The sequence below is a fragment of the Emticicia sp. 17c genome, assembly GCF_037153985.1.
Taxonomy (GTDB): domain Bacteria; phylum Bacteroidota; class Bacteroidia; order Cytophagales; family Spirosomataceae; genus Emticicia.
Map to the genome: position 1 here is coordinate 115,344 of NZ_JBBAYI010000011.1, position 57,671 is coordinate 173,014.

A 57,671-nucleotide genomic window follows, 5' to 3' on the forward strand; every position below is an offset into this window, starting at 1 on the left:
CATCGACGGCCCCAGCACCAAAGCGTATTTTGGTTGGGAAGTTGTAGGTTAAAATCACAATAAAATAATGTTAGAATGAGAAAAAAACAGAAAAACCATCAATCAAACAAAAGTAATTAATAAGGATGTTTGATTGATGGTTTCCCGTTATTTTTTTATCGAAAAGCTTAATCTCTTCTGCCCAGATATGCACTTAAGTAATAAAGCAAATTGGCTATTGCACCTGCCGCTGATACTACATACGTTAGGGCGGCCCATTTTAAAGCGTCTTTAGCCATACCGTGTTCACGGCTGTTTACAATGCCTCTTGATTCCATCCAGACTAAAGCACGATTACTGGCATCATACTCAACAGGTAAGGTAATTAAAGCGAATATAGTAATAATGGCATTGGCTATTACTAAGCCTAGCAGAACTGTCTGAGCCAGAGGGGTATTTCTTGAAAAAATATAAGCCATGAACATAAACCCGAACATATAAAAGAAGTTAAGGGCATTGGTTGCTACATTTACGACAGGCACCAGAGCTGAACGCATTTTTAGGGGTGCGTAAGCAACCGAATGCTGTACTGCATGGCCGCACTCATGAGCCGCTACCGCTGCCGAAGCTGCGCTTGAACCATTGTAAACGTCATAACTGAGGTTAACAGTTTTATTGGTGGGGTCGTAGTGGTCGGTTAACTGGCCTTCTACCTGTGTAACCCTGACATCATAGATGCCGTTATCACGGAGCATTTTCTGGGCAATTTCTGCGCCAGTCATGCCATTTGACAAACCTATCTGCGAATACTCGGTAAATTTGCTTTTCAGTCTTGACGAAACCGCTAGCCCGAGCAACATAAATACAATACTAATTATAAAAATCATAGCTTTACTTTTAAATTGTGATGGCTGTTTTAACTGATTTTATACGAAGGTATCAGTAAGAATCCTTTATTTTTTTAATAATTGCGCTTGTAGAATAGCCATTTACTAACGAAATGGTTTTTACTTCTCCTCCTTTGCTGATAACAAAATCTGCTCCAACAATGTTTTCTATGCTGTAATCGTCACCTTTTACCAAAATATTCGGACAAAGTGTCTCAATCAGTTCCTTTGGCGTAGGTTCATCGAACAAAATGACAGTATCAACAAACGCCATTGCCGCCATCATTCTGGCTCTGGCATATTCATTGATAACTGGCCTGTTTTCGCCTTTCAATCTTTTAACCGACGCATCGGTATTTAAGCCCAGCACGAGTTTATCGCCCAGATTACGGGCTTTTTCCAGATAATCAATATGCCCCAGATGTACTATATCGAAGCATCCATTGGTAAAAACGATTTTCTTCCCTTCTGATTGCCATTCCTGTACTTGTTTTTTGGCTTCTTCTGTGTTTAATATTTTTGATTCGGTCATGAATTACATTCAGATTTAGGCTCTTTTATGAAGCCGTGTAAAGTACTGCTTAAATTTTTTCGGCTTTTAGGTCGGTTACAACTGGCTTTTTTTGAGGTAAAACAAATGTTAACAAAAATGCTACTATTCCGAATACCACAACGAAAATCAGCCCTTGCATGGCATGTAAAAAGGTTGCCAGCGTAATGCCGTCTTGCTCTGACAACCCATAAAGCACTACAATACTACCCACCAAAAAATGATAACTTCCAATACCTCCCTGTGTTGGGGCAGCCATTCCGATTGAGCCCATTACAAAAATAGTTAAAGCTGCTAATGGAGAAAGATTGGCCGTTTCAGGCAATGCCTGACAAAGAATATAGGTCATAAGGTAATAAAGCGCCCAGATAAGTAGTGTATGGAAAACAAAAACCATTGGGTTTTTAAGATTTCTGACACTCAGAAAACCACTTGCCAGACCCTCAACTACTTTACTGATTTTCTGATAAAAAGCTGATTGCATGATTCTGTCCTTGTTTTTTCTGAAAGTCAGATAAACCATAATTCCCAGAATTACTAACGCTGCTCCAATGCCTAACAACAGAATTGGGTTCTTGAATTTGTTGCCAAAGAAATTGAAGAAGAAGGCACTAAGGCGGTCGAACTCCAACACAAAATTCAGCAAAATCAACATCAGTAGCATCAGCACATCGGCTATTCTTTCGGCTACAACTGCGCCGAAAGATTTCTCGAACGGAATCCCTTCCAGCTTTTGTAAAGTACCACAACGGGCAAGCTCGCCAGCTCTCGGAAAAACCAAGTTTGCCAGATACCCCACTAACACAGCCAGCGTAGTTCGGAAAACCGAAGGGTTGTAACCTAGCGGATTGAGCATCAAAGCCCAACGATAAGCCCTACTCCAGTGTGCTAGTAGTGAAAGCACAGCCGAAAGACCTACCCATCGGTAATCGGCCTGTTTTATTTTACCCCAGAGTTCATTTAAATCTATATCTTTAAATACAAACCATAATAGCCCTCCGGCAATGGCTAATGAGACAACATATTGCAAAACTTTTTTCATTTTACAACACGGTTATTTTCATCAGGAAAAACAACAAGAGGTTTATAAGTTTTTGCTTCTTCGGGGCTCATCCATGCATACGAAATAATAATTACAATATCGCCTACTTCTGCCTTGCGAGCAGCCGCACCGTTCAGGCATATAATACCCGACCCCCGTTTGCCTTTTATGGCGTAGGTTTCGAGGCGTTCGCCGTTATTGTTATTAACTACCTGCACCCGTTCATTTTCCATAATTCCGGCAGCATCCAGCAGGTCTTCATCAATCGTAATACTACCTACGTAATTTAACTCTGCCTGAGTTACTTTTACTCTATGAATCTTCGATTTGAATATATTAACAAGCATCTTATCTGGTTTAAAATGTGCTGCAAAAATATAAAATTGCTTACTAAACAAACATTCCGGCCCATAATAAAATTCCGTTACTTTCGTCTGATACGATTTATGGACTTTTTTTCGGGGGGTATGCTTACTTCTGAGGCAGGCTATTTAATAGTTTTTTCAATACATATTTTGTATTATTTGTTAAAATTTTGTCATAAAACCTTATTTTTGTATAACGAAAAAGCTATATGCTCCACTTTTATAAAACTACACTTTCTAATATTTTATGATTAAAAAACTATATTACTTGTTATTGTTTGTTTCCACATTCTCTTTTGCTCAGGACGCCAGTATTTTTAAACCAGACTCAATAAAAAAAACAATTGAAGCTACACCTATTATTACCTCTTTAAAGGTTGATGGCGTTATGAACGATGCCGAATGGCGAATGGCAAAATCTGTTTCAGACTTTATTCAGATTGAACCTTTTCAGGGTAAGAACCCAACCCACAAAACCGAAGTACGCGTTTTATATAATAAGCACTATTTGTACTTTGGTATTTTTGCACACGACTCGCTAGGGAAAAAAGCTATTCGGGCCACTGATTTCAGGCGCGATTTCAGTATCAGGCAGCACGACCTCATAGGCTTATCGTTTGATGGTTTTAACGACAAACGCAATGCTATGGCTTTGGTAACGAATCCTTATGGCGTGCAGCGTGATTTTTTGTCGTTTGATGATATTTATTATGATATCGACTGGGATGGCCTATGGCGCGTACGTACCACCCGAACCGATTCGGGCTGGGTGGCCGAAATGGCCATTCCGTGGCAAACCCTGCGGTATCCTAAAACAGATTCACCAACGCAGAACTGGGGTTTTAATATGGTTCGGAACCGCCGCCTGACAAATGAACAAACGGCTTTTTCGCCTTATCCTCGTTCGTTTACTAATACAAGAATGGCCTACGCGGCTGTTCTTACAAATTTGCAACCGCCACCGCCATCAACCAATATTCGTGTTCAGCCTTATTTACTTACATCGGTTGACAGATACAAGAATTTTGAAAACAAGCCCGATAAGAATACGCTTAAATTAGGTGGAGAAATAAAATGGGCTATTAATCCGAATGCTATTCTTGACCTGACCGTTAATACAGACTTTGCACAGGCCGATGCCGACCGTCAGGTAAACAACGTAACGCGGTTTTCGGTGTTTTTTCCAGAACGTCGGCAGTTTTTTCTCGAAAATGCTTCATTGTTTGGAGTAGGGGTAGGCCCGAACGACGACCAGTCGGGGGGGAGTATGCGTGTTCAGCCCTTTTTTAGCAGAACTATTGGCTTAGATAATAGCGGGAATCCTATTCCGATTGATGTAGGTGCAAGGTTTGTATATCGTTCGCTCAAGCGAAACTATGGGGCTATATTGATGCGCCAGCGAGAAGTAGGCGATAGCCCCGGAACCAACTTCTTTGTGGGGCGTTTTTCTGAAAACTTTGGCAAACAAAACCGTATAGGGGGCTTGGTTACAGTCAAGAATAGCCCTTTGGCAACCAACCTTACTACTACGATTGATGGCTTTTTTCGTTTGAGCGAGTCACACTCGCTAAATACGATGGCTGTCTATTCAACTTCAACTAATGGAGGCAAACAAGGTTTTTCGGGTTTTGCGCAATATTATTATACTACCAATCAGTTTAAAGTCTGGTGGACGGAGTCAATTGTAACCAAAAACTTTAATCCTGAAATGGGGTTTGTGTCGAGGAGTGACGTAATTGGTACAACTCCCGGAATATTTTTCTTTAACAGAGGTAACTGGATACCCTTTAAGAAGTTTATCAGAGCCTTTGAGCCGGGTATCATGACGGAGTTTTACCATCAGGCTTCAACCGGAAAACTGATTGAACGACAACTTAATTTTAACCCTATCTGGCTTAATTTCCAGCGTGGGGGCTTTTTAGGGTATCTGGTAAATCCTACGTTTCAGCGTCTGACAGAACCTTTCGAGCCTTTGGGGGTACAGATAGGTACGGGTGATTATAACTATGTCAGACATCAGATTTATGCCAGCACCGACCCTTCAAAAATTATTAGCCTGAACACCGAATTTAACTGGGGTACATACTTTAACGGAAAACTAACCGGGCATGATATGCGCCTGCAATTTGCGCCTATTCCGCATATTTCTATCTTAGGTCGTTATAACCGTAACCATTTTAAAGAGGTAGGCGAAGCCAGAATAAGCAAAAAGGTCGATTTATTCAGTATAGAAGGCCGTTTTGCGCTCAACCCGCGTGTGCAACTTATTGGGTTCTATCAACGAAACTCAGAAAATAACTTGCAAAATTATAACATTCGCCTCTCTTGGGAGTATCAGCCATTGTCGTATATTTATGTGGTTTTCAATCATAGAGGTTTTGATAACCTCCAAACCCAAAAAACACAGTCAGAAGACCACGTCATTGCTAAAATAAGTTACCTTAAACAATTCTAACTCATGAGATTATTACTGTTGGCCTGCCTTTGCAGTGCCTTATTACCTGCCTGTTCTTCTAAAACAAACGAACAAAAAACAGACTCATCGGCAATAGCCGAAAAAACAGTAACACCTGCAAACGATTGGTTGTGCATTGCCGGCGAGCGTGCGGGTGTTGTACTTGCTACCAGTAGCGAAAAAGAACTGATTGAACAGCTAGGAAGTGCCAACGTAAGCCCACATGATACTATTTATGGCCCTGAGGGAATGTTTACCATAGGCACTATTTTATATAAAGGAACACCCAACGAAGCACATATATGGTGGAAAGATACCCTTAATTTTGCCAAACCCGAAGGCGTTGAAATAGGCTGGGTTGAAGCCGGTAACGAGAACAAAATCGAATGGCATACCAATACAGGTATCAAGGTAGGTACAACGTTGGTTGAGCTAGAGAAAATCAATGAAAAACCTTTTCAGTTTTCGGGTTTTGGATGGGACTACGGCGGAGCAGTAGTTGACTGGAACGGCGGTAAACTAATGGATAAAGATGGAAGTAGTTACCTGGCAGTTACGCTGGCCTATAACTATGAAGACGAGCGTTTAAACAGCGTGGCCGACAAGGTTTTGGGAGATAAAACTTTTAGTTCGAAAGACCCAAACGCTCAGAAACTCAACCCATTTGTTTCAAAAATTATGGTTAGTTTCAGGTAATAGCAAAAAAAAGTATTTTTAATGAGAAAATAACACCTTAATTGATTAAAAATCAATTGTTTATTTTTTATTTGTGCTAAAATTCCAAAAGCTCATAACTCATTTTAAATTCTAAACTCTGTAATAAAATGGCAACTACTAAAAAAACTGAAGCCGAAAAGGTAGAAGAAACAACAACACCTGCGGAAGATATCAAAGCTGCTGCTACTGAAGCTGTTGAAGCTGGCAAAGAAAAAGCAGCCGAAGTAAAAGAAACTATTGCTGAAAAAGTAGAAGAAACCAAAGAAAAAGCAAGCGAGGTGAAAGAGGAAGTAGCTGTCAAAGTAGAAGAGGTAAAAGCAGAGGCCGCCGCAACTGTTGAGGCCGCAGAAGAAAAAGTTGAAGAAACAAAAGCAGCAGTAACAGAAAAATTTGAAGATTTGAAAGCAGAAGCTACCGAAGCTATTGATGCAACCAAAGCTAAAGCAAAAGCTGAAACTTCGGAGGCATCTGATAAATTTGAAGAGTTTAAAGACGATATCAAAGAAGCAGCAACTTCAGCTAAAGCAAAAGCTCAGGAAGTAATAGCCGATGCCGCCGATAAATTTGAAGATTTAAAAGAAGAAGCCAAAGAAGTAGCCGCTACGGCTAAAGGTAAAGTTCAGGAGTTTGCAGCAGAAGCATCTGAAAAAATAGAAGAACTGAAAAATAAAGCGGCTGAATATGTAAATGAAGACAAAATAAACGAATTGAAAAATCAGGCAGCTGAAAAACTGGAAGACCTGAGAGACGACGCAGCCGAAGCATTAGAAGCAGCTAAAGCTAAAGCACAGGAGTTAGCGGCAGAAGCCTCTGAAACGGCCAGTGAAGTTACCCAGAAAGCCAAAGGTTTCTGGAGCCGTCTGTTCGGAAGAAAATAATTATCTCTTGGTAATACTAAATATGTAGAAGGGTAGCTCAACGAGTTGCCCTTCTGCATATTTAACTGAAAAGAGTTCGGCCGAGTGTTTGTAATTTCATCTCTGTTTCAGACCATTCTTTTTCAGGGTTTGAGTCAACTGTAATACCACATCCGGCATACAAGGTAGCTGTGCCGTCTTGTATCTTCATGGTACGCAGATTAACAAAAATATGTGATTCCTGCTGAATATTTACCGGCCCCAGAAAACCACTGTAAAACTCACGGTCATATTGCTCGTTTTCCAGAATAAACTGTCTGGCGGGTTCTTTGGGCATTCCGCAAACGGCCGAGGTCGGATGCAACAACTCAAGCATTACTGTGGCCAATTGTGGAAAGTTTATTTCAACAGTATCAATCGTAAAATCCATACGTAAGTGCATAAGGTTTCCGGCTATAACTGTTTTAGGCCCTTCTTCTTCAAATTCTCTGACACGGATTCTCTTTAGGCAATTAACAATATAACGGCTTACGAGTGCGTGTTCTTCAATCTCTTTTTGCCGCCACAACGCCTCAGAGGGCTTAATCGGATTACCCTCTGCATCAAAAGCAGACTGGGTTCCGGCCAGAGCCATCGTACGGAATTTTCCGTGTGCATCTTGGCTTACCAGTGTTTCGGGCGAAGCACCCATCCATACTATTCCTAAACTCGGAATTGACACCACCGATACAAAAGCAGTTGGGTATGCCTTACAAAGTTTATCGAATGCCGTAACAATTTCAAAATCGCTGGGCAAGGCCGTTTTCTTTGCCCGCGAAAGTACAACTTTCTGGAATTTCTCGGCTTCAATCTGTTTTATAGCGGCCTCAACCTCTGTAACGAACTGTTCTTTAGTAGTTGAGTTTTCAACGAAATTTTTTCCGACACCAAACGAGTATTTGCTGGCTGTTCTCTGAGCATTAAGCAATTCAATAAAACTGGGGTCTACCGAAGAAGGGCTCACAATTTCCTCAAATCCTTCGTCATCATGAAGTGTATCGTTAAAAATATAATGGAGGTCAGCTTTTAAAAAGTAAGTGTCTTTTCCCTCAGGATTAATAAATGGTGAAAAGGCAAAACCTGCACCAAGTTCTTCAAAATCTATTTTGGTTTGCTGCGGATTTTTAAGAAAAGAGGTTAAAAAATGCTTGTCGGTTTGCTTGGGCAAACGCCACATAGCTGTTGGTAAACCTACTTGTATGGCCGCATTCCAAAGCGTTTGTCGATAGTTGTTTGTCTTTGAAGTCGTCGTTATCATATCATCAACTATATCTTAACAAAAGGCTAAGATAGAAGGTATTTATTTATTACAACAAATTTGAAACGAAAACATCTCAAAAAAAATCAGAAGTTTTTTGCAAGTAGGTTTATTCCTATAATTTTGTTGGAAATGTACAAAAATCTATTCTGTTTCATGAAAAAAATAACCTGTTGTGTGATTTATTTAATGGTATCGGGGCTTATTGTAGAAGCTCAGGGAATCAGGTTTGCAGAAGGAACATGGGCACAAATAGTAGCCGAAGCAAAGGCTCAGCAAAAACTTGTTTTTGTCGATATATACACAACATGGTGTGGCCCTTGTAAAGTAATGGCCAATAATGTATTCACCAATGCCAGCGTAGGCGAGAAGTTCAACGCAAGTTTTATTAACTATAAAATCGATGCAGAAAAAGGAGAAGGTGTAGCACTGGCAAAAAATTATGCTGTTTCTTCATACCCGACCTATCTTTTTATTAATGGTGATGGCGACCTTGTCTATAAAACGATTGGCTCAATGTCCATAGAAAAGTTTATTAGCGAGGCTGACAAGGCCATATCAGCCGGAAAGCACTATGAACCCACCTCATCTCTCCAAAAAGATTTTGAAACAGGCCGCCGCGATGCCGCTTTTTTAAATGAGTTGTTGAAGCGAAACAAACTTACCGGAACGCCTAACGCGCTTATTCTTGATGAATACCTGAAAGCAATACCGGAATCTGCCTATAAAACCGAAAAGGTATTAATGATTATTGCCGAGCATATCAGTACAATTGAGTCGAAAGCATTTGAAATATTGGTAAGTTCGTTGAAGCGGTTTATGAACATGACCCCCGAACAGCAAAAGTTTGTGCTTGAGGGTATCTCGAAAGCTAAGCTCGGCACATTTAAAATGGCTGTTGAAAAACATGATAAAGCCCTGCTCGAGAAACTCATTGAGGCCGTCAGGCTTACTTCTTATAGCGAAAATGGATTTGAAGCCGAAGAAAAACAGTTCAGACTCGATTTTGCCCGAATTACCCATGATGCAGATAATTTCAGGATAATAGCTTCGAGAGAAGGAGCCAGACTGCTGGAAAAAACCACCGAACAACTGGCTGTTGAATCAGCGCAAAAAATAGAGCGTTTCAAGCAGAATGCACAAGCCAAAGGTATCAGGCAAGATACCCCACAATATGCCGCAGCTTTAGACGAAATGCAGGATAATGCCGAGAAACTGACCGCTTTTCATCTGAATCAGTATGCTTGGGGATATTTTCAACTTATGGAAAATAAAGACGACCTCGAAACAGGCCTGAAATGGGCCGAACGTTCGGTAGCCTTATTCAGGTCGCCCATTAATTTACACACTTATGCCAATCTGCTGGCAAGGCTAGGGCGCAAAAAAGAAGCCGTTAAAGCCGAAAAAGCTGCCATAAAGCTCACTAAAAAGGTCGGGCGGGCAACCGATGAGTTAGAACGAACTTTAAAAGAAATCAAGAAACTTTAACCAATATTACACTTGTATTACCACAAAAAAAACTGCATTAAAAAACCTTACATCTATTCTTATAATTGAGGCATTTTTATAAAAAACGCTCCTGTCTTTCTTAATATACTGATTTGCCGTTTTAATCGGGGTATTTGTCGATTTCTTTGTGTGTATCGTCAACAAAGAAGTATTTTTATTGGAATATATTATTTTTTAAATAAAAAAATGAAAGTATCTAAGAAATTCCCTTCCTTGCATCTGAGATTTTTCTTGCCGATAGCCGTATGCCTTTACTTCATAAGCTCGTGCAAGGTGAATCAGCCTTCGCAGAATCAGGCTTCTACTTCTACTGCGCCGCAGCAGGATTTAGTTCAGAATGTGATTGAGTCGTTTTCTGCCAATCTGCCTAAAATAGGCTTACCAGATAACGCTGACCCCAATGGCGAAGACTGGAAAGGAATAGACCTTGATACAAAACAACCTGTAAAGCCTCTATATGCTTCTGAAGAAGCCAAGCATTTTTTATTACCGCCCGGATACCGAATTGAACCTGTTCTGACAGAGCCAGCCATACAACAACCCGGAGCCATTGCATTTGATGGAAACGGACGCATGTATGTGCTAGAGCTGAGGTCATATATGCTCAATGCCGACTCTAAGGATGAACTCGAACCCACAAGCCGGATTTCGCGATGGGAAGATAAAGATAACGATGGTATTTATGAAACCGGAACCGCCTTTGTAGATAGCCTGATATTTCCGCGGTTTGTGTTGCCTTATGGTAAAGACTGTATTCTGACAATGGAGTCTGATGCGGACAATGTTTATAAATATACCGATACTAATGGGGACGGTAAAGCTGATAAAAAAGAACTTTTTACGAATAAATACGGGCGTTCGGGTAATGTAGAACACCAGCAGGCTTTTATGTACTGGGGCATGGATAACTGGCTTTACAGTACTGTTAATGCTTTTCGTGTGAGAGAAACTTCAGGGGGCGTAATTCGTGAAAAAACCGGTTTTAACCGTGCACAATGGGGTATCACCCATGACGACGACGGAAAACTCTGGTTTCAGGGCGGAGCCAGCGGGCTGCCATCTTATTTTCAGTTTCCTATTCATTACGGAAACTTTGAAGTACCGAACGAATTTGCCAAAGGATTTGATATTCCGTGGGGTGCAGCCGTGAAAATCTCAGATATGCAAGGTGGAATGGATGAAATCAGACAGCCTGATGGCTCTTTAAAACGTGTAACAGGTTCAGCTGGAAATGATGTGTATCGAGGTGACCGCTTGCCGGAATCTTTACGAGGGCAATATTTTTATGGCGAACCCGTGGCTCGTATTGTGCGTCAGATTAACCCTGTTGTAACAGAAGGCTTAACAACCTTGCATAATGTATATCAGGAGCAGCAATCAGAATTTTTACGTTCAACAGACCCACTTTTCAGACCCGTCGATATGGCTACTGCTCCAGATGGAACTATGTATATTGTGGATATGTATCATGGAATTATTCAGGAAGGACAATGGACACAAAGAGGCTCTTACCTACGCACAAAAATTGACCAATACCAGTTAGATAAAGTTGTAGGTCTTGGCCGCATCTGGCGAATCACGTATGATGGAAAAGAGCGTGACAAAACCAAACCCAATATGCTGAACGAAAAAACTTCAATGTTGGTAAAACACTTGGAGCATCCGAATGGCTGGTGGAGAGATGCTGCACAACAACTAATAGTATTAAGAAAAGATGCCTCGGTAGTACCCACTTTAGAGAAAATGGCACTTAAAAGTCCTAATATTCAGGCAAGAATACACGCTATTTGGTGTCTGGAAGGGTTAAATGCCTTGAAAACTGCCACAGTTGAGCAATTAATGAAAGACCCCAATGCGCGTATTCGTGTGCAGGCATTAAGAGCTGGCGAAACCTTGTATAAAGCCGGAGAAAAAGCATTGGAAGCAAGCTACAAACAAACCCTTGATGATACAAACACCGACGTAGCCGTTCAGGCCATGTTAAGTGCCAAGTTTCTGAAATTGCCAGAGCTCGAAGCCAATATCAAAGGGCTTATGGAAAAAAATAAGGCAGCAGGGGTGAAGCTGGTAGGGCAACAGATTATTACTCCACCCAAAGGTAGAAACGGCGGGCCGTTCGGTGGCGTTGAACTAAGCAAGGAACAACAAGAGATAGTAAGCCGTGGAGCCGTTATATATAATGAGTTGTGTTCGCAATGCCATGGTAATAATGGTATGGGTACACCCGCCGGCGACAACAAATTAATTGCTCCGGCTCTGGCTGGTTCGGCGCGCGTACAGGCTCATCCAGAATACGCTATCAGGGTCTTGTTACATGGCATGGAAGGTGCCATTGAAGGAAAAACCTATGCTGGCAATATGATGGCAAGCATGAAGGAGCAGTCTGACCAGTGGGTGTCTGATGTGATTTCTTACATACGTAACGGATTGTCGAACGATGCATCATTAATATCACCAGAAATGGTGGCACAAATACGACAAAAAACGGCATCTCAGGCAAGTATGTACCAATATAACGATTTGGTGAAGCTCGTACCTCATGAATTACAACAGCGCGAAGGCTGGAAAGTAACAGCAAGTAATACGGCCTCGACACGTATTGGCGGCAACGTTTCACCCACAAGTGCCTTTACTTACGAAGGGTGGTCAACGGGGCTAAAACAGGAGAAAGATATGTGGTATCAGATAGAATTTCCCAGAGAAATAGCGATAAGTGAAATACAATTTAACTCGGCCGCAATGGTAAAAAAAGGATGGGTGCCTAAGCCAAATACACCGCCAGGCCAAAGACCTATGGTACAAACTTATCCGCGGATTTATAGCATCGAAACTTCGTCGGATGGTACAAGTTGGCAAACCGCCATTAACAAGCAAAAAGGTAGTGAAGGTGACAACACAATAGCTCTGACCCCTAAAAAAGCTAAGTTTATAAGAATCAGGCTCGAACAAGGGCTTGAAAACCCTGATGATGATATACCGTGGACAATGAAACAATTAAAGATATTTGAACTCAATTAAATCAGTAAAAAATTATAATTATACAATGGAAAAAACAAACAATTCTTCTGTGTCGCGTCGTCAGTTTCTTGGAGCGGCAGCAACACTTGTTTCGGGTTCAGTTTTGGCAAGTAGTCCTGTTTTTGGCGCACCTGCCATTATCAAAAATCTGCTTGGACCTAACTCTTTAATTAATGGCGTACAAATTGGCGTTATTACGTATTCGTTCAGAGAAATGCCTGACCAAAGTGCAGAAGCAATCCTTCAATATGTTCTGGAAACAGGCATTAGTGCCATAGAATTAATGGGCGACCCTGCCGAAATCTATGCAGGTAAACCTAAGAGCACCGTTGATATGCGTTCTGTATTTCCGTTAATGAGAAAAAGAAATGAAAAACAGGAATTAACCGACGAAGAAAAAAAGAAACTGGAAGATGCAGAAGCACAAATGAAATCCTACAATCAGGAGGTTGCCAAATGGAGACAAAGTGCTTCGATGTCGAAGTTTGAAGAACTTGGTAAAATATATAAAAAAGCAGGTGTAAAAATATATGGTTTCAAGCCAAACGCCTTTGGCCGTAATAACTCTGATGCTGAAATTGAATTTGGTATGCGTGCAGCCAAAGCATTAGGGGCTAATCAGGTTACACTTGAGCACCCAGCAAATGATGAGCATACATTAAAACTGGGCAATATTGCACAAAAAGTTGGTGTAAAGGTTGGTTACCACGGTCATGAACAGCAAACATATACGTTTTGGGATACCGCTTTGGCGCAATCGCCTGCTAATGCCCTCAACCTTGACTTTGGTCACTTTGTAGCGGCAGGAAACCCGAATCCACTTGATATTATCAAGCAAAAACATGACCGCATCGTGAGTATGCACATTAAAGACCGCCAGACTCCGGCACATGGTAAAGGGAATGTGGTTTGGGGGCAGGGTGATACCCCAATTGCTGATGCTTTGAAACTCATAAGAGACAATAAATATAAGTTTCCGGCTACTATTGAGTTAGAATACAAAGTACCAGAAGGCTCAACTCCAGTAGCAGAAGTAAAAAAATGTCTTGAATACTGCAAAAATGCCTTAAGTTAATAAGCTGCAAAAGGGTGAGATTCATAAAAACTCACCCTTTTGTTTTCATAGTCAGGATTCAAGTTGTGAGCTTAAATCACCACCAGTTTCGCCACTTCCTCTAATAATTGTATCGTTGAGAATAGTAAAATCTGGTGCTTCCCATGCGCGTTTCGTTGCAGGAATTAATGGCTCTGGCAACTCTTTGCTTGAAATTGATTTCATATACTTGTAAGGGGTATAGTGTTAGTAATTTTTTTTAGGTCAATTTATATGTAATTTCAGATAACTTATGTAGTTAAACAGCATAATAGCCAGACAGTTATTAATATCTGTTTCTTTATTGGTTAAAAACCGTTTTTTATTCATATAAGGCCATATATTTTGGTACGCTTGTTCATTTACCAGTTTTTGTTTCAGTTTATTTATAGCACCGAGGCGATTTTCAAAATCAGGTGAATAACTTTTTTTATCTTTTCTCCAGACTATTTCATCAGGTACAATTCCTTTCATTGCCTCTCTGATAAGCCCCCTTTTATAGCCATTTTCAAACATCATGGTATCAGGTACATCCAGATACAATTCTAATATTGGTTTATCAAAATAAGGCGTAGTTTTTCTTAGTCCAAAATAAGCATCTCTATAATTTAAAAGCTGATGCTCACAGCCTAGCACTCCTGCATTGATACGGTCTTGTAACCATTGTTTGGTGTCAAAACTTTGGCTATTTTCGTACTCTTTAATGCTTTTGGCTAGTTCAGGATTAAAAAAACTTTCACCATTATAGATAGCTTTCCCCGAAAGACCTTTTAAAAAATTATAGAATCTGGTATGGTATAAAATACTTGATTGTAATAATCGAAAAACAGAAATTTGATAAGTGTGCCTGATGGTGTTAAAGACTTTCAGACTTTCTTTTATTTTGAATTGTAAAAGAGAAAAAAAGATATATTCCCGATATGGGTTCGAGATGGCGTGGTCGCCCCCATAACCGTTAAACAATAGTCTGACTCCTTGTTTTTGTGCGGCCTCCATTAAAGCTGTGTCAAGATAATGAAGCGGATTCATGAAGCCATCGCCTTGCTCAAATAACTGAGGTAGGTTATCAAAGGGAGTTGCATTGGCAGGCGGTGTAACAAATACTTGTTCCATGTTAGGAATATGTTGCCCTAAAAGCTTCATATAGTAACTTTCATCTTCAGGGTTATTGATGTCATTCTTGCCTGCCACTGAAGAAAATGCGCTAAAAGACTTATTTTGCTTGGCTAATAACTCACCCAAAATACAAGCAATGAACGAAGAATCCAGACCGCCGCTTAGTTTAATACCAATAGGCTTATCAATTTCAATACGATTCTTTATGGCTTCGGTCATCAAATGCCGTAAACATTCGCCATATTCACGTAAAGACTGAAACCGGTATTTACCCGTTTTATGGGCAAGCCAATAAGTATATTGCTGCAATCCTTGTTGTTTATCATAGCTTAAATAATGGCCGCCTCTTAATAAAAAAATATTTTTTATGGGCGTTTGTTCATTATAATTGACAACAAAATATCTGATAATAATATCTTCGTTAAAAGAATGAGGGGGTGGTTTTACGGCCAGAACTGCTTTTAACTCGCTGGCAAAAATAAAATGCTCGGGTGAATCATAATAGTAAAAACTTCTGTGTCCGATATGGTCAGATGCAGCAAAGAATGACTGTTCTCTCTGGTTATATATTAAAAAGCAGAACTCGCCTTCCAGATAATCAACGCATCGTTTTCCCCATTTTTTGAAGGCTTCCAGTATAAGCCAGCTATCAGCTATTTCAGTTGGTTTTTGTTTAGCTCCTAAAAGTGTGGCAAGTGCAACTCTGTTATCTATACGCGTATCTGCTACTATCAAATATTGGCCTGACTCAAAAGGTACTTGTTCGTTTTTTTGAGAATGATGAAAAACTAATTGATGATAACCCAGCATAATGTTTTCTCTCAAAAAAATCTTTTGATTATCAACCGCATGATGTCTGAGTTTTATACTCATGGTATTCACATCTGCCTGATTTACCGATGAGTTATGCTTATTGATAATCCCAAAAATTGCGCTCATATACCAATAGCTAATAAGAGAATTTTAATGTCAGAGCTTGATTTTACAAGAAGGTTTCAATTAAGCAGTAACCTGCAAAACCATTTTTTCTTGCATCATTTTGTTTATATAAGTCATTGTCTCAGTGATGCAAACAGACTCTTCTACTTCATACTTATCAATAAGTTTCTGAATAAGGCTTTCTGCCGAAGTTGGTTCTTTCAAGAGTTCCCAAATATCAGTAGCTACTGTATTAAGGCCCATAAAATCACCATTTTTTAAATTCATCATAACAGATTCTTCTCCGAGTGTGTTCACCAGAAAATTTTCATCGTTACGTTTGAGTATTGATTGTAAATCGTTCATTATAAGTATATTGTATAAATAAAGTAACTTAGGGGGTATAAATATAGGCATAATTAATTCTCCATAGAACGAGAAGCTGTAAAAAATCAGTATCTGTATTTTAGGCAGCCAATAGAAATAGTTTTATAGCTTGTTTGTGCAGGAATTTCTGAAAAAACAGAGAAAAAAAACTTGTGTTGTCGCATAAAATGTAGCAATTGCCGAAATTTAGTTGTCTTGTTTTATATAAATGGTGGTCCAACAATGAAAAATACTATATTTGTTTATATCATTCTTATGATACCCCACAAATCTGTTTTACTTCTTTACCCAGACAAGAAAACCAACCTTAATCTATGAAAAAAAATGTATTCTTTAGTGTTTTATTATTGATTAACAGTTTTGTCAATGCACAAGACCGGATGTCGGGCCGTATATGGGCAACCCGTTCGGAAGTAATAGCACAAAACGGTATGGCTTGTACGTCTCATCCTTTAAGTACGCAGGCCGCCATCGAAATTCTACAAGCAGGAGGTAGTGCCATTGATGCGGCTATTGCCGCCAATGCCATGGAAGGCGTAGTGGAGCCACACATGAACGGCATTGGGGGAGACTTATTCGCTATGGTGTGGGATGCCAAAACAAAAAAACTATATGGGCTGAATGCTTCGGGTCGCTCACCATATACGCTAACGCTCGAAGAGCTAAAGAAACGTGGCTTGAAACATATTCCTTCAACTGGACCTTTACCGATTAATGTGCCGGGCTGTGTTGATGGCTGGTTTGAGCTGCATAAAAAATTTGGCAAGTTGCCAATGGAACGAATTTTGTCTCATGCCATTAATTATGCGCGTAATGGCTTTCCAGTACACGACGAACTAGCTACTTCATTGGCTGCGGTACCGCGCTTGTATGGGCAGTTTCCTAATGTAAAAGAACATTATTATCCTGATGGCGCCGTACCAAAAAAAGGAGAAATTTTTAAAAATCCGAATCTGGCTAATACACTTGAAAAAATAGCCAAAGGTGGCCGCGATGCTTTTTATAAAGGAGAAATTCCGCAAATAATTGAGACCTTTATGAAAAAGAATGGAGGTTTTCTGACGGCTAAGGACTTCGCCGACCATACTTCTACGTGGGTAGAGCCTGTATCGACCAACTATCGTGGTTACGATGTCTGGGAATTACCTCCAAACGGGCAAGGTATAACAGTATTACAGATGCTTAATATTCTGGAAGGATACGATTTTTCAAAAATTCCGTATGGTAGTACTGAACACGTGCATCTGTTTACAGAAGCTAAAAAACTGGCTTTTGAAGACAGAGCTAAATATTATGCTGACCCTGAATTTGCGAAAATCCCTGTAAAAAGCCTGATTTCAAAAGAATACGCAGCCGAGCGTCGTAAATTGATTAATTCTGATAAAGCCGCTAGCCGATACGATGCAGGTAACCCTGCCTTAAAAGATGGTGATACGATTTTTCTGACGGCTGCTGATAAAGACGGCAACATGATAGCACTCATTCAGAGCAATTACAGAGGCTTTGGCTCAGGTATGATGGCCGACGGATTAGGATTTATGTTTCAGGATAGGGGGGAGATGTACACACTCACCGAAGGGGAAAATAATACTTATGCCCCACACAAACGCCCGTTTCATACCATTATTCCGGCTTTTATTACAAAAGATAATAAGCCATTTGTGAGTTTTGGTGTTATGGGAGGAAGTTTTCAGCCATTAGGGCACGTGCAGATTGTGATGAACATTGTTGATTTTGGAATGAATTTGCAGGAAGCTGGTGACGCTCCGCGCCTGAATCATGAAGGTTCGTCCGAACCCACAGGCGAAAAAATGACAGATGGGGGGGTGATAACCATGGAGTCGGGGATTTCGTATGAGACTATCAGAGGACTTATGCAAAAAGGACATAAGGTAGGCTATATTTTGGGTATGTACGGAGGGTATCAGGCAATTCGTGTAGATGCCGATAAAAAGATTTATTTCGGTGCTTCTGACTCCCGAAAAGATGGCCATGCTGCCGGATTTTAGTTATAAAGCCCCGTACTTTTACGGGGTTTTATATTAGTTCAAAGCCTAACTCTGAACAAATATATATATTGCTATGGCTACTGTGAGAATAGCCCAGATGGCAAAGAATTTCCGACGTTCTCTCTTTTTTTCTGCGGCGTTCATCTTGAAAAAAGGTTTTACAACACTGCTAAAGGCTTTGGCAAGGAAATATATTCCACCCGAAAGAATTCCCAAAGTAAGTAAGAATGTAAGAATAGCCAGCGGAGCCCATCCGGCACATAAAATTCCGCAAGAAAGATATAGCCCTCCGTAAGTAAGCACAAGGCTTAATAAAAATAACAATACATAGCCAATGCGTCTGTTGCTGTAAGGGTCATCTTCAGTTGTTTTTTTTGAAAATAAGCCGAGTTTTTTGTTTTTGTGGAGTTTCTTCTCTAGAGATACCGGAGGAGCATTGTTTTGTACGCTATCAGCCCTGACCGAAACCGCTGCAAAGGCTGTTGTTGAGCCATTTTCGGCGTAATTGATACTCTTTAGCCGATTTCCTGCCAGAATAGCCAGAAACAAACTGCTTAATAAAACAATAAATGTACTACGAAGCCGAAAGCGATAGTGTGCGTGCTTGCTCATTTCCTGAGCATATTGCTGATAATAAACCTGTGTAAAAGTTATCAGCAAAACAAGTCCTAATACGGAAGCCTCGATGACACCAGTTGAAAATTTGGGTAGGAAGTTATAGCCAATAGCAAAGCCAGATAAAATTTTCAGGCATTCAGCAGCAACCAGTAATGCAATGGCTTTTCGCGAGTTATGGCTCGCCCAGATAGAGATAGCTTTCATAAAGTAAACTTTCAGTTGAGATTTAGTAATATCCCTGACAGAAAACAGGTTCGGTCAGGGATATTAACTGAAAGTTATTAAAAAATATGGAGCCTATATGTATCTCAGGTGTTTTTTATTGAAACTTGACAGATGTTTAACCCAAATAAGGTTTAAGCCTTGTCAGGATTTCCTCAGGGCAGGTAGTTAGCCGGTTGGTTGCCATTTTTACAAATACCAACGTGGTTTCGCCAGTGTTTAATAAAACGTTTTCTTCGTTATAAATTTCATAATGAAATATAATACGAGTACGTGGCATTTCTTTAATAATAACCCTGATAGTTACTAAATCATCATATTTAGCAGGCTGAACGTATCGGCAACGGCATTCATATACAGGCATCATAACGCCAGTTTCTTCGAGTGTTCTGTAACGCAAACCTAACGACCTGAGAGCTTCTACACGCCCGATTTCATACAAGCGTGGATAATTGCCATAATACATGTAGCCCATCTGGTCGATGTCTGCATAGCGTATGCGGTACTGCCAGTCAAATTGATACATTACTTAATGTTAGCTTTGTTTAAGGCTTCTTGGTAAATACGGGCATTGTTCAGATGCTCGTTATAGTTTTCGGCAAAATTATGATACCCCGAGAAATCTTCTTTAGCACAGAAATAAATGTACTTATGGCGTTCGTAATTAAGTACGGCATCGAGCGCAACAGGTTCAGGCAAAGCTATAGGCCCCGGAGGTAAGCCAGTATTACGATACGTATTATAAGGCGAATTAATAGCTAAATGTTTCTCAAGAATACGTTTCAGGCTGAAATCTCCTACGGCAAATTTTACAGTAGGGTCAGCCTGTAAAGGCATATTAATAGCCAGACGATTAATATATGAACCAGCTACACGCGGCATTTCGTCTTTCTTGTTGGTTTCAGACTGAACAATTGAAGCCATAATGGCTACTTGTACGGGAGTCATATTAATAGACTTTGCTTTTTGAAGTTTTTCGTCTGTCCAGTACTTTTTGTATTCGCTGTGCATTCTGTCCAGAAATTTCTCTGGTGTGGTAGTCCATCTGATAAAGTAGGTATTAGGCAAAAACATACACATAATGGTTGTGGTATCGAAGCCATATTTGCCACATACTTTTGCATCTTGTAATTCTTTTAAAAGCTCATCGCTACTAAATTCAAATCTGCTACCAATTTTTTTAATAAGGTCTGATTTAAGACGAATATTATTGAAGGTTAGCCTTACATCGTCCTGCTGCCCACGTTTTAGTTTTGATAAAATTTCTTTATTACCTGCATTGGGTTTTATTTCATAGCGGCCCGGCTTGACGTTTTCAGGATACTTCATCCATTTTGACAAGAACTGGAAAGAAATTTCGTCATGAATCATCTTGTATTTATGTAACGAGTCTACGACGTTTTTGTAGCTTGCACCCGTTGGAACATACAACACAAATGATTTTTCGCCTTTTACATTCAAATTTGCACTGCTGGCTACCTGCCAGAAATAAAAAGAAAGGGTTGCAACAATGGTTGTTACGATAACCAGTGTATAGGCAATGAATTTTCTGTTTTTAAGCATAATTAGCTATTTCAATTTTTGTATGATTTGTTCTGAACTAAGTTTAATTTGCTCGCCCGATAGCATATCTTTCAGGGTAAGTTCGCCCGAGGCCATTTCTTCAGAACCTACAACGCAAACATACGGAATTTTTTTACGGTCGGCATATTCAAACTGTTTTTTTAACTTGCTGGCTTCTGGATAAATCTCGGCATTAATGCCGGCATCACGCAGTTTTTTCAAGAGGGGTAAAGTATAGCTTTCGGCCTGAGCATCGAAGTTAGTAAACAGAATTTTAGTAGTAATACCCTGGCTATCTTTAAAAAGACCTAATTCTTCCATTACATCGTAGATTCTATCAACACCTAACGAAATCCCAACCCCTGAAAGACCCGGCAAACCAAAGGTTCCGGTAAGGTTATCGTAACGGCCACCACCTGAAATACTTCCTATCTGTACACCATTGGCTTTTACTTCAAAAATAGCACCAGTATAATAACTTAAACCTCTGGCAAGTGTAATATCAAGTTGAATTTTCGGGCTGCCAAGGCCAAAAGCATCTATCAGGTTCCAGACCTTTTCTAATTCTTCAATTCCTTTCAATCCGGTTTCAGAGTCTTTCAGCCATGTTTTCAGATTTGCCATTACTTCAAGGCTATTTCCTTGTAAAGTAAAAATAGGTTGAAGTTTCTCGATAATATCTTCCGAAAAACCTCTTTCTTTCAGTTCTTCTTCAACTTTTTCTTTGCCTATTTTATCAAGTTTATCAATAGCCACAGTTAAGGGTATTTCACTGCCTTTCATTCCGATGGTTTCGGCAATACCTGATAAAATTTTCCGGTTATTAATTTTAATAGTAAAATCCTGAATACCCAGATTCTGGAAAATCTCATGAAGCATCATCACGATTTCAGCTTCGCAAATCAAAGAATCGGTTCCGACCACATCGGCATCACATTGATAAAATTCTCTGTAACGGCCTTTTTGCGGTCGGTCGGCACGCCATACAGGCTGAATCTGATAACGTTTGAAAGGCATTGCCAAATCCTGACGGTTCATTACTACATAACGGGCAAATGGCACTGTCAGGTCATAGCGTAAACCTTTTTCTGAAATCTTATGTGTTAATTTTTTTGCACCTTCATCTAAGTCTTTCTGGCTTAAATCTTTCGAGAAATCACCAGAGTTCAGCACTTTAAAAAGTAACTGGTCGCCTTCGTCACCATACTTGCCCATTAAAACCGATAGGTTTTCCATAGTGGGGGTTTCTAAAGGCTGGAATCCGAATTTCTGAAAGGTTTGTTTAATAGTATCGAATATATAATTTCTTTTTACCATCACCGATGGCCCAAAATCGCGCGTTCCTCTGACTAAACTAGGCTTACTCATGCTATGTATCTAAGGTATATAAAGATTTCTGTAAAATTTCTGCTACAAAATTAGCGTAAAAAACTCATTGTTAATTGTTAAATTTGAATTGAATTTCTTAACTTTGCACCCTAATTTTGAAGCAAGCCTCTTAAAGTCGGTTTAATCTTTTATCATGCTCTGACATCTTTTTGAATTTTAGAGCTCAAAATACATACAAAAATGGCAGTAACACAGTTAAAACGTAAGGCAAAAAGAAACCATGCGGTAGCGAAAAACAGAGTAGCTGATATCAAACGTTTATCGTTAAAAACAGATATTCAACGTGTTGATATTGAAGCATTAAAAGCAGAATTTACAAAATAATATTATATTTATTACAGTTTTGCTTAAATCGGAAAGAGACGCCCCCAAAGGCGTCTCTTTCTTATTCTACAAAAGCAGTCTGTATATTTTCTTCTTGATAGGAAGGTACTTTTAGTTTGGTGTAAAAGATTACCATTTTAGGGCTGCAAAAAACGGCTCCTGTTTCATGGTTAATAGCCGACTCATACATTGAAGAATCATGCCCCCATGCCAAAGCTGCCGAGTCGCAGTGAATATCGCTGACATACTTCAGAAAATTATGATAAGTTGGTTCTTGTTCTACGATGAAGCTGAACGTGATATTCGATTCAAATAAATCCTGATATTCTTCAATCACTTTTCTGTCTTCGGCAAAAGCCTGTTGGTTTTCAGAGAAAAGCACAAAGTTGATAAACGTGTTATAATTAGAAGTATAGAGGCTTATTGTTCTGAATAAATCGAGGCAATCTTTCCCTTTTTTCTCAACCAGAATACCAATATTGTTCGGGAACGAAAGGTCAGCTAAAGGTGGCACCATAATGATATTTGCATCAATATTCATCAGAATATCTTTTGCCTTTGACCCCATTATCCATGAGTTTAACTGATTGGTTGTGCCAATAAAAAGTGAATGAAACCGTTTCTGAGAACAAAGTTCTTGTAACTGTTCCAGTAGATTTCCTTCAACGATGTGTATCAGGAAGGTATGATGAGGCGATTTGCCCTGTTGAGTTTGAGCATTTCCGAGAAGTGTTTTAATAGTAGCTTGGGCCTTTTGTGGAGAATCGCCTATTTTAAGACAATGAAAAATCGTAAATTCGCACAGAAGGTCTTTAGCTGCTAGAAGGCTATATGAAAGAATTTGTTCTGAGTGTGTCTCTAAATCGACAGCAATAAGTACTTTCCTGGCCCTACACTCCTTCAACTCAGATGAAACTGATTCCATTTGTTTATAAAACTTAACTAAATCTAACCTATATCTAAGACTATATAAATTAGAATAAATACGTTATCTTATACAAACCTAGTAATAAATACTCAGTTTCGGGTGTTAATAGGGAAAAAACCTCAAATTTGTTGATTATCTTCAATAAAATATAAAAAAAGCACAATCAGGTGCCAAATATTATTCTGTTAGTTCAAAGTCCTTATCTGGTTCTATTTTAGTAATTGTGAGGGGCCTTTTGTTTTTCTTCATTTTTTCTTTCAAAAGATTCTTAATCATTTTCCGGTTTTCTATTCTCATTCTGAAAATAATTGCCTGCCCGAAAAGTGCCAGCCCCGAATTAACCATAATAAGGCTGTATGTTCCTAACAAAAACCATCTTAAGAAAGGCCCATTGGTGTGTTTCAGATGCCCTGCTTCACTAAAGACACTAAGGCCAAAACCAACCAATATCATACCGATAGTAGCTGATAAAAACCACTTTACACGTAGAGGCATATTTTTTAATAACCTTTTTCCCGGAGGTTTCTGTTTTTTTATTTCCATAATTATCGAATCTTTATTGATATTGGTGTGTAAGCAAAGACAAAAATAATTAATTTTGGGCTTAAATAGCAACGATAAACCCTCATAAGTTTCTAGCATGGGCAAAATTATTAGTCTTTTATTACGCTTTATTCCCCGAAAATACCTGCAACTGTTTAGTCATATACCCCTGAAAGTCTATACTTTTTTCTTAAAAGGAAATACGGTAGAGTGTCCGGTTTGTGATGTGAAACTAGATAAATTTCTACCTTATGGCCGTTTGTCGTCCAGAAAAAACGCACTTTGCCCCAATTGTCTTGCACTTGAGCGTCATCGTTTAATGGCCTTGTATTTAAGAGAAAAAACAAATTTCTTCACTGCCGACCACCTGAAAGTACTACACGTAGCGCCCGAGTATTGCTTCATTGACCGCTTTGAAGCTATGAAAAACCTCGACTACATAACCGCCGATATAGAATCGCCTTTGGCAAAGGTGAAAATGGATATTCATGAGATTCCGTTTGAAGCCAATACTTTCGATGTAGTGTTTTGTAACCATGTAATGGAACACGTAGAAGACTACCACAAAGCAATGTCAGAACTGTATCGGGTACTTAAACCAACAGGCTGGGGTATTATTCAGTCACCGCAGGACTGGACCAAAGCACATACCTTTGAAGACCCAACTATTACAGACCCTAAAGAACGTGAAAGGGTATTCTGGCAGAACGACCACCTGCGCCTGTTCGGTCGGGATTACGGGCAAGAACTGGCCAAAGCAGGCTTTACAGTAACAGAAGACGACTTTGTGTTGAAAATGCCTAAAGAGCTTGTTGAAAGATATGCCCTACCTGCCGGAGAAATTATTTATTTCTGTCAGAAGAATTAAAAGCATTCAAACGCCTATTAAACACCTAAGCTATGCGATTTAAAGATAAAGTAGTAATTATTACAGGCGGGAACTCAGGTATCGGTAAAGCTGCTGCCATATTATTTGCTCAGGAAGGGGCAAAACTCATGATTGCCGATTTAGCACCCGACATGGCAGCCGACCTGACGACCTCAATAAGTAGCCCCATAGCTTATGTGCAGGTTGATGTAAGTAAACTGAGCGATGTTGAAAAAATGATTGAATATACAATCAGTCATTTTGGTGGAATTGATATTCTGGTTAATTCGGCCGGAGTATTGGGGCCACGCGTTCGGACAGAGAAATATGCTGAGGAAGATTTTGATAAAATCATAGATGTAAATGTAAAAGGGCTGTGGTATTGCATGAAAGTAGCTTTACGCTACTTTGCAGAACAACGCCGTGGAAATATCGTAAATATAGCTTCAGTGGCGGGGCATCTTGGTATGGTGGGTCATATTGCCTATGCCGCCAGTAAACACGCCGTAGTAGGAATGACCAAAACTGCCGCTATTGAGTTTGCCAAGCATGGTATTAGAATTAATGCTGTTTGTCCGGGTTTTACTCAAACACCTATGTTGGAAGGGGCCGAGGCTGATCAGGCATATCTGGAAGCACTTCAGTATGCTACCCCTATGAAACGTTTTGGCAAGCCTGAAGAAATAGCAAGTGCCATTTTGTATCTGGCTGCCGACGACTCTTCGTTTATAACAGGGCAAAGCCTGATTGTAGACGGCGGCCTGATTTTGCAATAACAGATATTACCCGAACGCTATTTATTATAAACACCTATGAAAAATATATTTGATTTAACCGGAAAAGTGGCCGTTATTACTGGTGCCAGTAAAGGTATTGGTGAAGCTATTGCAAGAATTTTTGCAGAGTATGGTGCAAAAGTTGTAATTAGTAGCCGTAAACAAACCGATTTGGACGAACTTGCTGCCGAAATAACAGCCGCAGGTGGCCATTGTGTGGGCATAGCCGCCCATGCCGGAGAAATGGCTCAATTACAGTTGCTCGTAGATAAAACACTTGAGGCTTATGGCGGTATTGATATTCTGGTAAACAATGCTGCTACCAATCCGGTTTATGGCCCCTCGCTTGATTGTTCAGAAAGTGCTTTCGATAAAATAATGCAGGTAAACGTAAAAGCTCCTTTTGAGTTATCAAAAATGGTGCATCCTATCATGAAAGCACGCGGCGGCGGAAGCATCATTAACATAAGCAGTATTGCAGGGCATACGCCCGACCCGGGTCTGGGCATTTATAGCGTAAGCAAGGCTTCGTTAAATATGTTAACCAAAGTGCTGGCAAAAGAATGGGGCGAAGACGGCATTCGTGTAAATGCTATTTGTCCGGGTTTAATTAAAACCAAATTTAGTCAGGCATTATGGGACAACGAAAAAACATTAGCCCATTTTACCAAACGTTTGCCTATTGCCCGCATGGGAACCGTCGAAGAAATTTCACCGATGGCTTTATACTTGGCATCGGTGGCTTCTGGTTATACAACCGGAGGGTTATTTTCTATTGATGGTGGTACTATTATTTGATAATTAATACTCAATAGCTTGGAAAAAGTAAGTGCTTGTGTAATTATTCCTGTATATCAGCAACAACTGAGTGAATATGAAGCTATCTCGCTTGAACAAGGAATGCGCGTTTTAGGCAATTATCCTGTTAAGATAGTCAAACCGCATTCATTAAATATCGACTACTTGCTTAAAAAGTATCCTCAAATTCAGACTGAAAACTTTGATGATACTTATTTTAAAAGTACTCTGACGTATAACAGGCTACTGATGGCAGAAGAGTTTTATGAGCGTTTTCTGGCTTATGAATATATGCTTATTTATCAGTTAGATGCTTTCGTGTTCAGAGACGAACTAGCCTACTGGTGCCAGCAAGGCTATGATTATATAGGCGCACCTTGGCGTATTGAAATAGATTTTGATACAAAATGGAAAGAATGGGTCTGGAATCTGAAAAAACAAATAGCCATCTGGTTCGACCTGAAAGAAGAGCGGTATGGTAAATATGGCCCTAAGGAAATTATCATGAAACGTGGGGTAGGCAATGGTGGTTTTTCATTAAGAAGAACCAAAAAACTGTTAAGCCTGATTCCTGCAAATAAGAAAAAAATTGAACAATATCTGGCATTAGCCCAAACGCATCCGGCTTATAATGAAGATATGTTCTGGTGTATTGAGTTGAATAGATACTTCCCCAAATTGCGTATTCCTGATTGGCGTACTGCATTGAAGTTTGCTGTTGAGCACATGCCCGAAAAAGCATATAACCTCAATAGCGGCTTACCTTTCGGCTGCCATGCTTGGGATATTTACGAAACGGATTTCTGGAAAAAATATATCCGTGAGTTTGGATACCAACTATAAGAAAATTATTTATGAGGAAATATTGCGGTACCCCACGAGAAACCATTCCTTTCAGGATTATGGATTTTTTTGTGGATATATATGCCAGCCTTAGTTTCAAAAAACGTAAAAGAAACCTTTCGGTTGTTTCTCCGAAACGTATTCTGATTGCTTCGTTGGGTCATCTGGGCGATGCCCTTACGGTTACCTATATGTTTCCATTGATAAAAAAACAGTATCCTGACGTAAAAATTGATTTGCTAGCCCCCACTTGGTGTGAGGCGGTAAATCAGGCTAACCCATATATCGACCGAACAATTTATATAAATCATTACCAGACTAACCGCAAAAAATTGTCGCGTTGGCAAAAAATTAAGGAACATTACCAAACGTTCAGGCAGGCATTGCCATTATTACGCCAGCAAACGTATGACTATTATATTGACATAAGATATAGCGATGCCGTAGCGCATTTTGTGCTGCCTTTTATTAAGGTAAACAAGGCTTTTGGTTTTGCCAGAAGAGGCTTGGGCGGCTTACTGGATAAAGAATTTGATGTGCCTACGCATGAGTTTCATCACTTTGATATGTATTTCATGCTTTTGAAAGAGATAGGAGTAACAGGTACATTGGCCGATGTGGAACCTTATTTCTCGATTCCGGCAGGTATTAGTATTGAAAAAATACAGCAGAAAATTACCTTACCTCAACGCCCATACCTGATGTTGTTTCCAGAGTCGGGGGGTGTGCATAAACAGCTTTCGAGTGCTTTCTGGGCGCAAGTGGTAGACGAACTTTTACAAACTACCGACTATTCGATTCTATTCTGTGGCCAGACGGGTCTATCAAATGAAATTCTGAATGAAGTTAGTGTTGCACCTAACGATAGAATAACTGACACGTCAGGTAAAATTAATATTCACGAAATAGCAATTTTGGCAGATAAGGCTAGTTTTGCCCTAACGCTCGACTCGTTCCCTGAGCATCTGTGTTGTGTTTTTTGCAAAACCATTAGTGTATATAAAGGAACAGGGTATCCGTTTTTTCCGTTGGCTAATTTTCCGGTTCGTTTAATTCATAACCACCAGCCAAGTGTTGGTTTACCTTTTGACAGAAAAAACGTAGAAATTATTTATCAGGAAGAAATCGAATCATTAAAAGTAAAAGAGTTGATTATCAATAGCGTAAATCAGGTAAACGTACATGAGTAATGTTATTTTAGATACATCGGTTCTGGGTTTAGGATATTTCCATGAACAATCCCGCACAGGTATTTATCGGGTAGTCGAAAACCTTCTGAAAGGGCTGGCTGGCCATAGCGATATTGACCTAGCTCTGGCAAGTGTAGAACATTTGCCAGAAACCATAGCTTATATTAAAAAGTATTATCCGAATCATCGATTCCCGATAGTAAACAAATCGAAAGATACCCGATTTGCAAATCTTGAAAATACCCTTGTCTCAACTTTTTCGTATCGCTCTTTACCCCAAAAAGTATTAAGAGAAGTACTGACACGCACAAGAGGCAGGCTCAAACCTTATTTTACATTCGATACTAGCGTTTTAAAAAAGTATCAGGTGTATCATTCTCCCTTTTTGCCTATTCCGCAAGAGCTAAGGGGCTTATCGAAGCCAAAAAAAGTCATAACCATCCATGATTTAATTCCACATCTTTTTCCGTCGTATTTTGGTGAGTGGAACCGAATCATGATGAAAAAAATATTAGGCTGCATTGACCCCTACACCTTTCCGGTATGTGTATCAGAAGCTACTAAAAACGACCTGTGCGAAGTAACGGGTATTTCGCCCGATAACGTTTTTGTAGTATATCTGGCAGCTTCGGAAGAAAAATTTTATCAGGTCAAAGATACCGAAGAAATTGAGCGTGTATTAAAAAAATACCATATTAGTGTCCATAAAAAATACTTTTTGTCGTTGGCTACGCTAGAGCCACGCAAAAACATTGAACGTACTATCAGAAGTTTTCTGAGCCTTATACAGCAGCAAAAAATAGACGATTTAAACTTGGTATTAGTTGGAACAAAAGGCTGGGATTTTGAAACTATATTTGCTGAAATCAAGTCAAATCCACTATTAAAAGAGCGAATCATCGTAACGGGCTTTGTAGCTGACGAAGACCTCGCCGCTTTATATTCGGCGGCATTGGGTTTTGTGTATCCATCGCTTTATGAAGGGTTCGGGCTTCCTCCGCTTGAAGCCATGCAATGTGGTACTCCGGTTATTTCTTCCAATATAAGTGCCATACCCGAAGTAGTAGAAGATGCCGGTATATTGGTTGAACCTACCGACCAGCAAGCCATAGCCGATGCCATGCTGCAACTATATTCAGATAAAAAAATGGGTAGCGACCTAAGCCGTAAAGCACTTGAACAGGCACAGAAATTCTCATGGAAAAAATTTACAGAAGCTCATATTAAAATTTATCAGCAAATTTCATAGATTTATAACTTGTATAGACAAGCTATTCAATCTATTGATAACATGCTACCTTCCAAAAAAGTCTTGCTCAGAGCCTTTGTGGGCTTTACTTTTATTTTTTCTCTCGCATCTGTCTCAATACCTGACGACGATAAGAATAAATTATATGTACCCGATGATTTAGAAGCCACACTTTGGGCTGAAACTCCTCTGTTACATAATCCGACCAATATGGATGTAGACTATAAAGGTAGAGTATGGATTACAGAAGCTGTTGATTATCGAAATTTTAATACCAAGCCTGACGAGCGTATTAATAATGAGCAGAAGGGTGACAGAATAGTAATTTTAGAAGATACCGACGGTGACGGTAAGGCTGATAAATCGAAAGTTTTTGTGCAAGACAAGGACCTGATTGCGCCACTCGGGATTGCCGTCATAGGGAAAATGGTTGTGGTCTCGGCTGCACCTAATCTGATTGTATACACTGACGAAAACGGTGATGATGTGCCTGATAAAAAAGAAATTCTGCTGACAGGCTTTGGCGGGCTTGACCACGACCATGCTTTGCACTCGGTTATTGCAGGCCCTGATGGTAACTGGCATTTCAATACAGGTAATGCGGGGCCGCATCATGTAACAGATAAAAGCGGCTGGACGCTTCGCTCGGGTAGTAGTTATTATGGAGGTACACCCTATAATCGTTCTAATCAGGGCAATCAGAAGTCAGACGATGGGAGAGTCTGGGTAGGAGGGCTGGCACTAAGAATGGATGCCGACGGGAAAAACCTGAAAGTAATGGGGCATAATTTCAGGAATAGCTATGAAGTATGCCTTGATTCTTACGGAAATATGTGGCAGAATGACAACGACGACCAAGTAATTACCTGCCGTGTAAGTTATTTAATGGAAGGAGGGAACGCAGGCTATTTTAGTGCCGATGGTACGCGTTTCTGGCAGGCAGACCGCCGACCCGGGCAAGAGATGTTTACCGCACATTGGCATCAGGATGACCCAGGCGTGCAACCCGCTATTGATAATACAGGTGCGGGGTCGCCAACAGGTATTATGTTTTATGAAGGCGATGCACTAGGTGAAAAATACCGAGGTACTTTATTGAGTTGTGAGGCTGGCCGAAACGTGATTTTTTCGTATCAGCCCGTTTTACAGGGCGGTGGTTATAAAATGGAAAGAAAAAACCTGATTAGCTCTTTTCCTGCAACAGACGACTACTACATCTGGCATGATACCAGTGAAGATACGCGTAAATGGTTCCGCCCAAGTGATATAGCTGCGGGTACTGATGGGTCTATTTATATAGCCGACTGGTATGACCCCGTAGTAGGAGGGCATGCCATGCACGATAAAAAAGCCTACGGTCGTATTTTCAGAATTACCCCCAAAGGTAAAAAACTGTTACCTCCTGTACTTAACCTAAGCAATACACAAGGGCAGATTGAGGCCCTCAAAAATCCGGCTATTAATGTTCGTAATACTGGCTTTGAGGCTTTACTTAAAGGTAAAGATTTAAAGGCCGTTAAAAAACTATTGGCCGACAGTAATCCTTTTGTGCAGGCAAGAGCCATTTGGCTACTGTCTAAAATGGAAGAAGAAGGCGTAAAAGAGGTAGAGAAACTATTTGATACAGACAATACTAATCTTAAAATTACAGCATTCAGGGCTTTAAGGCAGGTAAAAGCAGATATTTTACCTTTTGCCGAAAAACTTTCACATGAAACTAACACCGCTATACGGCGCGAAGTAGCCATTGCTTTAAGGGATATTCCGCTAGAAAAAAGTAGTACAATTGTGCATAATCTGGTTAAAGCCTGTACAGGGCAGGATAGGTTCGAACTGGAAGCCATCGGGCAAGCACTAGATGGGAAAGAACAGGCTTACTACGAACTCGTGAGGCCACATTTGGCTAAAGACCCTCTTCAATGGAACGATGCTACTGCTTCTTTGCTGTGGCGTTTACATCCGGTGGGGGCTGTGTCTGATTTGAAGCTAAGGGCAAATGCTAAAAGCCTTACTACAAGCCAGCGGAAACAGGCTTTAACTGCACTTGCTTTTGTCAACGATAAAAAGGCCGTAACTGCAATGCTTGAGTTAACAAAAAGCCCTTTAAAAGATGTATCTGAACAGGCTTTCTGGTGGATTAATTTCAGAAAAACCAATGATTGGGCTAATCTGATGAACTGGGAACAAGCTACAACAACAAAACTTGAACCCCAACAAAAACAGATGCTTGTTTACGAAAAACAGTTGTTTGATAAAAACCTGACAGTGGCCGCTAGAGAGAAAGCCGCCAAAAAAATGGCTGAGGATGTAATAGGTGGTAAAATGCTCCTGAGTTTGGCAGGTGAGTCCAGAATTCCGAAAGAATTAAAAAGTGTAATTGCCGAACACATTTTTAATAATCCTGATAAATCAATCAGAATGATGGCAAGCGATTATTTCAATCGGCCTAACGGAAAAGAAATATCAGTAAGTTTAGCTTTAAATATGCCTTCCGATACAAAAAAAGGCTATGAGATATTTCGTAAGAATTGTGCTAGCTGTCATAAATTCGATAAAGAAGGAGCCGAAATAGGTCCAGAACTGACCCTTATCGGGAAAAAATTTGACAAATCAGCTTTACTTGATGCTATTGTGAATCCATCGGCCAGTATGGCCTTTGGCTATGAACCTTGGATAATTACTACCAGAGATAAAAATACTTATTACGGCTTTTTGGTAGGTGATGGAGAAACCGTTACGCTGAAAGATGTAGCAGGGCAATTAAAAAGCATTAAGAAAAACGAAATTACCAGCAGAAAACAACTCAAAAACAGTTTGATGCCAGAGCCATCTTCTTTAGGCTTAAAAGAAAAAGATTTATCTGATTTAGCAGGCTTTTTGCTCCAACTCCCCTTGCCAGAGTAGCAAGCGAAGCCCATTTAATAAAAAAAAGGGTATTGTAAACCTAATAAACAATACCCTTCAATATAATAGCTGTTATTTTAACGTATCTGATTAATTATCATGATTCTTTACCAAGTCGGTTAATAAATCAATCCATGCTTGTGAATCATTAAGGCTTTCAACCAGTTGCCAGTGTTCTCCTCCATGTTCTTCAAACATTTCTCTATATTCTTCGCCCACTTCAATAGTTGTTTCCAAGCAGTCGGCTACAAAAGCAGGCGAATAAGCTAATACCCTTTTAAACCCTTTCTGAGCCAGTTCTTTCACTACGTTGTCTGTATAAGGCTGAATCCACGGGTCTTTTCCCAAACGTGACTGGAAACTGGTGGTATATGTGCCTTCTTTCAGACCTAACTCTTTTACAAGCAGCCTAGTAGTTTCAAAGCAAGAGGCGCGATAGCAATGCTGGTTAAGCGCATGAATACTATCGCAGCAACTACCAAACTGGCAGGTTTTGCCTGTGCAATCAGCTTTTGTCATTTGCCGTTCAGGTAATCCATGATAACTGAAAACAACATAGTCATAATTATCCTTTTCCAGATACTTTCTGCCATTATCGGCAAAGGCTTTAATAAATTTCGGATGATTATAAAAATAATTGGTAAATCGTATTTCAGGAATTATCTGCCATTGACTTACTATACGCATTACTTCTTCATAGACCGAACCGGTAGAAGCAGAGGCATATTGCGGGAAGAATGGTATTACCACAATTTTTGATAAGCCCATGAGCTGAAACTCTTTCAGGCTTTTTTCAATGCTCGGACTTTGGTACCTCATGGCTAATTTTACCACATAATTGTCGCCGAGTGCATCTTGCAATTGTTTTTCGTTTCTTTCACCATAAATTTTTAAAGGTGAGCCATCTTTAGTCCAGAGTTCTTTATAAACTTTGGCCGATTTCGGCGAACGGAAAGGGGCAATAATTGCATTAATAAGAAACCAGCGAGAAACATAAGGTATATCTATAACCCGGCCGTCCATTAAAAATTCACGTAGATACTTTCTTACATCGGGTACATTCGGGGTATCGGGGGTGCCTAGGTTTACTATTAGTACTCCAGTTTTTCCAAGCATATTAATTAAAACGGATTTTGTAAAAGAGCCGACGCTCTTTTAAGCAAGTAATATAATTTAAGCGTAAATATTCTTAAGTAGTAACTATATTTTCATTTAAAATGTTTCCATCAGAGCGGAATATTCCCATGTTTCTTTCTAGGGAGTGTATCAACTTTGTTTTCGAGCATTTTAAAGGCTTTTAGCAGTTTTTCACGGGTATCTTCCGGTTTAATTACCTCATCAATATAACCACGATGAGCGGCCTTATAGGGGTTTGCAAATTTCTCGGTATATTCATCTATCTTGCTCTGGAGTTCTGCTTGGGGGTCGGCTGCTTCGCTTATTTCCTTACGGAAAATAATTTCAGCGGCTCCGGCAGCACCCATTACGGCAATTTCGGCCGATGTCCATGCATAATTAAGGTCCGCCCCAATATGTTTTGAGTTCATTACACAATAAGCTCCGCCATAGGCTTTACGGGTAATTACGGTTACACGAGGAACAGTGGCCTCGCTGAAAGCATATAATAATTTGGCTCCGTGCATAATAATGCCATTCCATTCTTGGTCGGTTCCGGGTAAGAAACCGGGTACATCTTCCAGCACTAGTAGCGGAATATTGAAACAATCACAAAAACGCACAAATCTGGCTCCTTTAATACTTGCATTAATGTCTAAAACACCTGCAAGCACCGAAGGCTGATTCCCTACAATGCCTATGCTACGCCCACCCATACGTGCAAAGCCTACTACAATGTTTTCGGCAAAGTTTTTATGTACTTCAAAAAAACTGTCTGTATCTGTTAGTTCTTCTATCAGTTCCCGTACGTCATAGGGTTGATTAGGGTTTTCTGGAATCAGGTCGGTTAGTTTTGTTCGTTTTTCATTACCGGTCGATTCATAAGGCAAGAAAGGTGGCTGGTCTTCACAGTTAGAAGGAATATAACTAAAGAGTTTTTTAATATCATTGATACATTGCACCTCGTTGGCTGCTACAAAGTGCGTTACCCCCGACTTAGTAGCATGGGTCATGGCTCCGCCCAGCTCTTCCGAGGTTACATCTTCATGGGTAACGGTTTTTACAACGTTGGGGCCTGTTACAAACATATAAGAGGTATTTTCAACCATGAAAATATAGTCTGTCAGGGCAGGGGAGTATACTGCACCACCCGCACAAGGCCCCATAATGGCAGAAATTTGTGGAATAACCCCTGAGGCTAAAGTATTACGATAGAAAATATCGGCATATCCTGCCAATGAATTAACACCTTCCTGAATACGTGCGCCACCAGAATCGTTCAGGCCAATTACCGGAGCACCGTTTTTCATGGCCATATCCATTATTTTACAGATTTTCTCGGCGTATGTTTCAGACAACGAGCCACCAAAAACTGTAAAGTCCTGTGCAAATACATATACTAATCGGCCATTAATGGTTCCATACCCTGTTACTACGCCATCGCCCAGATAATATTCTTTGTCTAAACCAAAATCTTTACTTCGGTGCATAACAAACTTCCCGATTTCCTCAAAGGTGTTCTCGTCTAATAATAATTCTATTCTTTCACGAGCAGTAAGTTTGCCTTTTGAGTGCTGGCTTTCTATTCTTTTTGCTCCTCCACCTTGTTCGGCTTCAGCATTTTTACGGTCAAGTATTTGAAGTTTTCCGAGATTCGATTTTGATGACATATTAAACAATGGGGCTTTTGAGTTGAACAAAACTAAGAAAACTGTAATAAAAAGTATTTATCTGAACCATTTTTTATTTGCCTCTTAACTTCAGGTTAGCCGAGTATCCTATGTTTTTTAGATAAATGCTTTAGTATTAGTAAGATTATTCTTTTTGTTCAGATTAATACTACTGTTGTACTTTTTTGTTTTAACTATTCTGGCGGTATCTTGTTTAAAAAAAATGCTTGATAAGCGAACTAGCCTGCCATGTTTCAGGATTCTGTTGCAATATAAATAAAAATAGCTGTGTATCGATACCATTCTGGAAGTATCGGAGCAATTTTAGGTAGTTGTATTTTTAGCCTTTAATGCAGTTAAACACAGGCTTTTAGCAATAATTCGTATATATATGTGGCTCTTGCCGGAACATTAAAAAGTATATTGAAATTTGAATTTTCGAGCCATTTGGCTTAATTTTCACACTTTAATCAACTTATATCCTCACATGAAATCTAATAAATCGTTTTTCCTCAAATTCTTCGAGGTGTTTTTTATGCTTCTGGTAGTGATTGGCCTTGCCCAGTATTCTGATTACATTACGGGTCTTCAGATGCGTGTAGTTACCAATGCCCGGCTTATCTGGATTGTTTGCGGAGTGCTTATTGCTTTGAGTTTAGGATTAGGGGCTGTATGGCATAAATTCATCAAAAAAACAGATTTACACCAATGGTTTCAGCCAATTATTACTTTTTATGTAGCTCATCAGATAAGTACTTATGGGGCGGCAAAAATATTGAAAACGCAGTTTCAGGCACCTGATTATATTCTGGAAAGCCCTGTTGGCGAACTAAACGGTTTCTGGTTAACTTGGACTTACTTTGGTTACTCTCCTACATTTGCTATGTTGTTGGGTATTATTCAGGTATCAGGGGCCTTCTTGTTGCTTTTTCGGAAAACACGTTTACTGGCTACTTTCATTTTATTACCCATCATGGTGAATATCGATTTTATTGACCATTTCTATGATATTTCTCCATTGGCTTATTATAATTCGTTGCACTATACGTTTATTCTGCTTTTTGTGATGTTTCTTGACTACGACAAGCTGATTACTGCTTTTTTTTCGTACAGAGAATATTATTATTTCAACAAAAAAACGGTACTCATGAATTTGGTCAGGGCAGTTGTGATAGGAGGGGCATTTTTGCATATATATCTGCTAAAGAGAAGTTTTCAGGGTAAAACTGCCATTAACGGGGTGTGGAAAGTAGATGAAATTACCAAAAGAAACCAGCGTATTACTCCCTCGGTAAGCAATGCTGACTCGGTCTGGTCGAAAGTGTATTTTGAATGGAGATATGGCTGCCTTTTCAAATATAATCCTGACAGGTTTAATAACGCAAAAGATTTGTTCGGACAATATGCCGTTAATGAAGCCAAAAGGCAGGTTAAAATTGGTTTTCAAGAAGGGGACAAAACCGATTCTTTATACCTGAACTACCGTACAGAAGGCAATACAATGTTTATGTGGGGTTTATACAAAAAAGATTCGTTATCAATGAAACTGACGAGACTAAAATAATTTACAGGCTTTCGATGAGTTTCATCAGGGTATCAGGCTTGACAAAGAGGTAAATAATCATAAAAACAAATATGAATAGAAGCCCTTTTTTGAAAAAGCCTAATTGGTATCTTTTGGCACCTACTTTGGCTTCTTTAAAAATCATGAAGTAAGGAATTTTCAGATAATAGAAAACTGAAATAGCAGTATTTAACAAGCTAATGATTAAGACAATTAGCAATAACTGATTATTTGATGACTGATAAGAATCCCACAAGGCTGTAAATATAAGCAGCTTGCCTGTAAACCCAACTGTGGGCGGAAAACCAACGAGGGCAATCATGATAACAACTGCCGATAAGCCCAAAAAAATGTTTTCTTGCCCAAGCCCTTGCAGGCTTGTCAGCTCGTAGCTATCTGTCTTTAAGGCAAGAAGGTCAACCAGTACAAATGCTGCCAGTGTAATAAACATATAGGTTGCCACATAAAAAATAGCCGACTGCACCCCAAACTCATTAATTGCCAACAACCCAACCAGCATGAAACCTGCATGCGCAATAGTTGAATAACCGAGCATACGTTTGGTGTTATTCTGCCACAAAGCTGAAAGATTCCCGATAAGCAAAGAACCAATAATAATGATTGACATTATTAGTCTGAAATCGATACTTAAAGCACTCAGGAAACGGATAATAACTACTATAACACCCACTTTTGGGGCAATTGATAAAAATGCTACAATAGGAGTAGGGGTGGCCTCGTATACATCGGGTGTCCAGCTATGGAAAGGAGCCGCAGAAAGTTTAAATAATAATCCGCCCAAAGTCATGAAAGCGGCTATATTGGCAACCCATGAGGGGTTCTGCCCCAGAAAAGTGGCAAATTCCTGACTTCCGAGTTGAAGCGAGCCTGTCATGCCATATAATAACGAAATTCCGTAAAGCATTACTGCCGAACTAGTAGCACCTGTGAGCAGGTATTTTATGCCAGCTTCGGCATTGGCTTTGGACTTATTGATAGCCACAAGTATATAGGAACAGATTGAAACCATTTCGAGTGCTACATAAAGCATTAACAAGTGGTTTGTCATGCTCAGAACAAAAAGTCCAAGAATAGCAGCCAGAAAAATGGCATAAAATTCTGCCATAACTTTGTAGCCCACAATCCATAAATGCAGAATAACAAATATGGCCGAAACCGTTACAAGAATTTTAAAAAATATACTGAGTTTATCCAGATAAATAAGGTTATGGAACAACACGATTCCGGCGTCGAAATACTGGTCCATAAATCCGAGAAACACATAAAAAACAAATCCTATACTTATTAATACGCTAATAGTCAGGGTATTGAAAAGGTTATAACTCTGGGTCGATTTTTTAGTGAAGGCCACAATAGTTACAACTATTAAAAACACCCCTGCAAAAATCAGGTCAGGCATTAATAATTTTGTACTGAACAGAATATGTGTAATTTTCTCGAGCATTAGCTATACAATGGTTAATGTCACCTTTAGGTGAGTTAACCTTTATTTTGTAAGTATAGGAGCTATACTTTTGTTAAAATTTTTCTAAAAACAGCTTTACCGACTCACCGCTGATGTCAAAAATCAAATTCGGGAAAATGCCAAAAATAATAGCTAGCACAGACAAGCCATAGAGCAGTACTATTTCTCTGAGGTCTAAATCTTTTAAATGTGCTTCCTGATTACGATTAGCCCAGAATTTGCCAAAGAACATTCGTTGGAGTGTCCAGAGAAAATACCCTGCCGATAAAACCAAGCCTAACATGGCTATCATGGCTACCCAGTCAGGGAGAACTTTGGATTGGAATGCACCCATAAGCGTGAAAAACTCACCAATAAAGCCGGGCAATGACGGTAGCCCTAAAGCACCAAAAAAGCCTATTGTAACAGCCACCGTGAAAAGTGGCATCTTGGTAGCAAGGCCACGGAAGTTTTCAATCAGGCGGTTATGAGTTCTGTCATAGATAACACCTGCAATCAGGAATAATAATGCAGATAAAATACCATGGCCAAACATCTGATAAATGGCTCCGTTAACACCCTCGGCTGTCATGGCTGATAAGCCTAATAGCACAAACCCCATGTGTGACACCGACGAGTAGGCAATCATTTTTTTCAAATCTTCCTGAGCCAATGCATTAAATGCGCCATACACAATAGAAATAACGCCTGCTCCGGCTACTACGTAGGTGCATTGATAAGCGATGTCTGGAAAGAAACCATACGCTATACGAATAAAACCATACGCACCAATTTTTAACAAGATACCCGCCAGAATTACCGACACAGGCGTTGGGGCCTCAACGTGCGCATCGGGAAGCCACGTATGTAAAGGTACTGTGGGTAATTTAATGCCGAAGCCTATCAGTAATAGCACAAAAGCAAAATTACGTGCCGGAACACCCAGAATCAGTTGGGTTTTGTCGGGTGCAAGCAATGAGTCATGGAGGTAATTTTTAAAATCACCCAGAAGCCTGAAATCAAATGTATGCACAACGGTGCCTAGCTCCTGCGAAAAGAAAGTATCATTGACCGACATTGCCAAGCCAATCATTACAATCAGGATAAACACCGAGCCAACAAAGGTGTAAATGAAAAACTTAATAGCCGAATATTCTCTTCTTTCGCCCCCCCAGATTCCTATCAGGAAATACATGGGTAAAAGCATAAACTCAAAGAAGATGAAAAACAGAAAGAAATCGAGTGCAACAAAACAACCTATTACCGTACCCGATAGCAATAAATAAAGTGCATGATAAGCCTTTGGCCGATGTTCAATATTGAAAGAAGCAATTGAACCAGCCATAAATATAATGCCCGAAAGCAGCACCATAGGCATATTAATGCCATCAACTCCTAGCAGATAGTCGATTGATAAAATTCCGAGGCTTCCTAAACCCATTCTTATCCACTCATACTGTTCAAGAAACTGGAATGAAGTAAGCTGGCGGTCAAAGGAATTATAAAGGCTAAAAATATTTAATAAATTAATGATACTTACCAGTATAGAGATCCATTTAAACGAATCCTTGTAAGCATTAGGCAATAACAACACCAGAACTGCCGCACCAATCGGTAGAAAAATGAGTGTTGAAAGTAAAATATTATTCATGCCAATATCCTTCGGAAAAGGATTTTTAAATTATACAATTAATAAAACAATAATTAGAACCAGACAAACAAAAATGGTAATGATATAGGTTTGTGCTTTGCCATTCTGAATCTGTCGGGTGTAGCTACCGGCTTTGCCTGTCATATTGGCTACGAAATTCACCAACCCATCAATCAGGTTTGTTTCAATCCAGCTAACAATTCCAGCAATGCCTATAAATATTCGGGCTATCAGGTTAATAAATCCATCAATAATCCGGCTATCAAATTTGTAAATAAGTGGGCTAAGCCAGAGTATCGGGCTTACAAATAGTTTCTGGTAAAGCTCGCTCAGGTAAAAATTATGAAATACAAGCCGTGCCACAAAACCATCAGGTTCTGTTTTGAATTTATCTAGTTTGTTGCTTTCTTCTTTCGTATAAATATACCCTAGTAATACCCCATTAAGCGAAACCAGAATGGCTATGTAGGCTATCCAGTGGTAGTTTTTTGAAGTATGGGTGAAGGTTTCGAAAAACCAGCTACTTTCTGCGTTAAACGGATTTACCGAAAATACAAAGCCTAATGAGGCAATAGCCATTACAATAGCCGATAACTCCATAGGGCCAATGACAGCTATGGCATCATAAAAAGATTCAACGGTGAGCTTGTCCTGCTCATTAACGTCATCATCAACCTTAACAATGCCTTCTATCCGTTTGGCTAAATTTCTGTAAAAACTCACTGCTCCTGAAGAAATAAGCTCAAGTGGGTTATCTTCTCTTTCCAGAAATACCAGATAAATCTGACGCATCATGTAGTAAGCACTCATACCTGACACAACAAGGCATATTGCCGGAACAGCAAAATAAATTTGTTTAGGTTGATTTGCCGCCCATTCAAAAGCCGCTACAATAATGGCATCTTTTGATAGAAACCCCGAAAACAGCGGAAGCCCCGCCAAAGCTGCTGCACATATTGTGTAACAATAAAAAATAATAGGTATTTGCTTGCGCAGATTCCCCATGTGGCGCATATCCTGTTGGTGGTGCGTATAGTGAATTACGGCTCCGGCGCATAGAAACAACCCTGCTTTAAAAAAAGCGTGGGTAACCAAATGAAAAAGTGCTGCATTTACTGCACCTATTCCTAACCCTACAACCATTAGGCCTAATTGTGAAATGGTTGAAAAAGCGAGTAGCTTTTTAATATCGTATTGAACCAGTGCCGAACAAGCCCCGAAAAAGGCCGTAAGAGTGCCAACTATGGCCATTACTAACAGCGCATCGGCGTTCAGAATCGGGAAAAACCTTGCCATCAGGAAAATACCGGCAGCCACCATGGTAGCTGCATGGATAAGTGCCGAAACAGGCGTGGGGCCTTCCATGGCATCGGGTAGCCAGATTTGTAGAGGCAATTGCGCCGACTTTGCTATGCAACCACAAAAAATGAGTAAGCCAATAGTGGTTATAACAGGGCTGTTAAAAGCAGCTTTAGGTATAAGGCTGGCTTTGTGTACAATTTCGCCTAGTTCAAAAGTGCCAAAATATCGATAAATCAAAAGTATACCTATCAGAAAGCCTACATCACCCACACGATTCACCAGAAAGGCTTTTTTAGCTGCATTAGTAGCCGCCTGTTTCTCGTACCAGAAACCTATCAATAGGTAAGAACATACACCTACGAGTTCCCAGAATATATAAATCATTAACAAATTGCCAGAGATAACAATACCAATCATAGCCAGAATGAACAGATTGATATAGGCAAAATAACGCCCGAAGCTCGGGTCGCCCGACATATATTTGATTGAAAATACTTGTACCCAAAGTGCAATAAATTGCACCAGAAAGTACATAAGGAAGGTGAGGTCGTTGAAGATAATATCTATGGTAAAAGCTGTATCTCCGATAAAAATCCAGTTATAGTGAATCACATCGCCCATGATGTCACTCAGACGAATACCCATAGAGAATAAAACCCCTATCACATTAAGCGTTACTGAAAGTAAACCAACTGACTGTTCACTTAAAGTATTTCGTTTATATAAAAGAAACGAGAACCCCGCTAAATATAACAATAGGTTAATTAAAATAACTTGTTCGGCAGACATTCAGATAGCAGGCTTTTTTGCAAATATCTTATGTTATGAGTTATAATGCAAAGATGAAGCCTAAATTTGTCTTTATTTTATTTGTGTGGCACGGTTTAATCCATAAATTTATAGGGTATATAGAGAAATAGCGTGGAGTTACAAAAAATACTCGGAAAAGTACGGGAATTGTTCGTACTGATTACTGTTCTTGTATGTATTCTCTGGATAATTGTTGCCATAAGTACATTTTATTATATTGGGCAAAGTAAAACTACTACATCGCAAACTCTTGCTTGCGGTGTGCAAGGCTCCCCCGCTGTTGGTTCATTAACGTCTGAATTAGCTTTAAAGGGTGAAGAACTTTTTAAAAATAACTGCAGCCAGTGCCACAGTGTAACCAACGAAATGATAGTTGGACCCGGCTTGCAGGATATTCAGAAAAGGAGATCAATCAGATGGATTCGGAGGTGGGTACGAGACTCGCAGAAATTGATTACAAGCGGAGATAAATATGCCATTAATTTATACAACAAGTTTAATATGACATCAATGCCAGCTTTCTCTGCGTTTACTAATCAGGATATTGATTCTATTATATCATATATTGCAGAAATAAACCAAGAGCCGTTACCAGTTTTGTATATAATTGATTAAAATAAAACCATTACAACAATGAACACTCCTTTCTTAGGACTAAGAACTACAATTTATAAAGTAAGCGACCTCGAAAAAGCTAAAGAATGGTACAGCCAGATTCTGGGTATAAAGCCTTATTTTGACCAGCCTTTTTATGTTGGATACAACGTAGGAGGTTATGAACTTGGCTTACAACCTGATGAAAAAAACGAGGCTAAAGCCGACGGCGTTATTACTTATTGGGGAGTTGAGGATATAGAAGCAACTTTTAAAACCTTACTAGATAATGGGGCAACATCTTATGAGAATCCTACCGAAGTAGGCGATGGTATAGTTGTAGCCGCAGTAAAAGATTTATGGGATAACGTGGTTGGCATTATTTATAACCCTCATTTTTCGGTAGGAACATAAAAATGCTTATAGCTTTTGGTGATTCCCATAAATGTGGCATAATGGGCAAAGCCGTATATAACTTTGTTGATAATCTGGTCGTAAGGAACTTTGATGATGAATTTAAAATAAACTTCGGTAACTGTTAATAAACAAAAGCTTAATACGCCAGCTAAAACCCAGATATAGCTACTTTTATTGGTTTTTCGTAATAGGGCCGTTGTATAAAACAAGGCAAGAAAAACCATATAGATAATAGAGACAAAAAAATAATCGGGCGGAATTTTAGAAAAAGCAAGCAAAATAGGGGAAATAATAAAAAGCATATTCAGCATTATTTTCCCTAATTCTTTAAGTGAAGAAGTAAAAACAGCCTCCCGACGAATGGTGGCGATGAAAAAAGAGTAACTCAGAATAAAAAAACAAAGAGATATTATAGTAAAAGTAATGGTCTTAATCTCAAATATAATATCGGCAATAAAGGCCAGTAAAAGGCCGACAGAATAGGTATAGTCTTTGAGTTTGTAATGCCCCCTGCGACCTAAATAATAGAATATTAATAAGCAAAGAGCAGGCAAACCTGCCAGAAAAAATAGCCAATCCTTATGCGTCACATAAGATGTGATATCCAATATACAACAAAGTATATAAATCAGTTTTAGTCTAGTGGGCATTTCGTAATGAGTAGAAAAGGACAACTTTTAACAAAAATACCTTATTTTTAGTAATATTAAACAGATATAAGGCTTTTGTTAATTGTAAAAAAACAAAAATGTAATCAAAATGTTTAAATATTTTGAAAAAGCAACTAGTACAACCTTACTTTTGCTTTTAAAAAATTGTAAATCTAAAAATTCAACAAAATGAAAAGAAACGCAACCGCCTTTTGGCAAGGAACAGGTAAAGAAGGTAACGGGCACTTAACCACCCAAAGCACAGTTTTAAATCAGACACAGTATTCTTTTAACTCTCGTTTTGCTGAGGGCGTAGGCACCAATCCTGAAGAACTAGTGGCAGCCGCTCATGCTGGTTGTTTTACCATGAAACTGAGTTTTAACCTTTCTGGTGCCGGATTTACTCCTGAGAGCCTAGAAACCAAATGCGAAATTACTTTCGAAAATGGTGAAATTACTCTTTCTCACCTGATTCTGACGGCAAAAGTGCCTGATATTTCAAAAGAAAAATTCGATGAACTCGTGGCTGACGCTGAAGCTAATTGTCCAATTTCGAAGTTGTTGAATACCAAAATAACAGTTGACGCTACACTTGCATAAATAATAGGTTTATTCAGAGGGTATCATGTTTGCATTATACCCTCGTTTTTTTTAATAATCAATTGAGGTATCTCATTTGGTGAGACTTTTTTCTAAAACTTCGGTTAAAGCCCATAAATCGTTTTCTGTATTATAGATATTGGGCGAAACCCGAATAGCTACTGCACGATTTGAAATAATAATTCTGTGTTTAAGTAATGTATCAGTAAAAATCTGATTATCAATGCCATCGGGTAATGAAATGCCCAACAAATGGCTTCCTCTGAAAGCCTCTGCTTCAAGGTTACAGCCTAGTTTTACCAGTGCTTCAATTGGTTTCTGAGTAATTTGCTGGCAATAAGCCTGAATGTTATCAACGCCCCAATCTAAAATCTGGCTGAGCGAGTTTTCCAACATAGGCATTTGTATAAACTGTGAATATTCGCCTGAGTTATACCGCTGAGCCATCGGACGATACGCTTGTTCGTAGTTGATTAATCTGGCAAAATTATCACTATTAGCGCGGTTAAGCCATGATTCTTCCACAGGTTTTCCTTCATCAAAAAACGCTCCAAAATAAGCTAGTCCGATGCCATAAGGCCCTAAAAGCCATTTATAGCCTGCTGTAATAACAGCGTCGGGCTGTATGTTTTCCACATCAAAGTTCATAGCCCCGAGCGATTGCGTAGCATCCACTACCAGCAAAGCTCCTACCGCTTTGCAGCGTTCTGAAATTTGTTTCAAATCAAATTTTACCCCATAAATCCAGTGTACATGAGGAACTACTATCATGGCGGTTTCATGGGTAATGGCATTCAGGATACGCTCATTCCAGATTTTGCCGCGATTCTCGGTTTTTTCTGGTTTTGAAATGGTCAGGTACTCAAGTGATAGCTCTTTGCTTATCCGCTCAAAAGCATATACATTGTTCGGGAATTCATCCTGAATCAGAATAATATGTTTCTTTTGTTGAATGGCTGGTAAACGATGCAAATTATTGGCTACTACCGCCAAGCCATACGAAACCGATGTTATAATTGCTACTCTCTGCGGGTGTTTTATGTTTATCAGGCGCGAAAAAAGCTGGCGCACATGGTCAGCGGTTTCGAAATGATTTTGTGGGCTGATACTAAAAGGACGGCTTGCTTTCAGTAGCATTCCTTCTGAGCCTTTTTCAATTGAGCTTTTGAGCATAGGTGAATAGGCTGCTCCATTCAAATAAGTGACGCCTTCGTCGAGGGCAAACAAATTTATCTGATTAGTCATATCTTTCTGGGTCGTAGAGCGAAATATCAATACTTGGCTGTTGTTGGGTAATTATTTCCTGTACCAGTTTTCCGGTAGCAGGGGCGAGGCTTAAACCCATCATGGCATGGCCCGAAGCAATAATCAGGTTCTTGTATTTTTGTGTACGCCCTATATAAGGCAGCCCATCGGGCGAACAAGGCCGTAAACCATACCAGACTTTATCTTGTGCGGGTACCTCAATTGGGTAGTCAGGAAAAAACGCTGGCACGGCTTTGATAATACCTCTTACACGATTCATGTTTATATGAGAATTAATGCCGCTTATCTCCATAGTACCTCCAAACCTGATAAGGTTTTCTGCCATTGGCGTAATGGCTACACGGGCTTCGAGCAAAATGGAAGGAATGTTGAGTTGCTTGCCTGCTACTTGCTGGTATGTGGTGCTGTATCCTTTACCTGCCTGCATAGGCAAGTTAATGTTCAGTTGCCGAGCTAGTATAGGCGACCACGAGCCTGTGGCAATTACCAGTTCTTCAACCGCAATAGTGTTGCCCGTTTGTGTTCTGATACTGCTGATAGTGTTGCCATTAATATCAAACCCTGTTATTTCGGTGTCGTTTAAAAAACTCACACCCGATTTCTGTAATAAGTCTTTTAAGTTTTTTATGAGAATGTTCGGGTAAAGATGTGCATCACCCGGATAATACACGGCACCGGCTACGTCAGGCTTAATTTCAGGTTCTAACTGGTGTAATTCTGGCACTGATAAAACCTTTGCTTCTATGCCTAGTTTATTAGCGGTTTCGGCCACTGATGCCTCTTCATCAAAAGAATGCTGGGTTTTGCAAAGCATCATTAAGCCTTTTTCGGCAAATGCAAAGTCAAAACCTGTTTCGCTGGCAAAAGTCTGGTAAAGTTTTTTGCTCAATAAGCTGATGTCACGCAAGGCAGGCATAGCTTTTGACACCTGTTTGTTATTGGCTGCCTGATAGAATTTTAAACCCCATGTGAGCAAGTCCCAGTTGAGGCGTGGCTTTACATAGAAAGGGCTCTCGGCATTAAACATCCATCTGATTCCTTTCTCTATCATGCCGGGTACTGCCAGCGGAATAAAATGGCTAGGGACTATCATGCCGGCATTGCCGTACGAACAGCCATCAGAGCCATCGGTTTTTTCGACGATAGTAATTTGATAACCATTTTGCTGAAGGTAATAAGCTGAATATAAACCTATAACGCCTCCGCCTATAATAACAACCCGAGGTAAGTTATTTTGCTTAGCCATGAAATGAACGTATCTTTAATGTTGTTTTATATAACCTGAAAACCGAAAGCGTAGGGGTCATCTTGGTCATCAATCGTAATGGTATTGTTGCCGTATACCCTGGCCCAGCCTTCAATACTTGGGTAAATTGCGTCGAAATTACCCACTTTGGTGGTGCCTTCTATACGCCCAATAAATTTGCTCCCAATAATGCTTTCATGAATAAATTCATCGCCTTGTTTCAGTTTGCCTTTAGCGGCCCACTGGGCCATACGTGCCGAAGTACCTGTGCCACAGGGGGAGCGGTCAATGGCTTTGTCGCCATAAAAAACTGCGTTACGTGCCGTTGAAGCAGGGTCAATCGTTTTGCCTGTCCACTCAATATGGCTTAAACCGTTAATGGTTGGGTTTTCGGGGTGAACAAACGAATGCTTTGCATTGATACGTTCACGTAGCACCCTTGCCCAACTGATTAGCTGGTCGGCTTTGAAGTGCTCAAGACCCGGAAAATTCTCTTGCACATCAACAATGGCGTAATAATTCCCGCCATAGGCTACATCTACTTTCAGCAGGCCGAGGTCAGGGCATTCTACTTCAATATTTTCGGCTGCCAGAAAAGAGGCGACATTGGTTAGTTTTACTGACTTAACTTTGTTGCCTTCTTGTTTGTATTCTATCATAACTAATCCGGCAGGTGCTTCCATTCTGACGAATCCGGGTTTTTTAGGCTGAATTAAGCCATGCTCAATGGCAATTGTAATAGTTCCAATAGTGCCATGCCCACACATTGGCAAGCAACCACTGGTTTCAATAAATAATACGGCAACATCGTTCTGAGGGTCATGTGGCGGATACAATATACTGCCCGACATCATGTCGTGTCCACGAGGTTCAAACATCAACCCTTTCCGAATCCAGTCGTACTCACGCAGAAAATGCTGTCTTTTCTCTGACATATTTTTGCCTTCCAGCACAGGGCCGCCACCTGCCACCAGCCTCACCGGATTTCCGCAGGTATGGGCATCAATACAAAAAAAAGTCTTGGTCATGGCTAATTAAATTTGAGGTAAAACGGGTCTTTTGGCCAGTGCATCGTTAATGATTTTCAGCACTCTTTCACGTTCTTCGCCTACAAGTGGTAAGCGTGGCTCGCGTACCCACTCAGTACCCAAGCCCGTAGCAACTTCGGCTAATTTGATATTTTGTACAAATTTAGTTGAAACATCGAGGTGCATGAGCGGAAAATGCCAGCGGTAAATAGCCCGTGCTTCTTCGATACGCCCTTGTTTTACGAGTTCGTAAATGACAACACTTTCACGCGGGAAAGCATCAACTAAGCCAGCAACCCAGCCATCGGCACCCATTACAAGGCTCTCAAAAGCCAAATCGTCAACGCCAGAAAGTATCTTGAATCTGTTGCCAAATTCATTGATAATATCTGTCATGTAACGAATATCACCCGTCGATTCTTTCATGGCTTCAAAGTGCGGATTCGCCGCAAGGTCATGAAACATCGGAATAGAAATGAAGGTTTTGTAAGCCAGAGGATTATTATAAGCCATCACTGGGAGGTCGGTCGAATCAGCCACTTTGTGCAGATAATGCAATGTTTCTCTGTCGTCAGAAGGGTACCTCATAGGCGGAAGCAGCATAAAGCCTTCGGCACCTGTTTGTTCGCAGGCTTTCGCAAAAGCAATGGCTTCACGCGTGATGCACTCGGCAATACAAATAACTAATGGTACTCGCCCTGCAATGGTATTTTTGGCGGTTTCAAGTAATGTTAGTTTTTCATCGTTAGTTAAAGTGCCATTTTCACCTAACGAACCACAGATAATAATGCCATGTACACCTGCTTTTATTTGCTCGTTGATGTTAAACGAGAAAGTTTCGAGGTCAAGACTTTCGTCCTGAAAAAACTTAGTGGTAACTGCTGGGTAAACGCCTGTCCAGGAAGGTTTCATATCTATAAATATTGAAATATATGTTGAGGTTTTATCATTGCAAAACTAGCTAACTTGCCATACATAAACTTATCTTTATTATGCCATTGCTTATACTTTTTTACCCCAAATGTTTGTCAGATAAAAAATATAAAGATAAATTAGTATCTGTTATTGAAATAATTCCAGAATGAAGCCACTGCTATTCAGAATTCCCAAGACCGAGGTTGAATCGTTCAGAGTACAGGTTGACGACCTGCCACATTTTTATGATACGCTGCATTTTCATCCTGAATGGCAGATAACGCTGATGCTCGAAGGTACAGGAACACATTTTGTGGGCGATAAAGTAGCGCGGTTTCAGCCTTATGATATTTATTTTCTGGGTAGTAATCTGCCCCATGTGTTTCGGAATGACAAAGAATATTATACAAGTCGTTTAAGGGCACATTCGGTTTCTGTTTATTTCAGGGGGGATATTCTGGGCGAACATTTCTTTGATATACCCGAAACCCAGCATTTGAAAATATTACTGAGCGAGTCGTCGAGGGGGTTCCGAATACGGAACAATGAAGCTAATGCGTTAACACAGCTAATAGAATCGATTGCTGAAAAACAAGGCTTTGAAAAACTGCTGACTTTCCTTAAGATTCTGGACGAAATTTCTGTTTCTCCCCAAAAAGAATTTCTGTCGAGTATTACTTATCAGAATACCAGAAAAGAACTCGATAATCAGCGGATTAATGCTGTATTTGAGTTTTTAATGCAGCATTATGCCCGAGAAATCATACTCGACGAAGTAGCCGAAATCGCCAATATGACCCCCAACGCTTTCTGTCGTTTTTTTAAATTACGAACCCGAAAAACTTTTTCGGCTTTTCTGAACGACATTCGTATCGGGCATGCCTGCCGTATGCTACAAAGCGGCAATAGTAGTGTACTGGAAATCTGCTTTGCCAGTGGATTTAATAATGTGTCTAACTTTAACAGGCAATTTAAGCAACGTATGAAGATGGCTCCCGGGCTGTATCTGCGGCAGTACGATTCGGCCAGATAAAATTTAATAACAATAAGTTTGTTTGCTTGGGCTTGTATGGTATAGTTTTTGACTCACTAGTTCAGTATTGCTGATGACTAAAAATTTTGACAAATGTAAAACCATATCGTATGTTTTGCGTATATACCTTATAATAAAAACACAATTTAGTCATAGTTAATATATTGAAATATGTTTGAAACTCATCAGTTTAATCCGGTTCTTGATAAAGATTTTATTCTGGAAAATTACGATTCTGAAGATTATTTGCTAGAGGTTTTTGGCGATTTTTTATCTATTATGCCCGAAGAAATAGAAGAAATAAAAACTTTACAGGCAATTAATGATAAGGATAAAATATTGAAAAAAATCCACTCTATTAGTCCGGCAGTAGGTTTTGTGGGAGGCATAGAGTTGTCAGACAGGATGAAAAAATTTGAAGTAAAAGCTAAAAATGACCCCAACTTTGATGTAAACAATGCGGAGTCAAATAAATTATTTGCTGATATTGATGCGTTCATAAATATTATTCAGGAGGAGGCCAGCCAATTAAGTTAACTTTATTTACATGTCAGGCTGTATTTATGGAAGGTAATTATTGAAAATCGGGTAATTATCACGAATACCTTTTTGCTGCCTAAAATCTGAAATTTTCTTAAGTTACTGCAATCATTATTACGTATTAAAATTATTTATTTCAGGCTATTTTACTCAATAGCTTGGCTTGATTTTTGCTTTATTTCTGGTAACAGATGTCTTAATATTATCTAGGCACTTATATACCCAATTATAAGCCTCAAAATAATACACAAATGATAGATTCAGAAGAGCAAGTACTCTGGTCGAATAAATACGTCAGATTTTTTAAAAGTACTATCGGAATCAGCAATACCATAGATAACATGATGGATGTGTTATTGGCATCGTTGATGAAGTTAGATATCGCAGAAAAAATTTACTATGTACATTTCTTGCCTTCTGATGTTGCTGAAATAGCTTACAGTTCAGATGCTTCTCTTGTGGGGCTTAAACTTCCGTTTTGCAGAGTAAATAGTTTAACAGATACCGCGTTTAAACTGATCGAAGAAGATGCTTCGGTTTTTAGCTTCGCAAACGAAGAGAAAAAAGTTATTGTTCAGTCAATTAAAACCGACCATACTACTGGCCTTCTGGTAAAAATCTGTGCTTTTGATACGCCCGTTCATAGCGATTACCGATATTTTTCTTTACTCTGCAAAATCAGGCTTGAAGAAATTATTTCGACCTACCAGACTACTACTGACCTGACAGAACTAAAAATCCGCTTTGAATCCATACTCAGTAAAAGCCCGATTCCTATCGTTTTTGTTGACGAAAGCGCCAATGGTGTATTCTTGAATACAAAAGCCTATGACTTATTTGGTTTCTCGACCGACGAACCAATTACGACACAAAAAATTACAGAGGGCTTTAACGATTTAATGAACAAACTCCAGAATAAAGAAGAAGTGCAAGCCAAAACACAGGAGTTGATGTTCTCGAATTCGATTGACCGCTGGCGTTGGAAATTTAATGCACCTATCAATAGAACTTATAACGTAATTACACAGGTAATTCATGTAAACCGTTATACAGGCCGAATCTGGATTTTTGAAGATGTAACCATCGAAGAACAAGTTGAAGAACGCTTGCAGGAAATTAACCACCAGTTGATACATCTGGCCGAGAAAGAAAGGCGCGACAACGTGATGAAAACCACTTTTCTGGCTAATATGAGCCACGAAATCCGTACGCCGATGAATGGGGTGATAGGGGCGGTAAGTTTACTTGAAAATACGGCGTTGTCTGACGAACAATTTGAACTCGTTAATATTATCAAGAAAAGCGGAGAAAGCCTTATTTCATTAATTAATGATATTCTCGATTATTCTAAAATAGAAGCAGGAGAGTTGCTGATTCAGCCAGAAGTATTCTCGTCTGTCGAACTGTTTGACGATTGCGTAGATGTATTCTATGCCACTGCGCTCGAAAAAGATATTCAGTTAAGAGTTATGCTAAACCCGAATCTGCCAGTATACATCAGAGCAGATAGAAACAGGCTACGCCAGATAATACTGAACTTTATTTCAAATGCCGTTAAGTTTTCGCCAAACGGAAGTTGGGTAACGGTTAAGGTTTCGGCAAGACATATTGATAACAAAACCATTTTGTCGTGTAAAGTAATTGACCAAGGCAAAGGCATTGAACCTAACGAACAGGAAATCATATTTGACCGCTTTAAGCAACTTACCAACAAGCATTCAGGCGGAACAGGGCTTGGGTTGGCTATTTGTAAACGCCTGACCGAAATGATGGGCGGGCAGATAGGCGTAAAAAGTAAAGTTGGTGAGGGCGCAGAGTTTTTCTTTGAAGTACCTTTTGAAAATACTGACCTGAAACCAGTACTTCTGGGTGATTTATTTAATAAATACTCAGAAACTGATACCTGTATCTGGACCCTAGACAGCCAAGAAGCTGTTGAGACTTTCCAGCAGTATTTTACTGATAAAAAGATGAAGCTCGTAGCTTTTGAAAAACCAGAACAGTTTTTTGAGGCACCTCATTCGCAGCCTTCGTTGATATTGGTTGATGCTACCCTGATGAGAGGACAATTAGAAAAAACCATCAGGTTTTTCAGAGAAAATGGCGTGCCTGCGCATGTACCCGTAGTAATGATGTCGTATACCCATGATAAAGATGCAAAAGAATATGAGAAACTGGGGTATGCCGATATGCTACTCAAACCATTGAAGTTGAAAAACCTCATGAAAATGGTTGAAAAATGGGTGTTTAAAACCGTAGTACAGCAGCAGGTTCAAAAACGTGAAGATAAACCTCAGAAAATTCTGACCGACCACAGCGTGCTCGTAGTAGAAGATAATGAATTTAACCAGAAAATTCTTAAACGGATTCTGGAAGGTGTAATGGACGAGTTCGATATGGTAGATACCGGCGAAAAAGCCGTAGCAGAATCGAAGAAAAAGAAATTCGACCTGATATTTATGGATATACAGCTGCCGGGTATTAATGGCATTATGACCTCGAAACTCATCAGAGAAGCCTATCAGGACGATGACCAGCCATTTATTATTGCCCTTACAGCCGATGTGTTCCTGAAAGATTCAAGTGCGCTTGAAGAAGCGGGTTTCGACGATTACCTGCCAAAACCGTATCGTCAGAAAGAAATTTTAGGCAAAATTGAAAATTATTTGCATCGCTAGAAACTTACATGGTTTTGTAGCCCGAGGTCGAAAACTTAATAGGTTTATTGCTTACTTCTTTGCAAACCATACTATATTTATCGTTGGTGGCTTTGTTAGTGGTTTGTACTTCTAGCGGAACCCCCTTCATATCGGTTGGCATAGGTGTGCCTGTGCTTTTAGCTAGTTGCTGAGCCATCACTTTATAGAAATTAGCCGAAGCAATAGGCACTTTCTCGCTCATCCAGACTGAAGTCGAATAATCAGCATTTTCTGTTACCCACTCGTCGCAACTATACCCTAAAATAGTTTTGGTACGTCCGGTCTTTCGAGGGGTCGAGGTTTTCTTTTTAGGGTCTTTCTGAATGTCTTTCATCGATTTCTCTATATCAACCGACATTCCCATTACTACCTTTTGTTCTTCCATAAACATTATCATGGTATTATCAGTATAATCAATAACAGCACGCATATTTTTGCCTTGCCCCATATTCATGTTAATGCCAAAAATTGACTCGTTATTTTTCGGGAAATACCATGTTTGTTCACCTTTATAAGATTTTCCTTTGTTGGTAGAGGTCGTTTCAAATTTGAGCGAACCCGCAAAGTTATATTCAGGTTTTACTTTCACTTTTTGCCCGCCAGTCATCGCTTTTCTGATGTCAGTAGGATTTTGAGCAACCAACCCATTGGTTAATGAAGAAATAAGTAAAATAAACAGTAAGTTTTTCATGATTAAAACTAAGGTTATAAATGTTGGTACTTCATGAAACAAGCCTCCATTGAAACGAAAATGTATGAGGCGTATTATAGTAGCTGGCATACTAAGTAACAAAGTATTTATTAAGTGGATGGGGCTTATGCTGAAAACAGTTTTGTTTTATATTTCAAACGATACTTCTTTGAAATCAAAATGTTCAATAATGCCATCAACTTCAATCATAAGCATCCCATTGCTGGCGATGTCTACAATCTTGCCTATAAAACGAATACCATCCTTTTTAAAATAATGATTCTCCTGATATCGGAACAAGTGCTGCAAATATTGTTTTTTCTGAGTAGCAGCATGGCCGTTTTTTAACTGTAAGTAGTATTTTTCAAGTGACACACAAAGGTCGCCTATCAGTTGTTCCAGATCAAACTCATCCTGACGGGTTGCTAGCCTTAATGATATGGCCTTGCTGTCTGAAAAACTTAACTGATTTATATTCAGGCCAATACCTGCAATGGCATGGCTTATACGGCTGCCAGCTAAAGTATTTTCGATAAGTATGCCGCCCATTTTCCGGTTGCCCACATAAATATCGTTTGGCCACTTTATACTTAAACCTTCAGGTATGTACCTGCTCAGAAAATCATGTACACCCAATGAAACAGCAATATTTAGCTGAAACTGTGAAGAAGCACTTAGAAAATCAGGTTTTAGAATGACCGACATGGTAATATTCTGCCCCGGAAGAGCCTCCCAACTATTGCCACGTTGTCCTCTTCCGGCGGTTTGGTCAGATGTTATGACAACTGTGCCATCAAAAATTGATTCGTTTTGAATTTTTTCTGCGGCTATGTCGTTAGTAGAATGACAACTTGGCAGATAAACGATATTTTTGCCAAGAAATAGAGTTTTGGGCTGAAAATTGTGCAACTTTTTATTAATTTAGCGTTTTCACTATAAAATATTGCTATTTTATAGTTTTAAATATATATTTAGATAGAAAATAAACTGTTATTCTGAGATATGCCGCAGAAATCTCTCCTTTTGAAGAGCATACAACCGACATATTTCTTGCAAAATTAAAACATGATAGAAAAAAATAAAGAACTTTCAGGTGAAGAACTTTGCCGCTTGGTAGTACACGGAATGTTAGAGAAAAAGGCGGCTAATATTGTGGTAATGGATTTGAGAAATGTGAAAAATGCGATTACTGACTTTTTCGTTATTTGTTCGGGTAATACTGACACACAAATTGACGCAATTGCAACTTCGATAGATGAAGAAATATTTAAGGCTTCAAGACTGCACCCTTGGCATCAGGAGGGTAAACAAAACAAAGAATGGATTTTACTAGACTACGTTGACGTGGTAGCACATGTTTTCAGAAAGGACCGTCGTAAGTTCTATGACCTTGAATCATTATGGGGTGATGCCGAACTGACCGAAATTGCTGAAAGTATGGAACCAGAACCACTTAAACAAATACTAATAGATTGACGTTTAACCAAAAAGAACCTTTACAGTTGAGCAATTTTTGTAAAGGTTTTCTGTATTAATAATAATTGCATTAAACTTTGAAAAAACAAGAACATGTCAGAGAACAACAGTAATGACTTTCCAAAGAAAAAACCACAAAATAGTGGTGGTGGAGGTTTGCAGGGATGGATTGTAGCGGCTATTATTATCGGAATTGTAGGCTTTTTGCTCTATTCAAGGCAAGCAACACTTTCGCCTATCAAGTATAAGCAGTTGGAGCAAATGATTTTGCAAAAAGACGTTCAAAGCGTAGCCGTAGTTCAAGGAAACCGCACCGTTGAAATTACGCTTACCCGCGAGGCCCTGCAAAAACCTCAATACACAAAGGAATTAGGAAACAACAAGTTTGTTAGTGGACCACACCTCAAAATCAATATTGTGTCGGAAGAGTCTTTCATGAACGATTACCGTGAATTTTTGAAAAACGCACCTATTGAGGAAAATTACCGCCAGTCGCTTTATCCTGAAAGTATTGAAAGAGAGAACATTATGAATATGTTTTGGAGCTTTTTCCCTTTCGTTCTGGTACTAGGCTTAATGTATTTCCTGATGAGCCGTATGGCTGGAGGTGGTGGCCCCGGTGGCGCTATTTTCAATATTGGTAAATCAAGAGCGGCATTATTTGATGCTGACAGTAAAGTAAAAATTACCTTTAGTGATGTAGCAGGTCTGGAAGAAGCCAAAGAAGAACTACAAGAGATTGTAGACTTCCTGAAAACACCTAAAAAATATACCGAACTAGGAGGTAAAATCCCGAAAGGAGCCCTTTTAGTAGGCCCTCCGGGTACTGGTAAAACCCTTTTGGCTAAAGCTGTTGCCGGCGAAGCAAGTGTTCCTTTCTTTTCACTTTCAGGCTCTGACTTCGTCGAAATGTTTGTAGGTGTGGGTGCTGCACGTGTGCGTGACCTCTTTAAACAAGCCAAAGAAAAAGCACCTTGTATTATATTTATTGATGAGATTGATGCCGTTGGGCGTTCGCGTGGGCGTGGTGCAATGCCGGGTGCAAACGATGAGCGTGAAAACACATTGAACTCACTATTGGTTGAAATGGATGGTTTTGGGTCTGATGCCGGTATTATTATTCTGGCAGCTACTAACCGCCCTGATGTACTGGATTCTGCCTTGATGCGTCCGGGCCGTTTTGACCGCCAGATAAGTGTTGATACCCCCGATTTGAATGGTCGTGAAGCTATTTTCAAGGTACACATGAGACCTCTAAAATTAGCCGATTCAATTGATATTAAAAAACTGGCAGCACAAACGCCTGGCTTTGCAGGTGCCGAGATTGCCAACGTTTGTAATGAAGCAGCTTTATTAGCGGCTCGCCGTGGAAAGAGCGCAATTGATATGCAGGATTTCCATGATGCAATTGACCGTGAAATTGGTGGCTTAGAAAAGAAAAACAAACTTATTTCACCAGAAGAGAAAGAAATTGTGGCTTACCACGAAGCAGGCCATGCCGTAGCTGGATGGTTCCTTGAGCATGCCAACCCGCTGGTAAAAGTAAGTATTGTGCCACGTGGTATTGCAGCATTAGGATATGCCCAATACCTGCCAAAAGAACAATATCTGTATCGGACAGAACAACTATTCGACGAAATGTGTATGACCCTCGGAGGGCGCGCTGCCGAAGAAGTTGTGTTCGGGAAAATTTCAACAGGTGCTTTGAGTGACCTTGAAAGAGTAACTAAAAGTGCTTATGGCATGACTACCATCTATGGTATGAACGACCGCATCGGTAATGTATCTTTCTACGATTCAAAAGGTCAGGGCGAGTATTCGTTTACAAAACCTTATTCGGAAGAAACAGCAAAAATTATTGATGAAGAGGTTAAAAAACTAATAGAACAGGCTTACACACGTACAAAAGATTTATTAATCGAAAAACGTGAAGCATTAGAGAAAATCGCACAGGAATTGTTGAAAAAAGAAATCATTTATCAGTCTGACTTAGTTGAGCTTATTGGTAAAAGACCTTTTGAAAAACTAACCAACTATCAGGAGTTTATGGATAGTGATAGCGATAACAGTATCAAAGAAAAAGATAAAAAGAATGATAAAAGCGAGAAAAAGGTTGAAGAAAACGCCTAATCTTTGCTTTAGTCCATATAAAAAACAGTTGTCGGGTATTCCGGCAACTGTTTTTATTTTTATGAATATCTTATTACTTAACTAACCCGATAGACAACACTAAGGCTTTGGAAGAAATCTGTAATTTTGAAGGATTGCTGTTTGGCCCAATTTCATAATCAATCATATTGCCCATTGAGGTCTCAAAACGACCTTGAATAAAGAAACGATGAAATTCAAACCCAATACCCGCACTCACACCAAAATAAGGGTGTTTGACTAAATCTTTTTTGAAATCTTTAATAGTATAAGTTTTAACGGCATCTTCTAACGCCGAATTGAAACTGATTGGAAACTCAACCATTGGGCCCGCAAAAATCCTTCCTTGCCTGAAACGTATTCCTAGCAGAACAGG

Annotated in this window: 52 protein-coding genes (2 of these 52 cut by a window edge); 24 read left to right on the forward strand and 28 right to left on the reverse strand. The window is 39.6% G+C overall.

The window, feature by feature from the left end:
* The 5 genes from WAA15_RS19455 to panD all read right to left on the reverse strand — a co-directional run.
* On the reverse strand, positions 1-58 hold the beginning of the coding sequence (locus WAA15_RS19455; RefSeq protein ID WP_337044498.1) for an iron-containing alcohol dehydrogenase. The gene continues 1,079 nt to the left of window position 1, outside the view; 58 of the gene's 1,137 nt are visible here — the first part of the coding sequence; it begins with the start codon at positions 56-58; its stop codon lies off the left edge, out of view.
* Positions 59-167: 109 nt separating this feature from the next.
* On the reverse strand, positions 168-866 hold the full coding sequence (locus tag WAA15_RS19460) for a zinc metallopeptidase (protein ID WP_337044499.1): 699 nt from the start codon (positions 864-866) through the stop codon (positions 168-170).
* Between the two features lie 52 nt (positions 867-918).
* On the reverse strand, positions 919-1,398 hold the full coding sequence (rfaE2, locus tag WAA15_RS19465) for a D-glycero-beta-D-manno-heptose 1-phosphate adenylyltransferase (RefSeq protein WP_337044500.1): 480 nt from the start codon (positions 1,396-1,398) through the stop codon (positions 919-921).
* 49 nt (positions 1,399-1,447) lie between these two features.
* Positions 1,448-2,458, reverse strand: coding sequence for a lysylphosphatidylglycerol synthase transmembrane domain-containing protein (locus WAA15_RS19470; protein ID WP_337044501.1), 1,011 nt, complete (start codon positions 2,456-2,458; stop codon positions 1,448-1,450).
* Positions 2,455-2,805 carry an aspartate 1-decarboxylase gene (gene panD / locus WAA15_RS19475; RefSeq protein WP_337044502.1) on the reverse strand — a complete coding sequence of 117 codons (351 nt, stop codon included), beginning with the start codon at positions 2,803-2,805 and terminating at the stop codon, positions 2,455-2,457. The genes WAA15_RS19470 and panD overlap by 4 nt, the downstream gene beginning before the upstream one ends.
* Positions 2,806-3,070: 265 nt before the next feature.
* On the opposite strand from panD, the gene WAA15_RS19480 reads away from it, so the two are divergent.
* The 3 genes from WAA15_RS19480 (at position 3,071) to WAA15_RS19490 (ending at position 6,873) form a co-directional block, all read left to right on the forward strand.
* Entirely contained in the window at positions 3,071-5,278 is a 2,208-nt protein-coding gene (locus WAA15_RS19480; protein ID WP_337044503.1) for a carbohydrate binding family 9 domain-containing protein, read from the forward strand.
* A 3-nt stretch (positions 5,279-5,281) separates the two neighbouring features.
* Complete coding sequence (locus tag WAA15_RS19485; RefSeq protein ID WP_337044504.1) at positions 5,282-5,974, forward strand: hypothetical protein; 693 nt, start codon at positions 5,282-5,284, stop codon at positions 5,972-5,974.
* A gap of 128 nt (positions 5,975-6,102) precedes the next feature.
* Positions 6,103-6,873 (forward strand): hypothetical protein, encoded by a 771-nt coding sequence (locus tag WAA15_RS19490; protein WP_337044505.1) that lies wholly within the window; start codon positions 6,103-6,105, stop codon positions 6,871-6,873.
* Positions 6,874-6,934: 61 nt separating this feature from the next.
* On the opposite strand, the gene WAA15_RS19495 is transcribed toward WAA15_RS19490, so the two are convergent.
* Positions 6,935-8,149 (reverse strand): chorismate-binding protein, encoded by a 1,215-nt coding sequence (locus WAA15_RS19495; RefSeq protein WP_337044506.1) that lies wholly within the window; start codon positions 8,147-8,149, stop codon positions 6,935-6,937.
* A gap of 156 nt (positions 8,150-8,305) precedes the next feature.
* Here WAA15_RS19495 and WAA15_RS19500 point away from each other — a divergent pair, with 156 nt between their 5' ends.
* The 3 genes from WAA15_RS19500 to WAA15_RS19510 all read left to right on the forward strand — a co-directional run bounded on the left by WAA15_RS19500 (position 8,306) and on the right by WAA15_RS19510 (position 13,751).
* Positions 8,306-9,637 (forward strand): thioredoxin family protein, encoded by a 1,332-nt coding sequence (locus WAA15_RS19500; protein ID WP_337044507.1) that lies wholly within the window; start codon positions 8,306-8,308, stop codon positions 9,635-9,637.
* 207 nt (positions 9,638-9,844) lie between these two features.
* Positions 9,845-12,676, forward strand: a complete 2,832-nt coding sequence (locus tag WAA15_RS19505) for a DUF7133 domain-containing protein (protein WP_337044508.1) — start codon at positions 9,845-9,847, stop codon at positions 12,674-12,676.
* A gap of 25 nt (positions 12,677-12,701) precedes the next feature.
* The gene (locus WAA15_RS19510; protein WP_337044509.1) at positions 12,702-13,751 is read left to right on the forward strand and encodes a sugar phosphate isomerase/epimerase family protein; all 1,050 of its coding nucleotides are present in this window, start codon (positions 12,702-12,704) and stop codon (positions 13,749-13,751) included.
* A gap of 51 nt (positions 13,752-13,802) precedes the next feature.
* Here WAA15_RS19510 and WAA15_RS19515 read toward each other — a convergent pair whose 3' ends face one another.
* From WAA15_RS19515 to WAA15_RS19525, 3 genes are read right to left on the reverse strand one after another with little or no spacing between them, the layout of a single operon-like run.
* Positions 13,803-13,955, reverse strand: coding sequence for a hypothetical protein (locus tag WAA15_RS19515; protein WP_337044510.1), 153 nt, complete (start codon positions 13,953-13,955; stop codon positions 13,803-13,805).
* Between the two features lie 39 nt (positions 13,956-13,994).
* Entirely contained in the window at positions 13,995-15,824 is a 1,830-nt protein-coding gene (locus WAA15_RS19520; protein WP_337044511.1) for an asparagine synthase-related protein, read from the reverse strand.
* 60 nt (positions 15,825-15,884) lie between these two features.
* On the reverse strand, positions 15,885-16,169 hold the full coding sequence (locus tag WAA15_RS19525; RefSeq protein ID WP_337044512.1) for a PqqD family peptide modification chaperone: 285 nt from the start codon (positions 16,167-16,169) through the stop codon (positions 15,885-15,887).
* 335 nt (positions 16,170-16,504) lie between these two features.
* Here WAA15_RS19525 and ggt point away from each other — a divergent pair, with 335 nt between their 5' ends.
* Positions 16,505-18,199 (forward strand): gamma-glutamyltransferase, encoded by a 1,695-nt coding sequence (gene ggt, locus WAA15_RS19530; protein ID WP_337044513.1) that lies wholly within the window; start codon positions 16,505-16,507, stop codon positions 18,197-18,199.
* A 45-nt stretch (positions 18,200-18,244) separates the two neighbouring features.
* Here ggt and WAA15_RS19535 read toward each other — a convergent pair whose 3' ends face one another.
* The 4 genes from WAA15_RS19535 to hisS form a co-directional block, all read right to left on the reverse strand.
* A complete protein-coding gene (locus WAA15_RS19535) occupies positions 18,245-19,021 on the reverse strand; it encodes a hypothetical protein (RefSeq protein WP_337044514.1) in 777 nt (258 codons plus the stop codon).
* A gap of 136 nt (positions 19,022-19,157) precedes the next feature.
* Positions 19,158-19,565 (reverse strand): acyl-CoA thioesterase, encoded by a 408-nt coding sequence (locus tag WAA15_RS19540; RefSeq protein ID WP_337044515.1) that lies wholly within the window; start codon positions 19,563-19,565, stop codon positions 19,158-19,160.
* Positions 19,565-20,602 (reverse strand): endolytic transglycosylase MltG, encoded by a 1,038-nt coding sequence (mltG, locus tag WAA15_RS19545; protein WP_337044516.1) that lies wholly within the window; start codon positions 20,600-20,602, stop codon positions 19,565-19,567. Before mltG ends, WAA15_RS19540 begins: the two co-directional genes overlap by 1 nt.
* Positions 20,603-20,608: 6 nt before the next feature.
* Positions 20,609-21,970, reverse strand: a complete 1,362-nt coding sequence (gene hisS / locus WAA15_RS19550; protein WP_337044517.1) for a histidine--tRNA ligase — start codon at positions 21,968-21,970, stop codon at positions 20,609-20,611.
* A gap of 201 nt (positions 21,971-22,171) precedes the next feature.
* Here hisS and WAA15_RS19555 point away from each other — a divergent pair, with 201 nt between their 5' ends.
* Positions 22,172-22,315 (forward strand): hypothetical protein, encoded by a 144-nt coding sequence (locus WAA15_RS19555; protein WP_337044518.1) that lies wholly within the window; start codon positions 22,172-22,174, stop codon positions 22,313-22,315.
* Between the two features lie 61 nt (positions 22,316-22,376).
* On the opposite strand, the gene WAA15_RS19560 is transcribed toward WAA15_RS19555, so the two are convergent.
* Both WAA15_RS19560 and WAA15_RS19565 read right to left on the reverse strand, forming a co-directional pair.
* On the reverse strand, positions 22,377-23,240 hold the full coding sequence (locus WAA15_RS19560; RefSeq protein WP_337044519.1) for a universal stress protein: 864 nt from the start codon (positions 23,238-23,240) through the stop codon (positions 22,377-22,379).
* Between the two features lie 180 nt (positions 23,241-23,420).
* Positions 23,421-23,786: a hypothetical protein gene (locus WAA15_RS19565; RefSeq protein ID WP_337044520.1), complete on the reverse strand. Its 366-nt coding sequence runs from the start codon at positions 23,784-23,786 to the stop codon at positions 23,421-23,423.
* 97 nt (positions 23,787-23,883) lie between these two features.
* Here WAA15_RS19565 and WAA15_RS19570 point away from each other — a divergent pair, with 97 nt between their 5' ends.
* The 7 genes from WAA15_RS19570 to WAA15_RS19600 are packed head-to-tail and all read left to right on the forward strand — an operon-like array spanning position 23,884 to position 32,414.
* On the forward strand, positions 23,884-24,654 hold the full coding sequence (locus WAA15_RS19570) for a class I SAM-dependent methyltransferase (protein ID WP_337044521.1): 771 nt from the start codon (positions 23,884-23,886) through the stop codon (positions 24,652-24,654).
* Positions 24,655-24,686: 32 nt separating this feature from the next.
* The gene (locus tag WAA15_RS19575; protein WP_337044522.1) at positions 24,687-25,430 is read left to right on the forward strand and encodes an SDR family NAD(P)-dependent oxidoreductase; all 744 of its coding nucleotides are present in this window, start codon (positions 24,687-24,689) and stop codon (positions 25,428-25,430) included.
* Between the two features lie 36 nt (positions 25,431-25,466).
* On the forward strand, positions 25,467-26,228 hold the full coding sequence (locus WAA15_RS19580; protein WP_337044523.1) for an SDR family NAD(P)-dependent oxidoreductase: 762 nt from the start codon (positions 25,467-25,469) through the stop codon (positions 26,226-26,228).
* An 18-nt stretch (positions 26,229-26,246) separates the two neighbouring features.
* Positions 26,247-27,071: a DUF5672 family protein gene (locus tag WAA15_RS19585; RefSeq protein ID WP_337044524.1), complete on the forward strand. Its 825-nt coding sequence runs from the start codon at positions 26,247-26,249 to the stop codon at positions 27,069-27,071.
* 11 nt (positions 27,072-27,082) lie between these two features.
* Positions 27,083-28,261: a glycosyltransferase family 9 protein gene (locus WAA15_RS19590; protein ID WP_337044525.1), complete on the forward strand. Its 1,179-nt coding sequence runs from the start codon at positions 27,083-27,085 to the stop codon at positions 28,259-28,261.
* Positions 28,254-29,510, forward strand: coding sequence for a glycosyltransferase family 4 protein (locus WAA15_RS19595; protein ID WP_337044526.1), 1,257 nt, complete (start codon positions 28,254-28,256; stop codon positions 29,508-29,510). The genes WAA15_RS19590 and WAA15_RS19595 overlap by 8 nt, the downstream gene beginning before the upstream one ends.
* 42 nt (positions 29,511-29,552) lie before the next feature.
* A complete protein-coding gene (locus WAA15_RS19600) occupies positions 29,553-32,414 on the forward strand; it encodes a PVC-type heme-binding CxxCH protein (RefSeq protein WP_337044527.1) in 2,862 nt (953 codons plus the stop codon).
* A gap of 90 nt (positions 32,415-32,504) precedes the next feature.
* Here the strand turns inward: WAA15_RS19600 and hemH are convergent, their stop codons facing one another.
* Positions 32,505-33,530, reverse strand: coding sequence for a ferrochelatase (hemH, locus tag WAA15_RS19605; RefSeq protein ID WP_337044528.1), 1,026 nt, complete (start codon positions 33,528-33,530; stop codon positions 32,505-32,507).
* A gap of 110 nt (positions 33,531-33,640) precedes the next feature.
* Complete coding sequence (locus WAA15_RS19610; RefSeq protein WP_337044529.1) at positions 33,641-35,200, reverse strand: acyl-CoA carboxylase subunit beta; 1,560 nt, start codon at positions 35,198-35,200, stop codon at positions 33,641-33,643.
* 487 nt (positions 35,201-35,687) lie between these two features.
* On the opposite strand from WAA15_RS19610, the gene WAA15_RS19615 reads away from it, so the two are divergent.
* Complete coding sequence (locus WAA15_RS19615) at positions 35,688-36,764, forward strand: hypothetical protein (RefSeq protein ID WP_337044530.1); 1,077 nt, start codon at positions 35,688-35,690, stop codon at positions 36,762-36,764.
* 1 nt (position 36,765) lies between these two features.
* Here WAA15_RS19615 and WAA15_RS19620 read toward each other — a convergent pair whose 3' ends face one another.
* The 3 genes from WAA15_RS19620 to WAA15_RS19630 all read right to left on the reverse strand — a co-directional run bounded on the left by WAA15_RS19620 (position 36,766) and on the right by WAA15_RS19630 (position 41,971).
* Positions 36,766-38,229 carry an NADH-quinone oxidoreductase subunit N gene (locus WAA15_RS19620; protein WP_337044531.1) on the reverse strand — a complete coding sequence of 488 codons (1,464 nt, stop codon included), beginning with the start codon at positions 38,227-38,229 and terminating at the stop codon, positions 36,766-36,768.
* Between the two features lie 73 nt (positions 38,230-38,302).
* Entirely contained in the window at positions 38,303-39,880 is a 1,578-nt protein-coding gene (locus WAA15_RS19625) for a complex I subunit 4 family protein (RefSeq protein WP_337044532.1), read from the reverse strand.
* Between the two features lie 30 nt (positions 39,881-39,910).
* A complete protein-coding gene (locus tag WAA15_RS19630) occupies positions 39,911-41,971 on the reverse strand; it encodes an NADH-quinone oxidoreductase subunit 5 family protein (protein WP_337044533.1) in 2,061 nt (686 codons plus the stop codon).
* Between the two features lie 132 nt (positions 41,972-42,103).
* Here WAA15_RS19630 and WAA15_RS19635 point away from each other — a divergent pair, with 132 nt between their 5' ends.
* Both WAA15_RS19635 and WAA15_RS19640 read left to right on the forward strand, forming a co-directional pair.
* Positions 42,104-42,607: a cytochrome c gene (locus tag WAA15_RS19635; RefSeq protein WP_337044534.1), complete on the forward strand. Its 504-nt coding sequence runs from the start codon at positions 42,104-42,106 to the stop codon at positions 42,605-42,607.
* A gap of 18 nt (positions 42,608-42,625) precedes the next feature.
* The gene (locus tag WAA15_RS19640; RefSeq protein WP_337044535.1) at positions 42,626-43,000 is read left to right on the forward strand and encodes a VOC family protein; all 375 of its coding nucleotides are present in this window, start codon (positions 42,626-42,628) and stop codon (positions 42,998-43,000) included.
* Here the strand turns inward: WAA15_RS19640 and WAA15_RS19645 are convergent.
* Positions 42,979-43,611, reverse strand: a complete 633-nt coding sequence (locus tag WAA15_RS19645; RefSeq protein ID WP_337044536.1) for a lysoplasmalogenase family protein — start codon at positions 43,609-43,611, stop codon at positions 42,979-42,981. The genes WAA15_RS19640 and WAA15_RS19645 overlap by 22 nt on opposite strands.
* Positions 43,612-43,842: 231 nt before the next feature.
* Here WAA15_RS19645 and WAA15_RS19650 point away from each other — a divergent pair, with 231 nt between their 5' ends.
* Entirely contained in the window at positions 43,843-44,253 is a 411-nt protein-coding gene (locus WAA15_RS19650; protein ID WP_337044537.1) for an OsmC family protein, read from the forward strand.
* Positions 44,254-44,325: 72 nt separating this feature from the next.
* On the opposite strand, the gene WAA15_RS19655 is transcribed toward WAA15_RS19650, so the two are convergent.
* From WAA15_RS19655 to WAA15_RS19670, 4 genes are read right to left on the reverse strand one after another with little or no spacing between them, the layout of a single operon-like run.
* Positions 44,326-45,498, reverse strand: a complete 1,173-nt coding sequence (locus WAA15_RS19655) for an aminotransferase class V-fold PLP-dependent enzyme (protein WP_337044538.1) — start codon at positions 45,496-45,498, stop codon at positions 44,326-44,328.
* Positions 45,491-46,765 carry an NAD(P)/FAD-dependent oxidoreductase gene (locus WAA15_RS19660; protein WP_337044539.1) on the reverse strand — a complete coding sequence of 425 codons (1,275 nt, stop codon included), beginning with the start codon at positions 46,763-46,765 and terminating at the stop codon, positions 45,491-45,493. The genes WAA15_RS19655 and WAA15_RS19660 overlap by 8 nt, the downstream gene beginning before the upstream one ends.
* Before the next feature lie 26 nt (positions 46,766-46,791).
* Positions 46,792-47,793 (reverse strand): 4-hydroxyproline epimerase, encoded by a 1,002-nt coding sequence (locus WAA15_RS19665; RefSeq protein ID WP_337044540.1) that lies wholly within the window; start codon positions 47,791-47,793, stop codon positions 46,792-46,794.
* Positions 47,794-47,799: 6 nt separating this feature from the next.
* Positions 47,800-48,705, reverse strand: a complete 906-nt coding sequence (locus tag WAA15_RS19670) for a dihydrodipicolinate synthase family protein (RefSeq protein ID WP_337044541.1) — start codon at positions 48,703-48,705, stop codon at positions 47,800-47,802.
* A gap of 169 nt (positions 48,706-48,874) precedes the next feature.
* On the opposite strand from WAA15_RS19670, the gene WAA15_RS19675 reads away from it, so the two are divergent.
* The 3 genes from WAA15_RS19675 (at position 48,875) to WAA15_RS19685 (ending at position 52,959) form a co-directional block, all read left to right on the forward strand.
* Complete coding sequence (locus tag WAA15_RS19675; protein ID WP_337044542.1) at positions 48,875-49,741, forward strand: AraC family transcriptional regulator; 867 nt, start codon at positions 48,875-48,877, stop codon at positions 49,739-49,741.
* 171 nt (positions 49,742-49,912) lie between these two features.
* Positions 49,913-50,278: a hypothetical protein gene (locus WAA15_RS19680; RefSeq protein ID WP_337044543.1), complete on the forward strand. Its 366-nt coding sequence runs from the start codon at positions 49,913-49,915 to the stop codon at positions 50,276-50,278.
* Between the two features lie 254 nt (positions 50,279-50,532).
* Entirely contained in the window at positions 50,533-52,959 is a 2,427-nt protein-coding gene (locus WAA15_RS19685) for a response regulator (protein WP_337044544.1), read from the forward strand.
* Between the two features lie 4 nt (positions 52,960-52,963).
* Here the strand turns inward: WAA15_RS19685 and WAA15_RS19690 are convergent, their stop codons facing one another.
* Both WAA15_RS19690 and WAA15_RS19695 read right to left on the reverse strand, forming a co-directional pair.
* Positions 52,964-53,671, reverse strand: coding sequence for a DUF4412 domain-containing protein (locus WAA15_RS19690; RefSeq protein ID WP_337044545.1), 708 nt, complete (start codon positions 53,669-53,671; stop codon positions 52,964-52,966).
* Between the two features lie 147 nt (positions 53,672-53,818).
* The gene (locus WAA15_RS19695; RefSeq protein ID WP_337044546.1) at positions 53,819-54,580 is read right to left on the reverse strand and encodes a biotin--[acetyl-CoA-carboxylase] ligase; all 762 of its coding nucleotides are present in this window, start codon (positions 54,578-54,580) and stop codon (positions 53,819-53,821) included.
* Between the two features lie 156 nt (positions 54,581-54,736).
* Between WAA15_RS19695 and rsfS the strand changes: the two genes are divergently transcribed.
* Together rsfS and ftsH are read left to right on the forward strand one after the other, a co-directional pair.
* A complete protein-coding gene (gene rsfS, locus WAA15_RS19700; RefSeq protein WP_337044547.1) occupies positions 54,737-55,147 on the forward strand; it encodes a ribosome silencing factor in 411 nt (136 codons plus the stop codon).
* A gap of 93 nt (positions 55,148-55,240) precedes the next feature.
* Positions 55,241-57,277: an ATP-dependent zinc metalloprotease FtsH gene (gene ftsH, locus WAA15_RS19705; protein WP_337044548.1), complete on the forward strand. Its 2,037-nt coding sequence runs from the start codon at positions 55,241-55,243 to the stop codon at positions 57,275-57,277.
* A gap of 73 nt (positions 57,278-57,350) precedes the next feature.
* Here ftsH and WAA15_RS19710 read toward each other — a convergent pair whose 3' ends face one another.
* Positions 57,351-57,671, reverse strand: partial view of a porin family protein gene (locus tag WAA15_RS19710; protein ID WP_337044549.1) — the final stretch only. Its footprint extends 516 nt past the window's final position; the window shows 321 of its 837 coding nt (coding positions 517-837); the start codon falls outside the window, past its right edge — the gene reads right to left on this strand; the stop codon is at positions 57,351-57,353.

Coding starts and splice junctions, on each gene's coding strand:
- WAA15_RS19495 (WP_337044506.1), bottom strand. CDS start 8,149: ATGATAACGACGACTTCAAAGACAAACAACTATCGACAAACGCTTTGG.
- WAA15_RS19505 (WP_337044508.1), top strand. CDS start 9,845: ATGAAAGTATCTAAGAAATTCCCTTCCTTGCATCTGAGATTTTTCTTG.
- panD (WP_337044502.1), bottom strand. CDS start 2,805: ATGCTTGTTAATATATTCAAATCGAAGATTCATAGAGTAAAAGTAACT.
- WAA15_RS19460 (WP_337044499.1), bottom strand. CDS start 866: ATGATTTTTATAATTAGTATTGTATTTATGTTGCTCGGGCTAGCGGTT.
- WAA15_RS19525 (WP_337044512.1), bottom strand. CDS start 16,169: ATGAACGATTTACAATCAATACTCAAACGTAACGATGAAAATTTTCTG.
- ggt (WP_337044513.1), top strand. CDS start 16,505: ATGAAAAAAAATGTATTCTTTAGTGTTTTATTATTGATTAACAGTTTT.
- WAA15_RS19590 (WP_337044525.1), top strand. CDS start 27,083: ATGAGGAAATATTGCGGTACCCCACGAGAAACCATTCCTTTCAGGATT.
- WAA15_RS19690 (WP_337044545.1), bottom strand. CDS start 53,671: ATGAAAAACTTACTGTTTATTTTACTTATTTCTTCATTAACCAATGGG.
- WAA15_RS19565 (WP_337044520.1), bottom strand. CDS start 23,786: ATGGAAATAAAAAAACAGAAACCTCCGGGAAAAAGGTTATTAAAAAAT.
- WAA15_RS19535 (WP_337044514.1), bottom strand. CDS start 19,021: ATGAAAGCTATCTCTATCTGGGCGAGCCATAACTCGCGAAAAGCCATT.
- hisS (WP_337044517.1), bottom strand. CDS start 21,970: ATGAGTAAGCCTAGTTTAGTCAGAGGAACGCGCGATTTTGGGCCATCG.
- WAA15_RS19640 (WP_337044535.1), top strand. CDS start 42,626: ATGAACACTCCTTTCTTAGGACTAAGAACTACAATTTATAAAGTAAGC.
- WAA15_RS19685 (WP_337044544.1), top strand. CDS start 50,533: ATGATAGATTCAGAAGAGCAAGTACTCTGGTCGAATAAATACGTCAGA.
- WAA15_RS19485 (WP_337044504.1), top strand. CDS start 5,282: ATGAGATTATTACTGTTGGCCTGCCTTTGCAGTGCCTTATTACCTGCC.
- ftsH (WP_337044548.1), top strand. CDS start 55,241: ATGTCAGAGAACAACAGTAATGACTTTCCAAAGAAAAAACCACAAAAT.
- WAA15_RS19470 (WP_337044501.1), bottom strand. CDS start 2,458: ATGAAAAAAGTTTTGCAATATGTTGTCTCATTAGCCATTGCCGGAGGG.
- WAA15_RS19575 (WP_337044522.1), top strand. CDS start 24,687: ATGCGATTTAAAGATAAAGTAGTAATTATTACAGGCGGGAACTCAGGT.
- WAA15_RS19560 (WP_337044519.1), bottom strand. CDS start 23,240: ATGGAATCAGTTTCATCTGAGTTGAAGGAGTGTAGGGCCAGGAAAGTA.
- mltG (WP_337044516.1), bottom strand. CDS start 20,602: ATGCTTAAAAACAGAAAATTCATTGCCTATACACTGGTTATCGTAACA.
- WAA15_RS19595 (WP_337044526.1), top strand. CDS start 28,254: ATGAGTAATGTTATTTTAGATACATCGGTTCTGGGTTTAGGATATTTC.
- WAA15_RS19670 (WP_337044541.1), bottom strand. CDS start 48,705: ATGAAACCTTCCTGGACAGGCGTTTACCCAGCAGTTACCACTAAGTTT.
- rsfS (WP_337044547.1), top strand. CDS start 54,737: ATGATAGAAAAAAATAAAGAACTTTCAGGTGAAGAACTTTGCCGCTTG.
- WAA15_RS19520 (WP_337044511.1), bottom strand. CDS start 15,824: ATGAGCGCAATTTTTGGGATTATCAATAAGCATAACTCATCGGTAAAT.
- WAA15_RS19655 (WP_337044538.1), bottom strand. CDS start 45,498: ATGACTAATCAGATAAATTTGTTTGCCCTCGACGAAGGCGTCACTTAT.
- WAA15_RS19660 (WP_337044539.1), bottom strand. CDS start 46,765: ATGGCTAAGCAAAATAACTTACCTCGGGTTGTTATTATAGGCGGAGGC.
- WAA15_RS19500 (WP_337044507.1), top strand. CDS start 8,306: ATGAAAAAAATAACCTGTTGTGTGATTTATTTAATGGTATCGGGGCTT.
- WAA15_RS19480 (WP_337044503.1), top strand. CDS start 3,071: ATGATTAAAAAACTATATTACTTGTTATTGTTTGTTTCCACATTCTCT.
- WAA15_RS19680 (WP_337044543.1), top strand. CDS start 49,913: ATGTTTGAAACTCATCAGTTTAATCCGGTTCTTGATAAAGATTTTATT.
- WAA15_RS19570 (WP_337044521.1), top strand. CDS start 23,884: ATGGGCAAAATTATTAGTCTTTTATTACGCTTTATTCCCCGAAAATAC.
- hemH (WP_337044528.1), bottom strand. CDS start 33,530: ATGCTTGGAAAAACTGGAGTACTAATAGTAAACCTAGGCACCCCCGAT.
- WAA15_RS19625 (WP_337044532.1), bottom strand. CDS start 39,880: ATGAATAATATTTTACTTTCAACACTCATTTTTCTACCGATTGGTGCG.
- WAA15_RS19510 (WP_337044509.1), top strand. CDS start 12,702: ATGGAAAAAACAAACAATTCTTCTGTGTCGCGTCGTCAGTTTCTTGGA.
- WAA15_RS19555 (WP_337044518.1), top strand. CDS start 22,172: ATGGCAGTAACACAGTTAAAACGTAAGGCAAAAAGAAACCATGCGGTA.
- WAA15_RS19580 (WP_337044523.1), top strand. CDS start 25,467: ATGAAAAATATATTTGATTTAACCGGAAAAGTGGCCGTTATTACTGGT.
- rfaE2 (WP_337044500.1), bottom strand. CDS start 1,398: ATGACCGAATCAAAAATATTAAACACAGAAGAAGCCAAAAAACAAGTA.
- WAA15_RS19515 (WP_337044510.1), bottom strand. CDS start 13,955: ATGAAATCAATTTCAAGCAAAGAGTTGCCAGAGCCATTAATTCCTGCA.
- WAA15_RS19490 (WP_337044505.1), top strand. CDS start 6,103: ATGGCAACTACTAAAAAAACTGAAGCCGAAAAGGTAGAAGAAACAACA.
- WAA15_RS19630 (WP_337044533.1), bottom strand. CDS start 41,971: ATGTCTGCCGAACAAGTTATTTTAATTAACCTATTGTTATATTTAGCG.
- WAA15_RS19540 (WP_337044515.1), bottom strand. CDS start 19,565: ATGTATCAATTTGACTGGCAGTACCGCATACGCTATGCAGACATCGAC.
- WAA15_RS19675 (WP_337044542.1), top strand. CDS start 48,875: ATGAAGCCACTGCTATTCAGAATTCCCAAGACCGAGGTTGAATCGTTC.
- WAA15_RS19665 (WP_337044540.1), bottom strand. CDS start 47,793: ATGACCAAGACTTTTTTTTGTATTGATGCCCATACCTGCGGAAATCCG.
- WAA15_RS19610 (WP_337044529.1), bottom strand. CDS start 35,200: ATGTCATCAAAATCGAATCTCGGAAAACTTCAAATACTTGACCGTAAA.
- WAA15_RS19615 (WP_337044530.1), top strand. CDS start 35,688: ATGAAATCTAATAAATCGTTTTTCCTCAAATTCTTCGAGGTGTTTTTT.
- WAA15_RS19620 (WP_337044531.1), bottom strand. CDS start 38,229: ATGCTCGAGAAAATTACACATATTCTGTTCAGTACAAAATTATTAATG.
- WAA15_RS19650 (WP_337044537.1), top strand. CDS start 43,843: ATGAAAAGAAACGCAACCGCCTTTTGGCAAGGAACAGGTAAAGAAGGT.
- WAA15_RS19600 (WP_337044527.1), top strand. CDS start 29,553: ATGCTACCTTCCAAAAAAGTCTTGCTCAGAGCCTTTGTGGGCTTTACT.